Consider the following 56,736-nt stretch of genomic DNA (forward strand, 5'->3'; position numbering starts at 1 on the left):
GTCCTTCGCCGCAACCGATTCGGCCCAGGCACCGGTCCCGTCGGGCGAGGAGTCATCGACCACCAGGACGTCGGCCGCCGGCACAGCGGCGCGCAGGCGCGCGAGCGTCCCGGGCAGGGCCTCACGCTCGTCGTAGGTGGGGATCACCACGAGGGTGGGCGGCAGGGCGGCGTTGGACGGATGCACGTCAGTCTCCTCGGCGGCGGCGGGTGGTGGTGCGGGCGAGGGCCCGGTGCCCGCCGCTCAGGGCGGAGAGCAGGCCGACGGCGCCGAGGGCGCTCAGGCCGATCGCGATCCAGGGCCCGGCGGCGATGGCGGGCGTGATGCCGGTGCGCAGCGGGACGTCGGCCAGCAGCGCTCCCTGCTGCCAGTGATCGACGAAATCGATCCGTCGGCCGGTGGGGCTGAAGATCGCTGAATGGCCGACGGTCGAGATGTGGACCACGCTCCGGCCTGACATCACCGCCATGACCTTGGCCTGGGCGAGCTGCTGGATGGCTTCGTGGGAGTCCCCGAACAGCGCGTTGTTGGACTGCACCACGATCACCTCAGCACCTCCGTCGGTCACGTCGTGGACCAGGGAGTCGTAGGCGATCTCGAAGCAGATCAGGATCCCGACCCGGCCGTGGCCCTGCTCCAGGGAGTCGAGGTCCATCACCCCGACCTCCTCCCGGGGATCATGTCCAGGGAGACCAGATCGACCTTGTCGGAGAGCCGGCTGAACAGTCCCCGCATCGGGATGTATTCGCCGAAGGGCACCGGATGGCGCTTGGAGTATGCATACGGAGTGGTGTGCTCGGGCGTGAACAGCACCGACTGGTTCAGCCGTTCGTCCTCGCCCACCCGCACCTGGGTGCCGACCAGGATCGGGGCATCGGCCCGCTGGGCGGCGGTGGTGAGCTGCTGGGCGAGCTGCGGATCCTGTCGGGGATCCCAGCCGGTGGAGTCCTCGGGCCAGACGATCAGGTCCAGAGCGGTCGTGTTCTGCTCGGTCCGATCGAGCACGTCCTCGGTGACGGCGAGGTGGTTGCTGAAGACATCGTCCGGCATGGTGTAGGAGACCGGATCGATCTCGCTCATCGAGCCCTGGATCGCGGCGATGGTCATGGTGGGACGATCCACCGGCGCCCGATTGACCGGATGCGGGACCACGACGGTCACCAGCACCGCCGCCACCGCGATCGCGAACGGCCACACCCCCGAGAACCCGGTGAATCCGCGGCGCCGACGCCCCAGCACGGCCAGGGCCCCGAACAGGAGCAGCTGGCCCAGCAGGGCCACGACGAAGGCGAGGCCGGCGATCCCGATCCAGGGACTGAGGTGCAGCAGGGGCGACTTCGCCAGGGCGAAGGCGCTCGCCCCCCACGGCAGCCCTCCCCAGGGGGCGCTGCTGCGCAGCGTCTCGATGGCGACCCACAGCGCGGAGACGATGATCGCGCTGGAGAAGCACAGTCCCCGCCGCACCATCACGGTGCGGGCCAGCAGACCGAAGACCACGATGTACAGCGCTTCGAACACCCCGAGTGCGATCCACGGCGTGGTGCCGGCATAGGTGCTGGCCCAGGCGGTGAGCGGGATGAACAGTCCCAGCCCCCACAGCAGCGAGACCAGCCCCGCGAGCCAGGCCGAGCGCACCAGCAGACCCGCGCAGAGCAGCGCGATCGCGACCGGCAGCAGCATCCACAGGTCGTAGGGAGGGAAGGCCAGCAGGGCGCAGAACCCGCCGCCGGCTCCGCACAGCAGCGCGACCGGCCACGGGGTGGGATCGAACTCGTCACGGCGACGGGCGGTGCGCCGCCGGCTCCCGGTCGCTGCGGTGGTCGCCGTCACTCCCCCGCCTGCCCGTGCGGTTCGGCCCCGGGACGGCCCGGTGCGAGGCGGTCATGGAGGATCCGACCCTCCACGACCGTGCGCAGCACGCGGGGGGTGCCCTGGTCGAGGTCCGGCAGCAGAGGGGTGCGCGAGCGCGGATCGGTGGACCAGCTGTCCACCCGCTGCGCCCGGGACTGCACGGTCAGGTCCCAGGGCTCCCAGACGACGAAGGTCGCGGGCAGGCCGATCTGCAGACTGCCGGGATGACGGCTGCCCGCGACCCGCTGCCCACCGCGCGTGGCGGCGAGGAAGGCGGCGCGATCGCTGATCCGCTGCTGCGCGGGGCTGGTGCGGGCGGCTCCGCGCACCCAGTCCCAGGGGTCCGCGGCCTCCGGCGCTCCCGCGGACCCGAAGGCGAGCGGGGTGCCCTCGCCGAGCAGATCGAGATAGTCCGCGGTCTCGGTGACGGGGGCCACGATGCGCACGCCCTCCCGCTGCCCGGTGGGGCCGGGCAGACGCAGCACGATGCCGCGGGCGGCGGCCTCCGCCGCAGTGGCCGGATCCGGATCCTCGCCGTCCGCCGTGGCGGCGGCATCGACGAAGCCCGGCGTGACCAGGCACCCGGTGGCGTCGACCGGGACGGCGTCCCCGTGGAGCAGGCGGCCGGTGTCCTCCGGGCCTGTCCAGGCGATCAGCCCGTCGGCGACCAGCATCGCGGAGGCCTCGGGGTCCTCGGCGCTGTACAGCACGATGCCGGTGTAGAGCATCGGCGGTGCGACCTGGTCCGGGGCGTCGCGGGTGCCGGCCGCGTCGGTGTCGTCGCGGAGGGCGTTCTCGGAAGTGTCGTTCTGGCTCACGGTCCCCAGCCTCTCGCGTTCTCCTGGGAGAAAGCTCATCGGTCGATCTCCTGCGCCACCAGTCCTCGGCGCATGGCACGGATCGAACGGCGGGCCACCGCCCCGAGCTCCTCGTCGGCGGTGAGCTGATCGAGCAGGTCGATGACCTGCCGGCAGTGGCGCACGAAGTCGCCCGGCGGCAGGTCGTTCCCCTCGAGCGCAGCGGCCAGGTGCGCGCCGCGCGCCCAACGGTGCACGATCCCGGCGATCGCCGGGTCCGGCACGGCGGTGGGGGGCACGCGGTGCCTGCTCTCGGCGGCCTGCAGCGCCGCGGCCACTCTGGCCGAGGCCACGAGTGCGGTCTCGACCACGGGGTCGGGGATCACCTCGGGAGCCCGGTCGTCGCGACGGGTCTCATGGACCGCGGCGGAGACCACGGCGGCGAGCCCGGCCGGGTCCAGGCCGGCCCAGGCACCCTGCTCGAGGCACTGCGCGATCAGCAGGTCGCGGTCGCTGAACAGCCGGCGCAGCCGCATCCCGCTCGCGGTGGGACGCAGCTCCTCCCCGTCGGGGGCGAGATAGCCGAGCTCGACCAGCAGATCGGTGAGGTGGTCGAACTGGCGGGCCAGGGAGCTGGTGCGGCCGCGGATGCGCCGCTGGACGCCCTCCAGCTCGCTGCGGGACTTCCGCCAGCGCCCCACCCAGCGCAGATGCGATTCGAGGTCGGGGCAGGCGGAGCAGGGGTGGGCCTCCAGCTCCTCGCGCAGCGCGAGGAGCTGCTCGTCCGTCGCAGCGGTCGACGGACTGCGCGCGGTGCGTCGGCGCACCTCTCGGCGCGCATCGTCGTCCTGCCCGGCCAGACGCTGACGCAGGGCGGCGGCGGTGTCCTTGCGCACCTTGCTGCTGCCCAGGGAGTCCTGGTGCGGCAGGCGCAGCCGGTCGATGACGGCGGGCGGCGAGGGGACGTCCCCGGGGCGGAGGCTGCGCCGGCGTCCCTCGGTGTCCAGCAGGTCCACCTGCGGCCCGCCGAGCACCGCACGGTCGACCTCCAGCACCACCGCATAGCCGCGACGCTTGCCGCCGGGCAGGGCGATCACCTCCCCGCGACGGAGGTCGCCGAGCACGCTGCGGGTGCGGTCCCGGTCCTGATCGGCGCGGGCGCGGGAGAGGGTCTTCTCCCGCTCGGTGATCGCTTCCTGGAGCTGCGCGTGCTCCAGCAGGTCCCCGCGCTCGCAGGTGACTGCCGCGCGGTAGTCCGCGGCCGTGTCCTCCAGCTCCCGGGCGCGGCGGGCGAGGCCCACCACGGAGCGGTCCGCCTGGAACTGGGCGAAGCTGGTCTCGAGGGTCTCCCGGGCTCGGGAGAGATCGAAGCGGTCCAGCAGGTTCACCGCCATGTTCGGCGTGGGCCGGAAGGCGGAGCGCAGCGGGTAGGTGCGTTTCGAGGCGAGGGACGCCACGGCCGGGGCATCGAAGCGGGGACCGGCGAGCACCACCGCATGCCCCTCGGTGTCGATGCCGCGACGCCCCGCCCGCCCGGTGAGCTGGGTGAACTCCCCCGGGGTCAGATCCGCATGGTCGACGCCGTTGAACTTCACGAGCTTCTCGAGCACCACCGAACGAGCGGGCATGTTGATGCCCAGCGCCAGCGTCTCGGTGGCGAAGACGACCTTGATCAGGCCCCGCGCGAACAGCGCCTCGACGACGGTCTTCAGCAGCGGGAGCATACCGGCGTGGTGGGCGGCGAAGCCGTCCAGCGCGGCCCGGCGGAAGGTGGCCAGCGAGAGCACCTCCTCGTCCTCGACTCCGATGTCGGCGAGCTGCTCGTCCAGCACCGCGCGGATCTCCCGGCGCTCGGCGTCATCGGTCAGGCGCAGCCGGGCGCGAGCGCACTGCTGCACCGCCCCATCGCAGCCGGCGCGGGAGAAGATGAACATGATGGCAGGCAGCAGTTCGGCATCGTCCAGCAGCTCCACTACGTCCGGTCGTCGCGCAGGGCGCAGGGAGCCGGGGTGCCTGCCGTCATGACGGTGCGGTCCGGAGCCCGGATGGCCTCCACCACCGGCCCGGGAACCGCCACCTCGACCTTTACGCAGGTGCGGCGGGCGGTACTGGCCGGATCCGCGCGGACGGTGGCGGCCGCTGGTGCCCTTGCGCCCGCGGTAGCCGGGGCCCCGGGACCCACCGGTGCGTTCGTCGACCGGGAGGGAGAAGGCGGTGAGGCGTTCGATCTCGGGATTGACCTGGCGGTCACCGCGCGCTCCGGGACCCTGGGAGACCACGGCCTCCCCGTCGGCGTCGACGAACAGGTCCAGCAGCTCGTCCCCGACCACGACGTGCTGCCACAGCGGCACCGGGCGGGTCTCGGAGACGATGATCTCGGTGCTGCCGCGGACCTCCTGCAACCAGGCCCCGAACTCCTCGGCGTTGGAGACGGTGGCGGACAGCGAGACCAGCTGCACCGAACCGTGCAGATGGATGATGACTTCCTCCCACACCGGTCCGCGCAGTCGATCGGCGAGGTAGTGCACCTCGTCCATCACCACGAAGCCCAGCCCGATGAGCAGGTCGGAGTCGGCGTACAGCATGTTGCGCAGTACCTCGGTGGTCATCACGACCACGTCGGCATCGGGACGGATCGAGGTGTCGCCGGTCAGCAGTCCCACCCGGTCCGCTCCCAGCCACTCCACCAGCTCGCCGAACTTCTGGTTCGACAGGGCCTTGATCGGCGCGGTGTAGAAGACCTTGTGCCCGCGGGCCAGGGCCAGGTGCACGGCGAACTCGCCGACGACGGTCTTGCCGGCGCCGGTGGGCGCGGCGACCAGGACCGAGCTGCCGTCCTCGAGGACGCGAGCGGCGGCGAGCTGGAAATCATCCAGCGCGAAGGGATAGCGGCCGGTGAAGGCGGTCAGCTCGGGCGAGGAGCGTTCGCGCTCCGTCTGTGCTCTCCACTGGGCGTAGCGCTCTGCGGGTGAGGTCATCGGGCGTCCTCGAGAACGACGGCGGCGTCGGGCGCGGGCTCCGCGAGCAGCCGGACGGCGCCCGGCAGCACCCGTGCGGTCAGCGGCAGCAGCGCCCGGGCCTCTCCGTCGGCATAGGCGCGCAGCCCCCGGCCGTGGCGGAGGCCGATGGTCAGCTGCTCCACGGGGCGGATGTCGACGGCGGCCAGCGAGGTGTGGGTGCCGGCGAAGACCCTGGGGAGCAGGCGCAGCAGCTGTGCACGCCCGACACCGGAGACGATGGCGAGCTCGAGCTTGCCGTCATCGATGCGGGCATCGGGCACCATCCGCATCCCCCTGCCGAACATCCCCGAGTTGCACAGGGCCAGCACCGTCGCATCCACCTCGATCCGTTCGCCGCCGTCGATCTCCAACCAGAACGGCAGCGGGGTGAACGCACGCAGCTCTCGCAGCACGGCGCTGGTGTACCGGATCGTGTGCCCGGCCCGGGCCCCGTTGGCCCGCGCGTTGACCAGGGCGTCGAAGCCGAGATTCACGTTCCCCAGGGCGAGGGAGCGGTGGCCCGCTCCGTGGCCGGCGGCGGTGATCTCGATGGCGTCCACCGTCACCACCGGGCGGGACAGCGCGTGCAGCAGCGCGCGCGTGGAGCTCTCCGGATCGTTGATCGCGAGCCCGAGGGAGCGGGCGAAGTCGTTGCCGCCGCCGGCCGCGACGATGCCCAGCCGGACCGGGGTGCCGGCGACGATCTCGGCCCCGAGCGAGACGGTGCCGTCACCGCCCACCACGACCAGGGCGGTCAGCGAGTCCCGGACCTCCTCGGCACGGGCTCGGGCCACGGCGGCCGTGGGGCCGGAGACATCGACCACGGAGATCCCGGCCAGGCGAAGGAGGTGGCCCACCTGTCGCCCCATGCGATGTGCGGTGCCCTGTGCCGCTGTCGGGTTGGCGAGCAGGCCCACGCGGAGCCTGCTCACCGCCGGTCCTCGTCGGTGTCGTCCAGACCCGACGGTCCCTCGATCTTCTCCACCTCGTCGTCGATCCGGCTGGCCTCATCGTCCCCGAGGTCCTCATCGCCGGAGCGACGTCCCACCCGGCGGTCGTGGAGCAGCGCGATGACGATCGCGCCGAAGAAGAGGCTGGCGATCGCGGCCGACATCGCGATCAGGGTGATCGGCTCCGGGGTGGGGACCATCACCGCGGTGAAGGCGAAGCTGAGGAAGATGATCCAGCGCCAGGCCTTGAGCATGGAACGGCCGCTGATCAGACCCATGAAGTTCAGCAGCACCATCACCACCGGCACCACGAAGGCGACGCCGAAGGCGAGCATGGTCTTGATCAGCAGCGCCAGGTACTGGTCGTAGGGGATGATCTGCGAGACCGACCCCTCGGTGGGGGTGAAGCTCATCAGCACCGGCACCAGCTGGCTCACGGCCCAGTACCCGGCGACGCAGCCGATGAAGAACAGCGGGATCGCGGAGCCGAAGAACCCGATCGCATACTTGCGCTCGTTGCGGTGCAGACCGGGCATCACGAACAGCCAGATCTGCAGGATGAGCATCGGCGAGGAGAGGATCAGGCCGATGTAGGCGGCCATCTGGAGCTTGACGTTCAGGCCCTGGCCCACGCCCTGGAAGTTGATCAGCGACTGGAGGTCGTTGTCCTCCCCGGCGGTCTCGATCGGTGCCTTCACGGCCTCGAAGACCCAGGGGAACAGGAACCAGCCGACGATCGAGAGCAGCAGCACGGTTATCGCACTGATCACCAGTCTGTTGCGCAGCTCGACCAGGTGCTCGCCCAGGGACATGCGTCCCTCGGGATCCCTGCCCGGCCGCTTCGCGGACTTGGCCTCGCCCGGCCGGCGGCCCTGCGTATCACTCGCCACGGATCTGCTTCCTCCCAGCGCTTCGGGTCCGATCGATCACTCGGCCGAACCCGCTGTCGATGACGCGGTCCGCGTCAGGGTGCTCAGTCGCGACGGTAGGAGTCGTCGTCGTCGCGGGCACGGATCGGCTCGCGATCGCTGTCATCGCGGGGATCGTACTCACGGTCATCACGGTCATCACGGTCATGACGATCGTCGCGGCGGACATCGCGCTCGTCACGGTCGCGACGATCCTCACGGGGACGCGAGGAACGGGCCGGACGGTCGTGCTCATCGTCCTCGTCGGAGGCCTTGTCTTCACCGCGGAGCTCTTCGACCTCGCTCTTGAAGATGCGCATCGACTTGCCCATGTTGCGGGCGAGGCCCGGGAGCTTGTTGGCCCCGAACAGCAGGATGACCAGCACGATCAGCAGGACGATCGCCCAGGGGTTGCGGAAGAAGTTCATGGAAGTACCTTTCAAAAGCGCCATGACACAGCGCGGGCGCACCTATTATCCCACAGCGGACCGGGCACCGAACGGGCCGCCCCGGTGGCGACTCGGCCCACCGCACGGCGGGTGGTCCCAGAGTAACGGCAGTTACTGGGCGTGACGCACAGCCCCGCCGTGCGCGACGGTCACGATCGTGTTTCTCAACGTCTCCGGGGTGAGCACCTCGGCGGCTCCGGCTGATTCCAGCACCGCGTCCACCATCGGGGCCAGAACCGGGTGGACCAGCCGGGCGTAGGTCGCTCCGGCCCCGTCCTCGACGGCGTCCCGCAGCTCCACGGCGTCGAAGGACTCGGCGATCCAGTGCGCGGCCGGAGCCAGTCGCAGCCAGACCTCTCCCTCGACGCGGCCTGCCAGCACCGGCTGGTCACCGGGCTCCGGCCGGCTCATGGAGGTCCCGGCGGGCAGCAGCTCCACGATGCGGTCCAGACGGAAGCGGCGCTCCCCCTCTGCCAGCTCGCAGTGCGCGAGCAGGTACGACCGCGCTCCCACGGTCTCGATGCGCAGGGGCCTGATCCGTCGCACGCTGGTGCCGGGGCGATCCACGGAGGAGTAGCGGATCGTCAGCCGGGCCTCTGCGGAGCCGGGCTCGGCGCGCAGCGCCGCATGCACCGCGGTGAGCACCTGCTCGGCGCGGTCCGCGGTCCGGGCCGCCCTCTCGTCGGCCGTCGTCGCCGCCGTGATCTCGGTCCTGGTGGGGGCAGCGGGCGGCTCAGGACGCTCCGCAGTGCCCTCCACCACGGCCAGCAGCTTGGTGCGGGCGGACTCGACCACGTCGGCCGCCTGCCCGGCGGCTGGCTCGAGCGCGGCCAGGCCGGCCAGCAGCGCGGTGCTCTCGACGGAGCTCAGGTTCAGGGCCCGGCGCAGGGGTTCGGCGTTGCGCACGCGGACCGTGCCGTGCTCCCACTCCGCCTCGATGAGGTCCTCCCAGCCGGTGCCCATATCGCCGCAGACGAAGAGCACCTGCAGATCGGAGATGAGCTGCTTCTCGGAGACGCCCAGCGCCTCGGAGAGCTCCGCCAGCTGCACCTCGTCGCGGGACATGACGTAGGACGCCACGGAGATCAACCGGGAGAGGTGGTCCCCGCTCTGCGGAGTGACCCGGATCCGGGCGCGGGGGCGGGTCTCCGCGCGGTCGCGGGAGGACAGATCCGCTTCCCCCTCATGCATCGCGGCGATCGTGGTGAGCACCTCGGCGAGCTCCTCGCGCCAGCCGGTCGGCTCCAGCAGCTCGAGCCAGCGGATATCGGACAGCAGCAGCCGACGCACCGCCGGGCGGGGCAGGTCGGGAAGACGGAAGGTCTGCGCTTCCAGGGAGGCACCCGCGCGATCGCGCAGCGACAGCGCTTTGAAGGGGGCGGCGCGCAGCACTGCCGAATCCCGGTCGTCGCTGTCCAGCATCCGCTCGAGCACCTCGGTGAGGTCGATCTGCTCGGGGCGCGGCTGGTCGGCGCTGCCCGCCTCGGCGGGGAACGATTCGATCCGGGAGGCCCGGAACACGCGGGGCGCCTCGCGGTCCCGGTCCCAGCCGTGGAGATACCAGTGGCCGTCATGGACGCCGACCACCCAGGGCTCCACCCGCCGCTCGGAAGGTGCGCCGTGGGTGCCCCGGTACATGAAGCGGACCCCGTTCCCCGAGACCACGGCCTGCAGCAGCGGGGTCAGCACGGGCAGGGACTCGACGGCCCCGCGCGGTGTGCGGCGCAGCAGATCGGGGTCCGCGTCATGGCCCAGGCTGAGGAGCTTCGCGCGCACGCGGCGCGCCGCTCCGCCCGCCGCGGCGGTGTCCCAGGCACGACTCGCCGCCAGCAGGACGGTGTACTCCTCGGTGGTGAGTTCGAGCACTGCCCCGGAGCGGGCGGCGTCGATGCGGTAGTACACGGTGTTCTCGTCCAGCAGGTCCCGCTCGGCCACCAGCGGCAGGCCGAGCTCGATGATCGAAGCCTTGTCGCGCTCGAACATCCGCTCCGCGGCCTGGTCGGAGACCGCGTCGGCGTAGTCGGGGATCACTCTGAACAGCTTCGCGCGGTCGATCCGACGGCGCGATCCGATCGTCATGATGACGTTGAGCAGTCTCTCCACACTCTTCGAAGCCACCTCGCCAGGGTAATGCCCCGCGGTCGCGATGGAGGACCATATGCCGTCGCGGCCTAGGCTGGGGTCATGCTGCGATGGGAACGGGGGACCGTGAAGGCCGCTCTGGGGTCCTGGCCCGGTGTGGATCGGGTCGAGGTCGAGCTCGAGGACGATGCGGGGACGCTCACCGCGATCGCCTACCGGGAGCTGACCGGGTGCCCGCAACCGGGTGAGACGGTGCTGCTGAACACCAATGCCGTGCGCCGTGAGCTGGGCACCGGCGGCGATGCCATGGTCGTTGCACGACCCGAGGTGCTGCCGGAGGCGGCGCCGACCGACGGGCACATGGTCAAGGCCCGGTACACCCCGATGCAGACGATGGTCGATGCGATCGATGATCCCGCGGGCGAGCACTATGAGACCCTCCGCACCGCCAAGCGCATCGACGGGATGCCCGTGATCGTCGCGGATCTGCACTCCTCCCTCCCTGCGATCATCGCCGGGATCCGCGCTCAGCGCCGCACCCTGCGCATCGCCTACGTGCACACCGACGCCGCGGCGCTGCCCGCGGTCTACTCCCGCAGCGCCGCACGGCTGCGGGAGGCGGATCTGCTCTCGGCGGTGATCAGCGCGGGTCAGTCCTTCGGCGGGGATCTCGAGGCCGTCTCCGTGCACTCCGCCCTGCTGGGGGCCAGGCATGTGGTCGGCGCCGATGTCGCGATCGTCATCCAGGGACCGGGGAACCTGGGCACCGGGACCGGCTGGGGCTTCTCCGGGGTGCAGGCGGCGGAAGCCCTGCATGCGGCGACGGTGCTCGGTGGTCAGGGCGTGGCCACCCTGCGTGTCTCCGAGGCCGACGAGCGCGAACGTCATCGAGGACTGTCCCATCACTCCTCGACCGTGTACGGCCGGGCCCTGCTGACTCCGGTGCAGCTGCCGGTGATGGCGCGCCATGATTCGAGATACAACGGTTTCCATGAGTCAGTGCGCAAACAGGTGAAATCCACGATCTTGAAGCCGGCGAGGAAGCGCGGTGTTCTGCATCAGCTCACCGAGGTCGATGCGAAGGGCCTGCGCGATGCGCTCGAGGAGATGCCGGTGCGGATGACCACCATGGGCAGGACCCTCGCCGAGGACCCCTCCCCCTTCCTGTACGCCGCTCTGGCCGGACGCTGCGCCGCGATGCTCACCCCGCGGGACTGAGGGCAGGACGGCTCAGAGCGGCGGAGCTTCCCCGCGCTCGCGGATCAGCGCCTGCAGCTGATGCGCGGCAGCGATGGCCCGCTTCCCGTCATAGCGCTGGATGGCATGCAGCGGGTAGGTCCTGCCGTCGGCCAGATCCAGGTGGGCCCAGGGGTCGCCCATCGGAAAGCTGATGCCCAGCACCTCCGGCCATTCCAGGGTGCGGGTGCGCATCAGGTTGCGCACCTCGATCTCGTAGGGGCGGGCGACGACCTTCACCGAGGCCTCGAGATGGCAGAAGAGGAAGACCAGCACGCCCATGGCGAGCAGCCCGAGCCGACCGCCCCACTGGAAGCTGGTGAGCATCACGGCCCCACCGATCATGCCCGCCATCACGACGACCGCACTGAAATAGGCGGCCACCCGCACTGCGCGGGGGCGCAGCACGATCGTGGCGCGCCGCTCCCCGCTGACGGCGTCGGATCCGGGGGTGCTCATAGCCGTCTCAGATGCGGCAGGCCTGGATCGCGGTGACCAGGATGGCGCGCGCGCCGGCCTCGTAGAGCTCGTCCATCATGCGGTGGGCGGAGCCGCTGTCCACCATCGCCCGCACCGCGGACCATTCACCGCCGTGCAGCGGCGAGACCGTCGGCGACTGCAGGCCCGGGGTGATCTCCACCGCGCGCTCGAGGAGGGCGGAGGGGATGTCGTAGTCGAGCATCACGTACTCCCGGGCGACCAGGACGCCCCGAATGCGCCGGGTGAGCACCTCCAGGGAGTGCGCGGCCTCGGCCCCGAGCTCCAGCTCGGGGCGGGAGAACAGGACGGCCTGGCTGGTCATGATCGATTCGCCGAAGGGTTCGAGGCCTGCTGCGCGCAGGGTGGTCCCGGTCTCCACCACGTCCGCGATGACGTCCGCCACGCCGAGCCTGATCGAGGACTCGACGGCACCGTCGAGGTGGACCACCTCGGCGCTGATGCCGCGCTCGGCGAGATAGTCCTCGACGAGGTTCTCGTAGCTGGTGGCGATGCGAGCGCCGTGCAGCTCGGAGACGTCGCTGCGGCTGCCGGCGGGGGCCGCGAAGCGGAAGGTCGAGCCGGCGAAGCCCAGCGGCAGGATCTCGTCCGCCGGGGTGCGGGAGTCCAGCAGCATGTCCTGGCCGGTGATGCCGACATCGACGGTGCCGGAACCGACGTACACCGCGATGTCGCGCGGGCGCAGATGGAACAGCTCGACGCCGTTGTCCTCGTCGACCACGACGAGCTCCTTCGCTGTGCCGCGGCGCTGGTATCCGGCCTCCTGCAGCAGGTCGGCGGCGGGCTCGGAGAGAGCACCCTTGTTGGGGACGGCGATGCGGAGCACGGATCCTCCTCGGCCGCTGCGGCGGCCATGGGACGAGATGGGGCGAACGTGGCGAAGAGAGCGAAAGGATCGATGGCGGCGCGCGGCCGACGGCTCAGAGCTGCCGGTAGACGTCCTCGAGGGAGATGTCCTTCGCGATCATCATCACCTGCAGGTGGTAGAGCAGCTGGCTGATCTCCATCGCGGCATCGTCCTTGGACTCGTACTCGCAGGCCATCCACACCTCGGCGGCCTCCTCGACGATCTTCTTGCCGATCTGATGGACGCCGCCGTCGAGTTCGCGGACGGTGCCCGACCCCTCGGGTCGGGTGCGGGCCTTGTCGGTCAGTTCGGCGAACAGCGCCTCGAAATCCTTCACGCCCCCAGGGTACGCGTCCCGGCCGGGCGCGCGCACCGCCGCCCGCTCGCCGGACACCAGCAGCTCAGTCCCGGCGCACCGTGGGGTCCAGGTGAGCGGTCTCGACCGTGACCCGGGCCTGCTCCAGATCGTGGCGGTTGCGCACGCCCCACCAGATGAAGAAGCCCATCAGGGTGAAGGCGCCGTAGAAGAGATACATGAACGCGCTGGCGTAGTAGCCGGCGCTCAGCAGCAGCGGGACGCCGACGATGTCCACCGCCACCCAGATCAACCAGAACTCGACCCAGCCCTTGGCCATCCCGAAGGTGGCCAGCAGGCTGCCCATGAAGATCCAGGCGTCGGCCCAGACCGGCTCGTAGGATCCCAGCACGCGGAAGAGCGGGGTGAGGGCGGCGGTGCCGCCGACCAGCAGGACGAGGAGCAGGGCGCGGGTGCCCCAGGAGGCCCAGCGGGGCTCGACCGCGGTGCCGCCCGCGACCCGGGCCTGTCGCCAGCGGACCCAGCCGTAGACGGCGGTGGCGATGAACATCACCTGGCGTCCGGCCTGCCCGTAGAGGTCCACCGGGTTCGGGCTGCCGAACACGGTGCCCAGGAACACGGTCAGCAGCAGGGCGTTCCCGGCGATCCCGATGGGCCATGCCCAGACCTTCCGTCGCATCCCCCGAGCGCGCTGAGCAGCCCGAAGACATTGCCCAGCACCTCTCGCAGGAGCAGGAACTGGCCCCCGTCGAATTCGATCCGTGCGTCGAAGAGCCACTGCAGAAGATGCATGTCGCCGTCCCGTGGGGGTCAGTGGGTGGGGTGGCGCTGGGCGAGCTCGCGCAGGGCGGAGATCTCGTCCGCGGCGTCCTGGGCACGGTAGATCGCCGATCCGGCGACGAAGACGTTCGCCCCGGCCTCCGCGCAGCGTTCGATGGTCTCGCGGCTGACCCCGCCGTCGACCTGGATCGACACCTCCAGGTTCGACTCGCTGATCGCCGCGCGGGCGCGGCGGATCTTCGGGAGCATGGTCTCCAGGAAGCTCTGCCCGCCGAACCCCGGCTCGACAGTCATGATCAGCAGCATGTCGAACTCGCCGATGATGTCCAGCAGCGGCTCGACCGGGGTCGCCGGTCGCAGTGCGATGCCGGCCTGGACGTTCTTGCGCCGCAGGTCGCGGGCGAGCTTGACCGGGGCGCGAGCCGCTTCGAGGTGGAAGGTGACCGAGGAGGCCCCGACCTCGGCGTAGGCCGGGGCCTCGGTGTCGGCGTCGGCGATCATCAGGTGCGCGTCGATGGGCAGGGCGCTGCGTTCGACGATCTGCTCGACCATCGAGGGGCCGAAGGTCAGGTTCGGCACGAAGTGGTTGTCCATGACGTCCACGTGGACGCTGTCGGCGGTGGAGATCTTGTCCAGCTCGGTGCCGATGCACATGAAATCGGCGTTGAGGATGCTGGGGTGGATGAAGTGGCCGTCGGTCGAGTACGGGGTGTTCATGTCCTGGGGGTTCCTTCCTCGGTGGGGGCGGGCAGCTTGCGCAGCAGGTGGATGTACATCGCGTCGGTGCCGTGGATGTGGGGCCACAGCTGGACGGCGGGGCCCGCGCCCAGATCGATGCTCGAGCGCTCGGCGGGCAGCACCCCGGCGCGCACGGCGTCGCGCGCGTCGAGCTCCTCCACGTCCTGGCGGGTCTTCAGCACATCGGCGACGATCAGGCGAGTCTCGGCCAGGTGCGGGGAGCAGGTCACGTAGGCGACCACTCCCCCGGACGCGGCGGCATCCAGGGCCGAGGTGAGCAGGCTGCGCTGGAGCGTGGTGAGGTGGCCGATGTCGCCCGGGGTGCGGCGCCAGCGGGCCTCGGGGCGACGGCGCAGCGCGCCCAGGCCCGAGCAGGGGACGTCGGCAAGGACGCGGGAGAAGCGGCCGGGCAGCTCGGCGCCGATCGCGGTGCCGTCGGCGGTGCGGGTGGTGATCTCGCAGCCGGCCTCCTGCAGGGTGGCGACGGCTCGGTCGACCAGCTCCGTGCGATGCGCCTGGAGCTCGACGGCCAGCAGGTCGGCGTCGTGGTCGATCGTGAGCCCGCCCAGCAGCGCGGCCTTCCCGCCCGGGCCGGCGCAGAGGTCGAGCCAGTGGCGGTCCTCGGCGAGGACCAGATCGTCGGCCCCGAGGGCGAGGGCGAGGGCGGCGAGCTGGCTGCCCTCGTCCTGCACGGCGACCCGGCCCTGCTTGACCGGGTCGATGCCGCCGGGATCGCCCGAGGGCCAGGAGGCCGCGAAGACGGACAGGCGGCCCTGGCTCGCGCCGTGGTCGATCAGCTCGTCGAGATCGGTCAGGCCCGGGCGCATCACCAGCGAGACCGCAGGGGCCTCGTTCTGGGCGGCCAGCAGCTCATCGATCTCGTCCCGGGAGCGGCCGTGGCCGGCCAGGGCGTCGCTGAGCGCGCGCACCACCCAGCGCGGATGGGAATGGACGACGGCGAGATGGCCGGTGGGGTCCTGCGCCCGGTCCGGAGCGACCTCGCCGATCCATTGCTCGCGGTCCTTCTCCCCCACCCGGCGCAGCACTGCGTTGGCGAAACCGGCCGCTCCGGCACCCACCACGGAGCGCGCCAGCGCCACGGTCTCAGAGGTCGCGGCGTGCCGGGCGACGCTCATGTCCAACAGCTGATAGGCGCCCAGGCGCAGCACATCCAGCAGCGGCGGGTCGATCTTCTCCAGCGGGCGATCCACGCAGGCGGCGAGGATCGCGTCCAGCCGGCCCTGGGCGCGCAGCGCGCCGTAGAACAGCTCGGTGGTGAAGGCGGCGTCGCGACCGGAGACCCGATGGGTGCGCAGCAGGCGGGGCAGCACCAGGTTCGCGTAGGAGTCCTCCTCACGCACCAGACGCAGACCCTCGAAGGCGACCTGGCGGGAGGGGGTGGAACGGCGCGAGCGCTCGGAGGGGCGGGAGTCCGAATAGCCGCGGCGGGGGCCGCCCTGGCCGCGGGCACCGGAGCGGGTGCGGCCCTGCTGGTCGCGGGAGGCTCCCTGGTCGCCGCGTCGGCCGCCGGAATGGCCGCCTCGTCGTTCCTCGCTCATGCGGGGTCTCCGTCCTGCTGGTCGGTGGTGAAGCGGGCGCCCTCGGCCAGGGCCGCGCCGCGGGCCCAGTCCGCCGCGCGCATCGGCCGCTTGCCGGCCGGGGCGAGGGTGGACAGGGCGATGACCTCGGTGCCGGTGCCCACCAGCACCTGGTGTTTGGTGGCCTCGATGCGGCCGGGCGGAAGCGGTGCGTGCTCGGGGGACTGCTCGACGCCGAGGAGCTTGGTCCGGGCGCCGTCCAGCAGTGTCCAGGCGCCGGGCTGCGGGCTCATCCCGCGGATATGGGCGGCGACCTGTGCGGCCGGCCGGGTCCAGTCGATGCGGGCCTCGGCGGTGGACAGCTTCGCGGCGCGGGTGGCCAGGGCATGGTCCTGCGGCGTCGCGGTGGCCGTGCCGGCGGCGAGGGCATCGAGCGTCTCCAGCAGCACGCTCGCGCCGTCCTCGGCCATCCGCTCCAGCAGCTCGCCGGCGGTCTCGAACTCGCCGATGGTGGTGGGGGCAGAGGTGAGGATGTCGCCGGTATCCAGGCCCTGCTCGATCCGGAACACGCTCATCCCGGTCTCGCGCTGCCCGGCGAGCACGGCCCGCTGGGCCGGGGCGGCTCCGCGCCAGGCCGGCAGCCGAGAGAAGTGCAGGTTGATCCAGCCGTGTCGGGGGATGTCGAGCGCGGCCTGCGGGATCAGGTTCCCGTAGGCGACCACCGGGGCGACGTCGGGCGCGAGGTCCCGCAGCTGCTGCTGGACCGCCTGGTCGCGGAGAGTGGCGGGGGTCAGCACCGGCACCCCGGCCTCGAGGGCGAGCGCCTTGACCGGGGAGGGGGCGAGCTTGCGGCCGCGCCCGGTGGGGGCGTCGGGCTGCGTGAGCACGCCGACCACTTCGTGGTGCGAGTCGAGCAGGGTGCGCAGGGAGGGAAGGGCGGCCTCAGGGGTGCCGGCGAAGAGCAGTCGCATGATGCCCGAGTCTACGGGGCCGCCGCCTCAGAAGACGTCGGGCGGATCCAGCCGCACCCGCAGGGAGCCCTTGGCCTTGCGGGCGCTGCGGGCGGCGACGCCGGCGCGCAGCGCATCGGCCAGCTCCCGGGAGCGGGAGGGCTCCAGGCGCACCACGGCGCGGGACCGGTCGATCAGCTCCGGGCCCTCCAGGTCCACCGGCCCGAAGACGTCGACGCCGTCGGGCAGCTCGGCGGTCTCCAGGAAGCTGCGGCACGCCTCCCGCTCCCCCACGATCTCCGCGACCCGGGAGAACGGCGGCAGGTCCAGCTCCTGTCGGTCCGCGAGCACCCGGTCGAGGAAGAACGAGGAGCGGTGGGCGACCAGATCCCGGATCGCGGGCAGGGTGGAGGTGCCCACCACCAGCACCTCTCCCCCGTCGTCGGCGCTGCGCACCAGGGAGATGGCGCCGCGCCAGCGCCGCACCGCCTCGACGTCTGCGTCGAAAGCGGCACGGCCCAACAGCGCATCGGCGTCCAGCAGCAGGCAGGCGGCGTAGCGGCCGGGCGGTGCGGGCTCGGCGCCGGGGGTGGCGACGATGATCGCGCGCTCCGGGATCGCGTCGTCCTCGAGGGCGCCGTGTGCGCCGCCGGCGACCTTCAGCGGCGTGTCGGGGAAGGCTCGGTGCAGCTCCTCGGCAGTGCGGGTGGAGCCGACGACCATGGCCCGCACCTGGGTGCGATCACACTCGGGGCAGCGGTAGCCGTCCTCCCGTCGCCCGCAGACCCGGCAGTGCAACGGACCGTTCCGTCCGCTCAGGGACAGGGGCGCGGAGCAGTGCGGGCACTGGGCGCGGGTGTGGCAGAAGGTGCAGGCGATCGCGGGCACATAGCCGGAGCGGGGCACCTGGACCAGCACCGGTCCGCGCTCGAGGCCGCGCCGGATCACCCGCATCGCCTCCTGCGGGAGGCGGGAGCGGCCCGAGGGACCTTCGCGCTCGCGCAGGTACTCGTCCATCGCGACGATCCGGGGGCGCACCGCGGTGACCGGTCCCGGCACCGGCTCCAGCCGGGCGAGGTAACCGTGATCGGCCAGGGCGCGGAGGGTCACCGACTCGCTCGCGGCGAGGAACAGCAGGGCGCAGCGTTCTTCGGCGGAGCGGCACTGCAGCACGGTGCGGGTGTGGGGGTACGGGGCGCGCGGCTCCTCGAGCAGGTCGTCCGCCTCATCCCAGCAGATCGCCAGGGCGAGGTTCGCCACGGGGGCGAAGGCGGCGGAACGGTTGCCGAGCACCACCCGGGTGGCGCCGCGCAGGATCCGACGGAAGGTGCGGTAGCGCTTCTCCGGACCCTCGGACCCGGCCAGGATCTCGTGCGCGATGCCGCGTGCGGTCAGCACCCGGGACAGACGCATGACGTCCCGCCGGTCAGGGGCCACGACGAGCGCGCCCTGCTCCTCGCCGAGGTCGCAGATCGCGTCGGCGGCGACCTCGGTCCAGGTGTCCACGGCGTCCAGGGTGAGGCTCGCGCGGGGCACCGGGCCCTCCGGGCTGCCGGCACGGGACAGCAGGGCGGCGAGCCCCGGGTAGCGGTCCCCGGGACGGCCGGTGGTGGACGAGGCGTCGGCGTCCGGCCCCGCCTCTGCCTCCGCTTCCTCCGCCGGTTCGATCGCGTCCATCGCATCCGCCTCTTTTGCCTCCGCGGCGCGGTCGGCCTTCTCGGCGCGGGCGTGGCGCGGCGGCAGGGCGAGGCGCAGCACATCGCCGACGGTGCCGGCGCTGCGCTCCGCGACCTCCTCGCACACCCGCATCATCGCGGGCGGGACCACCACGTCCTCGGAGACCAGGCGGTGCAGCGGGGCCAGCGCCCGGTCCGTCGTCGGCGCGGCATGGCGGCCCAGCACGATGCCCTCGGTGTCCTTGCCCGAGAACCGCACCCGCACCCGCATCCCGGCACCGGCGGTCGCGGTCGCGGGGGTCACCGCGTACTCGAAGGGGCGATCCAGGTGGGGCAGCACACCGACCAGGCGCACGCTCGCCACGGGCAGCTCCTCGACCACCTCGAAGCCGGCGGTCGTGCGCAGGCCGGAGCCCCGGGCCGCGGCGGGACGGCCCGGGTCGCTCGGCGGCTCGGCCGACGGGGAGGGGACGGGAACAGGAACGGCGGGGGCCGCGAAGAGGAATTCCTGACCGTCGGCCAGGCCTCCTGCGTGCTCCCCCGCCGTCCCCTCGGCGGACCTGCTCAGCGCTTGTGCACCGCCACCAGGTCGCACACGAAGATGAGCGACTCGTTCGGGGCGATCACCGGCGGAGCGCCCTGGGCGCCGTAGCCGAGGGAGGCCGGGATGTCGAGGCGGCGACGGCCGCCGACCTTCATGCCCTGCACGCCCTGGTCCCAGCCGGAGATGACCTGGCCCACGCCGAGCTGGAAGCGCAGCGGCTCGCCGCGGTCCCAGGAGGCGTCGAACTGCTCGCCGGTGGAGTGGGAGACGCCGACGTAGTGCACGTCGACGACGTCGCCGCGGCCGGCCTCCTCCCCATCGCCGACGATCTCGTCGGTGCTGGCCAGCTCGGTGGGGGCATCGCCCTCGGGGAAGTCGACCTCGGGCTTGGTGCGATCGGTCATGCGGTCCTCCTGTGTGGTGTGGGGGATGGATCAGGCTTCGGTGTGTGCGGCGTCGAGCACGTCGATCACGAAGACCAGGGTCTCGCCGCCGAGCTCATGGGCGTCGGGGTCCTCACCGTAGGCCTCGGCGGCCGGGATCACCAGCATCACCTGGGAGCCGACGGGCAGGTCCAGCAGATTCTCGTCCCAGCCCTGGATGACACGGCCCTCGCCCTGCACGAAGGAGAACGGGGCCCCGCGCTCCCAGGAGGAGTCGAACTGGGAGCCGTCGGACCATTTCCAGCCGGTGTAGTGCATGGTGAGGTAGTCGCCGGCGCGGGTGGTGTCACCGGTGCCGACGATCAGGTCCTCGCGCTCGGTGGAGGTGGGTGCCTCACCCTCCGGCGGGGCGTCCAGCGCCGGCGCACCGTCGTCCGCGAGGGTGACGGACGGGAGCGCGCCGGAGGGCTCCGCGGGTTCGCCCTCGGCGCGCAGCGGGGAGACGATGCGGTCGACGTCGGCGACCTGCAGCAGCGAGTAGGCCTGACCGTCCGCGGACTGCTGCCACCCGGCCATCACGAAGCGGGAGCCCACGGCCATGGTGGTGAACACGTCGAACGCGGCCTGACCGATGCCCTCGGCGGTGACCTGGACGCCTCCGGCCGGTGCTCCCTGCCACCAGGACTGCAGGGTCTTCCCGGTGGAGGCGTCGACATACAGGTCGCGCCAGATGATGGTGTCGCCCTCGGCGATGGTCTCCCCGTCCCCGGGGACGACGATCTCCGCGGCGGCCGCGGAGACCTCGAGCGGCGCGGTGAACTCGACCGTCGGCTCCGCACCGAGATCCTCGCTGACCGTGACGCCGGCCAGCGGGTCGCCGCCGCCACCGTCGGAAGCGCCTCCCGCATCGGAAGCTCCGCTGCCCTCGCTGGCGTCGTCAGTGCAGGCGGCGAGGCCGATAGCGGCGGTGGCGGCGAGAGCGGTGGTCAGCAGCGTGCGACGGCGGATCAAGTGGGGGCCTTTCGGATCGGTGGGCCCGGGGCGGGACACGGAACCAGGGTACGGGGCGGAGGATGAGCATTCGCGGAGTGTGGCCGAGCGCTCACCGCAGAGTGCCTCAGGCGAAGGGCATCGGATCCACCGGCGCCGCGGTGCCCTGGGAGCGGATCTCCGCGAGCAGGTCGTCGACCGCCGGGAGCTCGGTGACGAAGGGGTCCAGGACCTGCACCGGCATGGCCCCGGGCCGGGTCAGGCGCAGGGTGGTCCAGTCCACGACGTGATCCACCCCGTGCTTCTGGGCCGCGGTGACCACCTGGCCGCGCAGATGGGCGCGGGTGGTCGTGGGAGCCGTGGTCCGGGCCGCCTCGATCCGTGCCTCTTCCAGCATCTGCGGCGCGAGGCCACGGCGCTGCAGGGCGTGGAACACGCCCTGGGTGGGGTCGATGTCGTGATAGGCGAGGTCGAGGCGCTCGATCGCCGGGTCCTCCAGGCCCACTCCGCGACGTTCCGCGACCTGGCCGAACAGACGCTCCTTGATCGCCCAGTCCAGGTTCTGCGCGGCCCAGGAGCGGTCGCCGGTGCGGACCGCGTCGATCGCTCGCTGCCAGTTCTCCAGCACCTCCCGCTCGGAGTCGTCGGCGAAGCCGGTGACATGGTCCAGCCACCGCTGCTGGATCTCGATCGCGGTGGTGGTGCCGCCGCCGGCGGTGCGGATCGCGGTGGTGCCGGTGAGATCACGGGCCACGACCCGGATCGCGGCGATGTCATCTGCCAACGCCAGTTCGGGCAGGGCGCGACCGGACTCGATCGCGCGCAGCACCAGATCGGTGGTCGCGAAGCGCAGGTGCGTGGAGACCTCGCTCATCGTGGAGTCCCCGACGATCACGTGCAGGCGGCGGAACCGGGTGGGATCTCCATGCGGCTCGTCGCGGGTGTTGATGATTGGGCGGGTGCGGGTGGTGGCCGAGGAGACCGCCTCCCACATGTGGTCGCTGCGGCGCGAGAAGACGAACTGGGCGTCAGCGTCCTCGGCGCCGGCGTCAGGGCCGTTCACGACGCGATGGGGGAAGCTGCCGTCCTCCGGAGCGGAGCGCACCACTCCTCCGGCTCCGGTGACGATCTGGCGGGTGACCAGGAAGGGCAGCAGGTAGCGGGGCAGGCGGGTGAACTCCCCGCGCCGGTCCACCAGGTAGTTCTCGTGGGAGCCGAAGGCGTTGCCCGCGGAATCGACGTTGTTCTTCAACAGATGGATGCGGGCATCCTGCCCGTCGGCGGCGAGCCGCTGGTTGGCCTGGGCGGCGAGATCTGCGAAGATCCGGTCCCCGGCACGGTCCTGGGCGACCAGCTCCCACCAGTCGTCGCACTCGGCGCTGGCGTACTCCGGGTGCGAGCCGACGTCGAGGTAGAGGCGCGCGGCGTTGCGCAGGAATACGTTCGAGCTGCGGCCCATCGCCACCACCGGGCGGAACAGCTCCCGGGCCGCGGCCTCCGGCTCGAGTGCCCGCGAGCCGTCGGCCCGCACACACACCAGCCCGTACTCCGTCTCCAGACCTCCCACGCGACGCTTCATCGGGTCACTGGCCGCCCTTCTGCACGAAGGAGCGCACGAAGGTCTCGGCGTTGGACTCGAGCACCGAGTCGATCTCGTCGAGCAGGTCGTCCGCCGCCTGGGCGGAGGCGAAGACCTGCCCGCCGGCCACCTGGTCGGCGCCCTCGACGGGCTCCTCACCCTCGGAGCCGGGGGCGTTCAGGGACTGCTGGGACATGGCGTCCTCCTTGTGTCGTGGTGGGTCAACTGTCGCTGACGGCCCTGCGCAGGGCGTCCAGGATCGTCTCGGGATCGTCGGCCGGGTCGATGCCGTGCTGGTCGCACCAGGCTGCCGAGCCCAGGCGCGGATCGGCCAGGCGCAGCCGGTGCCCACCGGTGGGGCCTGCCAGGGTGATCGCGTCCCAGCCGGCTGCGGGGACCTGGGCCCGGTGCGCGGCGATCAGCCCGCCGCGCAGATGAGCACGGGTGCTGGTGGGCGCCGTCCGCACGGCCTGTTCGACCTCGTCCTGTCCCACCAGGGTGGGTACGGCGCCGGCGGTGCGCAGCTTGTCGAACAGGCCGCGGCCGGGCCGCAGATCGGAGTACTGCAGGTCCACCATCTGCAGCCGCGGGTCCCCCCAGTCCAGGCCGTGGCGTTCCCGGTAGCGGTTCAGCAGCTGGAGCTTGGCGACCCATTCCACCCTGTCGGCGGCGCGCATCGGATCCTCCTGGAGCAGATCGAGGATCTCCTCCCAGCTGCGCAGCACCTGCGCCGTCTCCTTGTCCGCGCGGTCGGCGACCGCGGTGAGGGTCTCGAGCAGGGTGCGCTGGATCTGCAGCGCCGTGAGCTCCCGGCCATCGACCAGCGGCACCGTGGCCCGCAGGCTCGGATCGTGGCTGATGGTGCGGACCGCGGCGACCGGGTCGGCGAGCCGCAGGTCCGGGAGGATCGCGGTGCCGGTGCGATGCTCGGCCTCGAGCGCGGCGAGCACCAGCGAGGTGGTGCCCAGCTTGAGGAAGGTCGACTCCTCGAGCAGGTTCGCGTCACCGATGATCAGGTGCAGGCGACGGAACCGCGTGGGGTCGGAGTGCGGTTCGTCGCGGGTGTTGACGATCGGCCGGTTCAGGGTCGTCTCCAGGCCCACCTCGGCCTCCATGAAGTCGGCGCGGGAGGAGAGCTGGAAACCGGGCCGCTCACCCCGGGTGCCGAGCCCCACCCGACCCGCACCGACCAGCACCTGCCGGGACGCCAGGAACGGCAGCAGCGCCGTGACCACACGCTCGAAGGGCACTGCACGGTCCACGAGATAGTTCTCATGGGTGCCGTAGGAGGCGCCCTTGCCGTCGGTGTTGTTCTTGTACAGGGCGACGTCCGGGATGCCGTCGGCCGCGGCGAGGATCGCCATCGCGCGCCGGGCGATCTCCTCGCCTGCACGGTCGGTGACCACTGCTTCGCGGGCCCGCAGCACCTCGGGCGCCGAATACTCCGGGTGCGCATGATCCACGTACCAGCGGGCGCCGTTGCGGAGCACCGCGTTGCCGATCGAGCGCTGGGTGGCCCAGGCGAGCACCTCGGCATCATCCCCGTCGGGGGCGACCTCCGGCCCGGCCAACGGGGTGTCCATCTCGACGCTGGGCACATGCGCATCGCGCACCTCATCGGTGAGCTGGCTGGGATGGGCGGCGGCGCGCTGCAGCTCGAAGCCGCGCGCGTCCCGCAGCGGGGTCTCGTCTCCGTAGTCCCAGCGCACGCGCCGGCCGCGCTCCCCCTCGAGCGGATCGAGCAGGGCGTAGGCGCCCACCACCAGGTGGGAGAGCAGGATCGAGCTGCCCGCGCCGGAACGGGCACGGTCCTCGAGATCGGCGTGGACCACCCCGAACTCCGTCTCGATACCCATCACCCGCTCGGTGGTCAGAGCGGTTGCGGCGTCCTGGGGCTGGTGGGTCATGCGGAGACCTCCTCCTCGGCAGCGGTGGTCCGGGTGCGTCCCTGCAGCGGCACGATCGCCTCGACGCGGCGCCTGCCGCCACCGGGCAGTCCGGTCACCCGGGCCCAGTCCTCGGGATGCGCGGCCGAGGGCATGTCCTCGTTCTCGACGAACTCCGCGGTGATCGCCTCGCGCAGGTGCCGGGAGGCCACGCCGACCTCACCGGTGGCCAGCTGATCCTTCACCGCCATCTTCTTCGCCCGGTCCACAATGTTGCGCAGGGTGGCGCCGGAGACGAAATCACGGAAGTGGAGGGTGTCCTGCCCGCCGTCGGAGTACTCGACCCGCACGAAGGCCGAGGCCGGGCCCTCGTCGTAGATCTCGCGGGCGGCGAGGTCCAGCAGCTGCTCCCGGTCCTCGCGCATCGGGACGGAGTCATCGAGGTACAGGCCGAGGATCTCCCGTCCGGCCCGGGCGTTGGGGCGGCGCACCCGGATCTTCACGTCGAGCCGGCCCGGCCGCAGGATCGCGGGGTCGATCATGTCCTCACGGTTGGAGGCACCGATGACGATGACGTTGTCCAGCCCTTCGACACCGTCGATCTCGGCCAGCAGCTGGGGCACGATCGTGGTCTCGACGTCGCTGGACATACCGGTGCCGCGGGTACGGAACAGCGCCTCCATCTCGTCGAAGAAGATCACCACCGGGTGGTCGGCCGCGGCCTTCTCCCGGGCACGCTCGAACACCAGGCGGATCGACCGCTCGGTCTCGCCGACGTACTTGTTCAGCAGCTCGGGGCCCTTGACGTTGAGGAAGGCGGAGTTCTCCAGCGCCTCGGCCACGCTCACCCCGCGCACCTCGGCGCTGCGCAGGACGAGCTCATGGGCAACAGCTTTGGCGATCATGGTCTTGCCGCAGCCGGGCGGCCCATACAGCAGCACGCCCTGCGGCGGGCGCAGGCCGTAGGTGCGGTAGAGATCCTGCTGCAGGAACGGCAGCTCGACGGCGTCGCGGATCGCCTCGATCTGCTCGCCCAGCCCCCCGATCTGGTCGAAGGAGACCTCCGGGACCTGTTCGAGGACGAGATCGGTGATCTCGGCGCGGTCGATGCGCTCGAGCACCAGCTGGGACTTCAGATCCACCAGCACGTGGTCGCCGGCGTGGAGCTCCTCGTCGGTGAGGGTGCCCGCCCGGCGCAGCACGCGGGTGTCGTCGGGGGCGACGGCCACCAGCAGTCGCGAGTCGGCCAGCTCCTCGACCACCGGCACCACGTTGCCGGCGTCGCTCGGGGCCACAGCCTCCACGGCGGCCAGGGCCTCGTTCAGGCGCAGCTCGGCGCCCGGGGCCAGCGCCTCCAGGTCCAGGGACGCGGCGGTCGACACCCGCAGCCGGCGGCCGTGGTGGAGCACGTCGATGGTGGTGCCCTCGCAGCGGCGCAGGAAGGTCGCGTACGAGTTCGGCGGGTCACCGACCCGCTCGAGGTCGTTCTTGAGCTCGACGATCTGCGCCCGGGCGGAGCGCAGCCCTGCCGTCAGGCGGTCGTTGTGGCCCGCGAGCTGCTCGAGCTCCGCGGTCATCTCGGCGTAGGTCTTCATTCTCCTGCGGTCTCCTTCCTGGGAGAGATCAGCGATCGCGGCCCTGTCGGAGGTCGCGCAGCGCGCGCTTGAGCTTGCGCGGCGCGACTCCCCGCTCCCCCAGATCCTGCGCGCCCCACTCTCCCTCGGAGCCACCGAATCCCTCGTTGTCGGGATGGTTCAGCTCCTCCTCCAGGCGTGAGCCGGGCGCCGGCCTCGTGGCACGGCGCAGCGCCGGGGTGCCATGGGCGGTGCGGCGGGCGGTGAGCAGGAATCCCGTGTGCGCGTTCATGCGGTGCTCGGGACGGACGGCGAGGCCCTCGAGATGCCAGGGACGCACGAAGGACTCCCAGGCGTAGGGCTCGGTGAACTCACCATGATCGCGCAGCGCCTCAGCCGTCCGCGAGAGCTGGGTGACGGTCGCGACATACGCCAGGTACACCCCGCCGGAGACCAGCACCTCCGCAGCGGCATCCACGCACTCCCAGGGGGCGAGCATGTCCAGCACCACGCGGTCCACGGCGGGCTCCCCGGGCGAGAGCGTGGGTGCGAGCTCCTGGAAGTCGCCGACGGACAGCTCCCAGGAGGGGTGCGGACCGCCGAAGAAGGTCTCGACGTTCTCCCGGGCCACCTCGGCGAAGTCCTCGCGCCGCTCGATGGAGTGCACCGCACCCTCGGGGCCGACGGCGCGCAGCAGCGCGGTGGTCAGGCCGCCGGAGCCGACGCCGGCCTCGAGCACCCGGGCCCCGGGGAAGATATCGCCCCACATCAGGATCTGTGCGGAGTCCTTGGGATAGATGATCGCCGCGCCGCGCGGCATCGACAGCATGTAGTCGGCGTAGAGCGGGCGCAGCGCCTGGTAGACGATGCCGTGGGAGTTCTCGACCACCACGCCGTCCTCGGCACCGATCAGCTGGTCGTGGCGCAGCACCCCGCGGTGCGAGTGGAACTCGCCGCCGGGCTTGAGGGTGATGGTGTGCAGGCGGTTCTTGGCGTCGGCGAGCTGGACCTTGTCGCCGAGGGCGAAGGGGCCGGTGCGATCCAGGCCGCGGCGGGGTGCGCGGGGCGCGGGCCCCGGCGCCCCGGTGTCGGCAGCGGGCTGCGGCTGATCTGTCATACGTTCCAGCATATGGCCCGGGCAGCGGCACCAACGATGATGTTCACCGTGCGCGCAGTATCGCGTTGACGTCCGCGCTCATGATCACACCGCGGGCGGTGCCGTCCTCCTCCAGGAGCAGGTAGGCAGGGGCGGGACGGGCGAGCATCGCATCGATCAGGGCGTCCCCGCGCAGCGCGACGGGCAGGGCTGCGAGCTCGCCGATCGTCCCGGCGACGGCGAGGACGGGAGTCGCTGCCCGCTGCGCGGCGGGAACCGCGGCGGCTGCCGCCGGGTCGATGCGCGAGGCGCGCCCGATGATGCCCGACGGGGCACCGGCGCGGTCCAGGATCAGCACGGTGGAGAGGTCCGCGGAGGGGTCGAGGTCCGCCAGCGGCGACTGCGGCCGGACCACGTGCACCGCTCGGGCGAGGGAGGCGGCGTCCAGGGTGCGGATACGGCCCTGGAGAGCGGCTCCGGACAGAGCATGCGTGGCGCCCTGCCAGAGCATCCCGGCGATCAGCAGCGCCCAGACCAGGCTGAGCAGGGAGAAGCCGCCGGCACCGCCGGCGCGCACGATCCACCACAGGGGGTAGGCCACCACCGCCACCGCGATCGCCCGACCGAGCCAGGCTGTGATCCGGGTACCGGCCTCGGGGCTGCTCAGCAGTGCACCCAGCAGGGTCTCCAGGGCGCGCCCACCGTCCATGGGCAGTCCGGGCAGCAGGTTGAACACCGCCAGCACGAGGTTCAGCCAGGAGCTGACGGTGAAGAACACCGCCGCCCCGGTGCCGGGCTCGGACAGCTGCCCGATCCCGGTGGACACCCCGGCCAGCAGCAGGTTCGCGGCCGGGCCGGACAACGAGACCAGCAGGGAGCCGAGGGTCGACATCTGCCGGGAGCGGTACTGGGTGTGACCGCCCCACAGGGTCAGGGCGATGTGATCGACGCTGGCGCCGAAGCCCCGGGCCACCACTGCGTGAGCGACCTCGTGCACGAGCACCGAGACGATCATGAACACCCCGATGCCGAGCGCGAGGAGCACCGCTGTGGTCGGGGCGACACCGCCGCGGGCGAGCGAGGGATACATCAGCGCGGCGAACAGCAGCACGGTGAGCAGGGTGCCGGGGCTGATGCGCAGCGCCGGCAGCGACCCGAGGCGCACCGTGGGGCTGGTCATGTTCCGTCTCCTCCGCAGCCGGGGCGGGGCCCCCGGGCAGGCCGAGGATAACCCGTGTTCCTGAGCCTATGATGGGGTGATGAGTCGAATTGCCATCACGGCTTTCCACGGATGGAACGATGCCGGCGAGGCAGCCACCGGGGTGATCGAGCATCTGCATGAGGTCTGGCCCACCCGACCGGCGGGCGCGGTCGATGCGGAGGAGTTCATCGATTTCCAGGTGAACCGCCCCGAGATCCACACGAGCGAGGACGGCCTGCGGGTCATCGATTGGCCGGACACCCGGATCCACCTGGTCACCCCGCCGCGCGGCCCCGAGATCGTGACGGTGATGGGCCCCGAGCCCTCGCTGCGCTGGAAGCGCTTCTGCGACGAGGTGCTCGAGCAGCTGCAGGTGCTGGACGTCAGCTCCGTGATCGCTCTCGGGGCCCTGCTCGCCGATTCGCCCCACTCCCGGCCGCTGCCGGTGTCCGCCCAGGTGGAGCCGGTGCCCGCCCAGCCCGTGGAGGGTTCCGAGCTGTACACCGGCCCGATCGGTGTGCCCATGATCCTGGCCCGTCGCACCGCCAGCGCCGGGCTGCGCACCACCAGCATCTGGGTGCAGGTCCCCCACTACGTCTCGCAGAACTCCTCCCCGAAGGCGGTGCTGGGGCTGATGCGGGAGGTGCAGGACCTTGTCAGCGCCTCGATCCCGCTCGAAGAGCTGGTCGAGGATGCGGAGGCCTGGGAGCGCGGGGTCGACGAGCTGGCGCGCACCGATGAGGACGTGGCCGAGTACGTCGCCCGGCTGGAGCGGGCCCAGGATGCGGCCGGCCTGCCGGAGGCCAGCGGCGACGCGATCGCCAGGGAGTTCGAGCAGTTCCTGCGCCGGCGCCGCGAGTCCGAGTGAGCTCACGCTCCGCGCGCGCAATGCGTCGGGGCGCTCGGAGCCGACGGCCCTGCGATCAGCTCTCGAGCGTGATCCCGAACAGGGCATCGGCCGCGGCGGAGACATCCCCGGGCCCGGGGTCATGTCGTCCGAGCGGGCAGAGATCCCGCCCTCGGCCCACGCATCCAGGGCCTCCAGCGCGCGAGCGGAGTCGAGGTCATCGCGCAGCGCGGCCCGCATCTCCTGGACCGTGGCGGGATAGCGGCCGCCGCGGCGGGCGGCGACGCGGTAGCGCTCGAGCCGGGCGGTGGCCTGCTCGAGCTCCTGCTCCGACCATTCCCAGTCGCTGCGGTAGTGATGTGCCATCAGCACCAGGCGGATCGCCATCGGATCCACGCCCTCGTGCACCAGGCGGTGCACGAACACCAGGTTGCCCAGCGACTTGCTCATCTTCTCGCCCTGGTGGGCGACCATGCCGCTGTGCGCATAGGCGGCGGCGAAGGGACGTCCCAGCGCCGCCGAGTGCGCGGCGCTGAGGTCGTGGTGCGGGAAGATCAGATCGCTCCCGCCGGCCTGGATGTCGAAGGGCAGCCCGATCCCCTCCTCCGCGATGCAGACGCACTCCACATGCCATCCGGGTCGGCCCCGGCCGAGCTCGGCCGCGTCCCAGGCGGGCTCGCCCTCGCGCTCTGCTCGCCACAGCAGCGGATCGAAGGGCCCACGCTTGCCGGCGCGGTCCGGATCGCCGCCCCGATCCGCGAAGACCTCGAGCATCCGCTCCTCGGACCATCCCGAGACATCCCCGAGGGCACCATCGACGGAGAGGTCGAGGTACCAGTCGGGCCCGGCGGCGTCGCTCGCCTCCACCGGGTAGGCGCGGCCACGCTCGTGCAGGGTGCGGACCACGGTGATGATCTGATCCATCGCCTCGCTCACGGAGCGATAGGTCTCCGGGGCGATGATCCGCAGTGACTCCATGTCCTGCGTGAACAGCTCGACCTGCGAGGCGGCGAGCTCCCGCCAGTCCACTCCGTCACGGGCGGCGCGCTCGAGCAGCGGATCGTCGACGTCGGTGATGTTCTGCGCCATCTCGACCTCGTACCCGGTGTCGTGCAGCGCCCGTCGCATCAGGTCGGCGGCGTGGTAGGTCGCAGCGTGGCCCAGGTGAGTGGAGTCGTACGGGGTGATCCCGCAGACGTACAGCCGGGCCTTCCCCGGGGTGAGCGGGAGGATGGGCGAGACCCTCGCGGCACGGGTGTCGTACAGCCTCAGCGGCACGCCGGAGGCGGGAAGGGGGTCAAGAGCGGGGGAGGTCCAGGAATGCACCCTGCGATCATACGATCTGCGGTCCGTGCCCGGCTCAGGACCCTCCCAGCGGGTCGACCGCGCCGAACCAGAGCAGGCCCAGCAGCAGCAGCCCTGCGACGATGCGGTAGGCGACGAACATCAGGTAGGAGTGGTTCTCGATGATCCGCATGAACCAGACGATCACGATGTAGCCCACGCCGAAGGCCACCACGGTGGCGACCACCATCGCCATCAGGGACGGCTCCCCCGCCGCCGCCGCCGCGGCCCGGCCGTCGGCCGTGAGCAGCACCGGGATCTCCTTGGCCGCCTTGTAGAGGCCGGAGGCGAACACCGCCGGGACGGCGAGCAGGAAGGCGTAGCGAGCGGCGGCCTCGCGCTTATAGCCCAGCAGGAGCCCCGCGGTGATGGTGCCGCCGGAGCGGGAGACGCCGGGGATCAGCGCGAGCGCCTGGGCGAAGCCGAAGATGATGCCGTCGCGCACGGTGAGCTGAGTGAGCTCCTTGCGCTGCGGGGCGATCCGGTCGGCGAAGCCGAGCAGGATGCCGAAGAAGATCAGCATCGCGGCGGTGATGTAGAGGTTGCGCAGGTTGTAGTCGATCTGCTCCTCGAGCAGCAGCCCCAGCACACCGATCGGGATGGAGCCGAGGATCACCAGCCATCCCATCCGGACATCCGGGTCGGAATGCGGAATCTTTCCCGCCAGGGCGCGGAACCACTTGCCGATGATGCGGCTGATGTCGTTCCAGAAGTAGATCAGCACCGCCGTCTCGGTGCCGAGCTGGATGATCGCGGTGAATGCCGCACCAGCATCCTGACCGGGGGCCATCAGCTCTCCGACCACGCGCACGTGGGCGCTCGAGGAGATCGGAAGGAACTCGGACAATCCCTGGACCAGCCCCAGGATGACCGCCTCGATGAACGACATGAACTCTCCTCGATCGACTCAGGGCTCTGACGGCGCCGCGGTGCGGCGACCGCGGGCCCCGGACAGAGTACGCGGCGCCGGGCGGTCAGCCCGGCACCGCGCAGCGGAGCAGTGGTGAAGAGTACGTGGAGGTGCCGGGGAGGCGCCCGGCGGAGGCCCGCGCTCAGCGGCCGGAATCGTCCTCGTCGTCGTACCCGTCGTCGGCGTCCTCATCGTCCTCGTCCTCGAAGTCGTCGAGGTCATCGAAGTCGTCGTCGTCATCATCGTCGTCATCGTCATCGTCGAAGACGATGAGCGGGGTGGCGATCTCGTAGGCGTCGAAGAGGGCGTCGTCATAGGCGTCGAAGGCCGTGGCGAGCTGCTCCGTGGCCGCGTCGAGAGCGGGGTCGTCATCGCCACGCGAGGCGGCAGCCGCCTCGTAGTGACGTTCGAAGGCAGCGATCAGCGCAGCAAGAGCAGAGCGAGGATCCGAGTTCATGCTTGGACGGTACATCGTCCGGCGGCACAATGGACAGTGGGACGGGCATCTCGTGACCAGCAGACCCCTCACGGTGCGGGACTCGTCCCCACGGCAGCCCCCGAGCGCGGTGCGCTAGCGGCTTCCGCTGGTCATGCCGCAGGTCATCGAGCACAGGAGGACCCCGTTGATCCGACCCCGCACTGCCCTCGTCGCCGGTGTCCAACATGTCAGCGATCCACGTCAGTGGCGGGATCTGCCCGTCGAGCGCGGACGCCGCTCGGAGGACTACGAGTTCCAGATCCTCACCGTGCCGCGCGGCACCTCGATCGGGCAGGTGCGGGCCGAGCTCGCCGAGCAGGCGGAGTACGGGCGCTGGGAGCACGCCCGCACGCGCCTGTACGTCGGCGGAGGCCGGAAGGTCTGGATGCGGCGGCGCATTCTTCGGGTGCGCTCCACGCTCTAGCCGCGCTGCCACGGCGTCGTCCGGTCCGTCCTCCACACCCGCACGCCGATCTCCCCGCTGCTCGCCCGGTTCTGATGCAATGGCCTGGTGCCCGAGATCTCCGCGTCCCTGATCGGTGTGCTGCTGGTGGTGTACCTGCCGCCCGCGGCAGTGCTGTCCTGGGTGGACGGGAGGGAGCATCGGCTGCCGAACCGCTGGGTGGCACTGCTGACCGTGGCGGTGGGGGCGACGCTGCTGGTGGTCGGACTGCTGCAGCCCGCGCTGCGCGGGGACCTGCGCACGGCGGTGGTGCTCGCCCTGGTGCTGGGTCTCGGGGCGATCCTGGTGGCGCTGGTCGCTCCGACGCTGCTGGGGATGGGGGATGCGAAGACGCTCCCGGTGGTGGTGCTGATGGCGGCCTCGCTCGGCGGCGAGGTGCTGATCGCGGGCCTGCTGGGCATCGCGCTGCTCGGCGGGATGCTGGGGATCGCGGTGATGGCTGCGACCCGTCGGGCCGGGGTGCGTTTCGCGTTCGGTCCGGTGCTGCTGTCCGGACCGTTCCTGGGGCTGCTCGGTGCCCCGTTGGTCCGTGCCGCTCTCGGCGGCTCCTGAGGAGGCAGGGGGTCGGGGCCGGAACCGTTCAGCCGCGCCGGGTGGGACGGCGCTGCCGCTGGATCTCGTAGAGCGCGACGGAGCCGGCCACTGCGGCGTTCAGCGACGACGCGGAGCCGCCGATCGGGATCTCGGCGATGACATCACAGGCCTCCCGCCAGCCGGCGCTCATGCCGACGGTCTCGTTGCCGATGACCACCAGGGTCGGCCCGGCGAGGTCCTCGAGGGACAGCTCGTGCCCGCCCGTCTCGTCGAGCCCGAGCACCGTCCACTGCTCCCCCAGTGCTCTGCGCGCACCGATCCACTCCAGCACCTCCCTGTGGGAGGGGATGCGGAGCACGGGCAGCGCGAAGAGCGACCCCGTGCTGGCGCGGATGGCCGCGGGATCCCAGGCATCGGCGCTGTGGCCTGTGATCAGCAGTGCTTCGGCGCCGAACGCGTCGGCCGAACGGGCCAGCGAGCCGATGTTCCCCGGACCGGAGGGTCGATCGAAGACCACCACCACCGAGGCGTCCGTGGGGGTGAGCCGGTCAAGAGTGTCAGAGGGCACCGCGGCCAGAGCCAGCAGCTCCGGCGCTCCGCCCTCCCGCTCCCCCAGCTCGGCCATCAGCTCGGGCGCCAGCTCCACGACCGGGCCGGGAGGGTCCTCGAGCAGCTCCCGCGCCCAGCGGGAGGCCTGATCGCGACCGTCTGACAGCAGCGCCCGGATCTCCACCCCGTGAGCGATCGCCTGGGTGATCGGTCGGACTCCCTGGATGATCATCTCGCCGCTGCGGGCGCGTTTGGTGCGGTTGGTCAGCAGGGCCTGCCATTGCTGGAACAGGGCGTTGCGACGCTCCAGCCGCGCCGGCAGGGACGAGCGGTGCTCGCGCGCTGCGGAGCGCCGGTGGCTCATGCTCCGGCCTCGTCGTAGCCGAGCTGTCGCCAGGCCTCGTAGACCGCGATCGAGACAGCGTTGGCGAGGTTGAGCGAGCGGCGTGCGGGCAGCATCGGGATCCGCACCCGGGAGGTGATCCGCGGGTGGGCCAGGACCTCCTCGGGCAGGCCGCTCGGTTCGGTCCCGAACAGCAGGATGTCCTCGCGGGAGTACTCGATGCTGTCGAAGGTGATGTCGGTGTGCGCTGAGAAGGCGAAGACCCTGGCCTGGGGCAGCGTCGCCAGCGCCCGCTCGGCGTCGGCGTGGATGCTCACGTCGGCGAGGTCGTGATAGTCCAGCCCGGCCCGGCGGAGCTTCGCGTCCTCGAGGTCGAAGCCGAGCGGCTCGATCAGGTGGAGGTGGGCACCGGTGACGGCGGAGAGCCGGATCGCGTTGCCGGTGTTCCCGGCGATGACCGGTTCGTGGAGGAAGACGTGGACCATGACGCAGATTCTCCCACGCAGGCGGCAGCGGCCGAGCGTGCGGATTGACGAAGAACCCCGAACCACAGCAGTGGATCGGGGTTCGTATCGAGTGTCCGAGGGGGTGTGTGATCTCAAGACATAGTTCGCCCCTGTCTCGCGTCATCGTTCGCACCTCGGCGTCGTCATGATCGGCCGTAGTAGAGGGCTGGTGTCTCGCGTCATCATTCGCACGATGGAGCATGTCGAAGAACACAGCGATAGTGCTCAGCGTCATCGAGGCGGGCATGAGCACCAACGAAGCCGCACAGAAGTTCCACGTCTCCCCGCGCTGGGTACAGATCCTCGTGGCCCGCTACCGCAAAGGTGGCGTCGAGGCCCTCGACCCCGGCTCACGCCGAAGGCCTCCGTGGGAGGAACCCGCCAGAGGGACTACTCCGTGCGCACCGACAGAGTCGACACCCACGGCAAAGTCTCCCTGCGCTACGCCGGCACGATGCGCCACCTCGGCATCGGCCGCGCCCACGCCGGACTGAGAGTCCGCATCATCCGCGAGGGCCCCGACACGATGGTCATCGACCTCGCCACCGGAGAACTACTCGCCGAACACACCATCGACCCCGACCGCGGGTACCAACCACAACGAAAAAGACCCCGGTGAACACTCACCGGAGCCTTCTCCTCGCGAACGATGTCCCAAGACATCCGCGAACGATGTCCTGAGACACCACAGAGTGTCCGAGGGGGGAATTGAACCCCCACGCCCTAAAACGGGCACTAGCACCTCAAGCTAGCGCGTCTACCAATTCCGCCACCCGGACGGGTGTTCGCCGCAGCGACGAGAGCAGATTAGCACGGCATCCGCCGCTCCCTGACACCGAAAGCGGCGCTGCCAGCAGGAACGTGAAGACAATCACGCCGGGACGCGCAGTGCGCCGCCCGCCATGATGCCGCGCAGCACCGCGAGCACAGCATCGGTGCTGGTGATGAGCATTGACCAGTGCGATTCCTGCTGCAGCTCGGCGACGCGCAGGCGCTCGGTGAGATCCTGGAGCGCGGCAGCCGCGAGCACCGTCATCGTCGGGTCGGGCGCCTCGAGGGCCGCCGGGTCCCAGGACTCCATCCGGGCCAGCAGGTCCACGAGCTCATCCGCAGCGCCGCACCGGCTCGGGGAGAGCAGATCCACTCGAGCACGCGCGGCCAGAGCGGTGCACCGGCGCAGCATCATCGTGGAGGTCTCGGAATCGAGAGCGTCGGGGAGATCCTCGGCGACCGCATCCTCTGTGTCGGAGCCCGTTTCCGCGACCTCGAGGGTCGCGGTCCCGATCTCGTTCTGCGCCTCGTGCGACGGCTCCATGGATGACCTCTCCTCTTCGTGACCGGACTCCCCCGGAGACCGTGCGACGCAGATCACTTTACTCAAACTTTACCGATGCGGGCAAGGCCTGAAGTCCCCTCAGGCCCACCGATCCGCCGCGCCGCGAGCAAGCTCCCGCCGGGCAGCGGCGAGCATCTGGACAACCGGAGCCTCAGGCACGCCCAGCATCGAGCGCAGCTGCATATCGGCCTGATGGGTGAGCATCTCCAGCCCATCGGCGACCTCTCCCCCGGCCTCGGAGACCACGGCCGCCAGCGGGGCGGGCCAGGGGTCGTAGAGCACATCCAGCAGCACCCCGGCCCGTGGGAGCGAGGATCGAGCATGCCACTGCCCGGCCACGGCGCGCGCACCCGCGATCGCGAGGGCGCTGATCACGCAGTCGGCCTCGAGCACCTCGTGGTGCCGATCCCAGGGGACGCGCTGGACCTCTGCTCCGCCTCGCACCGCGAACTCCTCCAGGACGGACAGCTTCTCCGCCGAGCGGGCGGAGAGCAGCACCGTGTCCACGCCGAGCTCGAGCAGGGCGGCGACGGCGCTGAGGGCCGTCGCTCCGGAGCCGAGCACCGCACCGGTGCCGCCGGGGCGGGCGCCGTGGTCGCCGAGGGCGGCCACGATGCCGTGCACGTCATGATTCTCAGCCCGCCAGGTGCCGTCCTCGCGACGCAGCAGGGTATTGGCCACCTCGAGCGCACGGGAGGTGGCGTCGACCTCTGCGGCCAGGGCGAAGGCCTCCGGTTTGCCGGGCATTGTCACGCTGAGCCCGGACAGCTCCTTGCCGGGTCCCCGTGCCAGGAAGTCCTCGAGCGACCCGGCGCGCACCTCGTGCCGGACGTAGTCGACATCGGTGATGCCCAGGACCGCGTATGCCGTGCGGTGCAGCACGGGTGAGAGCGAGTGGCCGACCGGGGAACCGACCACGGCGAAGCGTCGTGCCCCCATCAGTTCGCCGCCTCCCAGGCCTGCCATTCCTTGACGTTCTCCTCGTGCTCCGCCCAGGTGGCCGCGAACTTCGTCTCCCCGGAGTCCGTGTTCACGCTGACGAAGTACAGCCAGTCGCCCGCCGGCGGGTCGACGGCGGCATCCAGCGCGTTCGCTCCCGGGGCGGCGATCGGACCGGGCGGCAGTCCCGTGTGGCGGTAGGTGTTGTACGGGTTGTCGGAGGCGCGCTCCTCATCAGAGGTCGCGACGCTCCCGGACTTCCCGGCCGCGTAATGGACGGTGGAGTCGAACTGCAGCTTCATCGGGGTGCCGTCTGCCTCCCCCGCGCCTTCGAGCCGGTTCTCGATGGTGCGCACGACCTTCCCGTAGTCCTCGGTCCGGCGCACCTCCATCTCCGCGAGCGAGGCGATGGTCAGGGTCCGGTGCCACTGGTCCTCGGGGATCTCCCGCGCGGTGAGCTGCTCCTCCATCCGCCCCCACATCATCGCGATGATGTCCTCGGCGGTCTGGTCCTCGTAGATGTCGTAGCGGCCCGGCCAGAGGTATCCCTCCAGAGTGCCGGCCTCGTTCTCGGGGATGCCGTAGGAGGTGTAGTCCTCCGCCGCGGTCTCGAAGTCCTCCACGGGGATGTCGGTCGCGGCGGAGAGCTGCTCCCAGATCTGGGTGAGCCGTCTCCCCTCGGGGATGATGACCCGGTGGCCGGCCAGGTTCGCGGGATCCATCAGCGCGTTGAGCGCTTCGGCCGAGGTCATCTCGAGCTGGAGCGAGTAGATGCCGGGTTCGATCTGGGCGGCGTCGGGCGTGCTGCTGAAGAGGCTCACGAACGGCCCGGTGGACTTGATGACCCCCTCCTCCACCAGCGTGCTCGCGATGTCTGCCCCGGTATCGCCCTCGGCGACCTCGACTGCGGCGTCGCCGTGGCCGGGTCCTTCGAACTCGGATGCCTCGTCCTCGACGCTGACGTTGGAGGTGACCCAGCGATATCCCTCGAACCCTCCGTAGGCGAGACCTCCCAGGACCAGCAGCACCAGCAGCGCCGGCAGCGCACGCCGTAGGATCCCACCCCGTCGCGGAGCTCTGCGCCGACCATGCCGGGTGGACGGCTTGGTCTCGCTCTGCGTCTGCGCGAGCTCGTCGAAGGAGAGGTCCTCGTCGTCCATCAGGCGTCCTCCTGTGTCGGGTCCTGGGCCGGCGCGGGCTCGGCCGGTGCGACCTCGACCCTCTCGCCGGCGCGGGTGCCGGTGGACCGCTCGGTATCCAGCGCCTGCTGGAGGATCATCACGGCGGCGACCTGATCCACGACCTGGCGGTGCTTGCGGCCCTTGCGGCCCGAGCTGTGCAGCGCCTTGTGCGCCGAGACGGTGGTCAGTCGCTCATCGATGAGCCTGACCTCGATGCTCGGTGAGTCACCGGCGAGCGATTCGGTGAGCTCCTGGGAGAAGTCCCGTGCCTTCTGGGCGGCAGCGCCCTCGGAGCCGTTCAGGGACCTCGGAAGCCCCACCATGATGACACGGGCCTCCGCCCCGCGCGCCTCCTGCACGACACGCCCGACGGCGGTGTCACGCTCGAGCGTTTCGACGGGGGTCGCGATCATCCCGTCCAGATCACTGCGCGCGAGGCCGACGCGGACATCGCCCACATCGACCCCGAGCCGGACTCCCCGGGGCAGGCCCGGGGAGTCCTCAGCCGGCTCGCCGCTGTACTGGCTCATGCAGTCCGAGCCGTCTCGATCGCCTCGCGCACCGCGGAGAGCGCCGAGGGAATGCGAGCGGGCTCGCCGCCGCCGCCCTGGGCCAGGTCGGGCTTGCCGCCGCCGCGGCCTCCCATGGCCTCGGCGGCCCCGCGGAGGATCGTGCCCGCTGCCAGGCCCCGCTCGCGGGCCGCCGCATTGGTGGCGATCACGAGCGCGGCACGGCCGCCTTCGTGGCCGGCGACCGCGACGGTGACCGGCCTGTCCTCGCCGAGCCTGCTGCGCAGGTCCAGAGCGAGGGTGCGCAGGTCACCGGCGGCGACGCCCTCACCGGCATCATGGGCGAGCAGACGCACGCCGTCGACGTCGCTCGCGGTCTCCACCAGCGTGCCGGCCTCGGCCTGGAGCTGTTGCCCGCGCATCGCGGCCAGCTGCTTCTCCATGTCCTTCATCTTCTGGGTGAGGGAGCGGACCCGCTCGGGCAGATCCTCGGCCGCACCGACCTTCAGCAGCTCCGACAGCTGCGAGACCAGCGCATGCTCCTTGGCCTGATGGCGATAGGCCGACAGCCCGACCAGCGCGTCCACGCGCCGCACACCGCTGCCGATCGAGGCCTCGCCCATCAGCTGGACGGTGCCGATCGCGCCGGTGCTGTCGACATGGGTCCCGCCGCACAGCTCGCGCGACCAGTCCCCACCGATCGAGACCACCCGGACGATATCGCCGTACTTCTCGCCGAACAGGGCCTGCGCGCCGAGCGCCCGGGCCTCGTCGATCGGCATCTGCTGGTCGGTGACGGCCAGCTCGTCCTGCAGCAGCGTGTTCACCCGGCCCTCGATCTGCTCGAGCACCGATTTCGGCACCGCCTGGCCGTAGCGGAAGTCGAAGCGCATCCGGCCCGGGGAGTTCTCGGAGCCGGCCTGGGTGGCGTGGGTGCCGAGCTCCTCGCGCAGGGACTCGTGGACCATGTGGGTCGCGGTGTGCGCCCGGGCGATCGCCCCGCGGCGCTCCGCGTCGATGGTCGCGATCGCGGCGGTGCCGCGGGTCAGGTCGCCCTCGACCAGGCGGCCGCGGTGCACGATCAGGCCGCGCACGGGCTTCTGCACGTCGTCGACCTCGATCAGGCCGCCGCCGGTGAGGGAGATCTGGCCCTGGTCAGCGAGCTGACCACCGGCTTCGGCATAGAACGGGGTCGAGGCCAGCACCACCTCCACCTGGGCGGGCGCCTGGACGGAGTCGACCAGTGCGCCATCCACCAGGACGGACTCGACAGTGGTGGCGACGGTCGCCTCGGTATAGCCGAGGAAGGGCACCTCGCCTCCGCGCTGGCTGAGCAGGCGGTTGTAGATCGCGGTATCCGTGTGCCCGGCCTTCTTCGCCGCGGCATCGGCCCGCGCCCGCTCCCGCTGCTCCTGCATGGCGCTGCGGAAGGCATCGGCATCCACCTGGAGCCCGACCTCGCTGGCCATCTCCATCGTGAGGTCGATGGGGAAGCCATAGGTGTCGTGGAGACGGAAGGCATCCTCACCGGGCAGCACACGGCCGCCCTCCTGCTTCACCGCGCCGACGACGCCGTCGAAGATCGTGGTGCCGGTCTCGAGGGTGCGGCGGAAGGCCTCCTCCTCGGCGTAGACGATCTCGCTGATACGGCCGAAGTCGTCGGCGAGCTCCGGATAGGACTCCACCATCTGGGACTTCGAGATCGGCAGCAGCGCAGGCATGGAACGCTCCGCGTAGCCCAGCAGCCGCATCGAGCGCACGGCACGACGGATCAGGCGTCGCAGCACATAGCCGCGGCCCTCATTGCCGGGACGGACCCCGTCGGCCACCAGCATCAGGGCGCTGCGCACGTGGTCGCCGATGATGCGCAGGTGCACGTCATCCTCGCCATCGGCGCCGTAGACACGACCGGAGAGCTCCTGAGCCTTCTCGATGACCGGGAAGATCTGGTCGATCTCGTACATGTTGTCCACGCCCTGGAGCAGATAGGCGACGCGCTCCACTCCGAGGCCGGTGTCGATCGACTTCTGGTCGAGCTCCCCGAGCAGGGGGTAGTCCTTGCCCTTGCCCTCACCGCGCAGGTACTGGTCGAAGACCAGGTTCCAGATCTCGATGTAGCGGTCTTCTGCCTTCTCGTCACCCGGCCATTCGGGGACGGTGCCGGTCACGGCATCGGGGCCGTACTCCGCGCCCCGGTCGTAGTGCCACTCACCGCACGGCCCCGCCGGGCCGGGCTGACCGGTGTCCCAGAAGATCTCCTCGCGCGGAAGTCGCACCACCCGGAGCGGGTCCAGCCCGACGACCTCGGTGATGTGGCGGTAGGACTCCTCGTCGTGCTCCCACACGGTGAACCACAGCCGTTCGGGGTCGAAGCCGAGACCGCCCTGGTCCTGAGCCGTCGTGAGGAACTCCCAGGAGTAGTCGATCGCACCGGTCTTGAAGTAGTCCCCGAAGGAGAAGTTCCCGGCCATCTGGAAGAAGGTGCCGTGGCGCGTGGTGCGGCCGACGTTCTCGATGTCGTTGGTCCGGATGCACTTCTGGACGCTCACCGCCCGGGGGTACGGGGCCTTCTCGGTGCCGACGATGTACGGGATGAAGGGCACCATCCCGGCGATCGTGAACAGGATCGAGGGATCGGAGGACACCAGCGAGGCGCTGGGCACGATCTCATGATCCTTCTTCGCGAAGAAGTCGAGCCAGCGGCGGTGGATCTCGGAGGTGCGCATGGGAGAGGTGTCCTTCCTGGGGCTGCAGATGGTGCAGCAGCGGCGGAGTGCGAGAGGGACGGAGGTCGAAGGGCCGTCTGTGCGGACAAGAAGGCCCCGGTCAGGGTACCGGAGTACACCCGCCGGGGCCTGTCGAGCCGCGGTGCTACACGATCAGCGCGCGTAGTACTCCACGACCATCTGCACGTCGACGGTCACGGGGACCTCGGCGCGCTTCGGGCGTGCGACGAGCTGGGCCTTCAGCTCGGACAGCTCGACCGAGAGGTACGAGGGGACGGAGGCGAGCACATCCGAGTTGCCGCCCTCGGCAGCGATCTGGAAGGGCTCCATCGCCTGGGACTTGGGCTTGATCTGGATGGTCTGGCCCGGCTTCACGCGGAAGGAGGGACGATCCACCAGCTTGCCGTCGACCAGGACATGGCGGTGCACGACGGCCTGGCGGGCCTGCAGGGTGGTGCGGGCGAAGCCGGAGCGGAGGACGAGCGCGTCCAGACGCATCTCCAGCAGCTCGACCATGCTCTCACCGGTCAGGCCCGGCTCCTTCTTGGCGTCGAGGTACGCACGGTGCATCTGCTTCTCGCGGATGCCGTACTGAGCGCGCAGGCGCTGCTTCTCCTTCAGCCGCACGGCGTAGTCGGACTCGGTGCGGCGGCGGGCACGGCCGTGCTCGCCCGGGGGGTACGGGCGCTTCTCGAAGTACTTGACGGACTTCGGGGTCAGCGGGAGCCCGAGGGCTCGGGAGAGACGCGCCTGACGGCGCGCACGGGTGACGTTGGTCACGAGGTATACCTCTTGTTCGCGTGTGGTGAATCCAGTCTTGCAGCCGCGGATTCAGCGGCCCACCTTACCGCAGCCGACCCCTGCGGTCCACGACCGACGGCGCTGGTCACACGGAACCTCCTGTGCGGTCGCTCACGCCGCACAGAACTCAGCCCGTCGTCGTGCCCGGAGGCCGCGGTCGCAGGATCCCCCGCAGCACCTCGACCCGGCGGGCGGTGCGCTCCTCGTGGCCGTGGGTGGTGGGCCGGTAGTAGTCCACCCCGACCAGGTCGTCGGGAGCGTACTGCTGGGCGGCAACGGCATGCGGCGCATCGTGAGCGTACTGGTACTCGACCCCGTGACCCAGCTTCTTCGCCCCGGCGTAATGGGCATCGCGCAGGTGGGCGGGCACCCCCTGCCCCTTGCCGGCGCGCACATCGGCGATCGCGGCATCCAGTGCCTTGTAGGAGGCGTTGGACTTGGGTGCGGTGGCGATGTGGACGACGGCCTGGGCCAGGGGGATCCTGCCCTCGGGCATGCCCAGCATCTGCACGGCCTGCATCGCGGCGACCGCGACCTGCAGGGCAGAGGGATCTGCCATGCCCACCTCCTCGCCGGCGGCGATCACCACCCGGCGTGCGATGAAGCGAGGATCCTCCCCCGCCTCGATCATGCGGGCCAGGTAGTGCAGGGCAGCATCCACGTCGCTGCCCCGCATCGATTTGATGAACGCGCTGGTGACGTCGTAGTGCTGGTCGCCGGCCCGGTCATAGCGCACGGCGGCACGGTTGACGGCCTGGGCGAGGGTGGCGGCATCGATCTCCGCGGAGTCCTTCATCAGCGCTGCGGCGGCGGCGGCCTCGAGGGAGGTGAGGATCTTGCGGGCATCCCCGCCGCCCAACCGCAGCAGCGCCTCGCGGGCGTCGTCGGTGAGAGCCACAGAGTCCTGCAGGCCTCGTTCATCGCTCAGCGCCCGATCCACGAGCGCATCGAGGTCCTCCCGTTCCAGCGGGTCGAGGGTCACCATGATCGAGCGCGACAGCAGCGGGGAGATCACGGAGAACGAGGGGTTCTCGGTCGTCGCGGCGATGAGGGTGACCCAGCGGTTCTCGACGCTGGGCAGCAGGGCATCCTGCTGGGACTTCGAGAATCTGTGCACCTCGTCGACGAACAGGACGGTCTCGCGTCCGATGGTCCGCAGGCGGGAGCGCGCCTGGTCCACGACCTCGCGGATGTCCTTGACCCCGGCGAGCACCGCGGAGACCTCCACGAACTCGCGATCGCCGGACTGCGCCACCACGTAGGCCAAAGTGGTCTTCCCGGTGCCGGGCGGGCCCCACAGGATGACGGAGGCGGGCGCGGTGCGGGAGTCGTCGGTGGAAACGAGCCGCCGCAGGGGGCTGCCCGGTTCGAGGGCGGAGTGCTGCCCCACGACCTCCTCGAGCGTGCGCGGGCGCATCCGCACCGCGAGCGGGGCCCGGTGGTCCCGGTTGCGGTCCGACAGGGTGCGCGGCGCCGGCGCGTCACCGCTGAGGGAGAAGAGATCCTCGTCCATCCCCTCAGGGTAGGCGGGTTCCCTGACGGCCCGCGTCGCGACCCCGACGCACCCGCTGCGTGCGGCCGGCAACGGCCCCGAGGCAAGGGGGCTGCCCCGGAGAGCCCATCACCCGTCAGAAGGGTGGCGGGCCCAGATCTTTCCAGGGTTCCGGGGGATTCTCGGGCTCCTTCGGTGGGCGAGGGCATCCCCGTCGCAGCAAGGGAGGTTCCCAGCAGAAGTACTCGGGCAGCGGCTTCTCTGTGAGCTCCGTCGGTTCTTCGGGAGTGGGCACCTGACCTGGGTCGCTGGGGCCAGGGGGTTCGGGTCCGGCTGATTCGGGCTCTGCTGTTTCGGGTTCTGCCGGCACCGGCTCGGTGACCGGTTCTGTGACTGGCAATGTGACCGGATCCCCGGCGTGGGTGCCGCGGAGGTAGCAGGTCCAGGCGTGTTCGAGGTCCTCGACGATCTGGAGGCTCGCGGTGTCGAGGTCGTCGATCACGGTGACGATGTCGCCGTCACGGCCGACGGCCCAGCGGGTGCGGCCGGGCTCGGTGACGGCGGTGGGGAGCCGGGTGGGATCCAGCAGGCCGGCTGTCTTGTCCAGATGGTGCTGCCAGCACAGCAGGTGGAGGTTCTCGATCTCGGTGAGGGCTCCCGCATCGGCGCTGCCGCGCCGGCATTCCTCGATGTGATCGCACTCAGAGGCCCAAGAGGTGAGCCGGGTGCATCCCGGCACCGCGCACATGCTGTTGCGCAGCCGGAGATGTTCGAGCATCGCCGCGGAGGGCTGGTACTTCTGGGCAGGCAGCGGCAGGAAAGCACCACTGGTGGGATCGGTCAGCACGCGATACCAGGCCTCGCTGCTGCCGGCGAGGGAGCGCGCCATCGACGGTGGCAACGGGATGGTGCCCTCGAGACTGCCCGGTTCATCAGAGGCACCGAGGAGGGTGAGGGCGGGGACCGTGATGTTCAGCCGGAACCTTCCGGCAGGGACGGAGACCCCATCGAGGTCCAGCGCCGCCGAGCTCATCAGCGCGAAGCGCAGCTCGGTCAGAGGCGTGGCCTTCCCCGAGGCCAGGACGAGCCCGTCCGGATCGCGCGGAATCGGGGTGCCCTCGCGCAGTGCGGTGCGCTGGGCGGTCTGGACCGCTCGGGCGGACTCGTCCACCTGCTTCCACTGCGCGAGGATGACGGGGATCGGACCGCTGATCTGCATGGTCCCCATCCCGGGCTCGATACTCGGCAACAGCTCGACGCTGCGGGTGAGACTATCGAGGGGATCAGGGCGATCCTCACGCTGCTGGAGCAGGGTGATGAGCTTCTTCAACAGAGTGAAGAAACGTTCCGGACTGATATCCGGGGACCACGCGGCAACGGCGATATCCAGATCCTTGCGAGAACTGTCCCGCAGCGATCGCGAGGATTTCAGCATCTTCTGGAACCAGCTGGACGGCAGGGCCCCGGACTCCAGAGCAGCGAGGCAACGCGGAAACAGATGCACGGCCTGATAGGCATCACGAAGATGCCAGCGGGCGGCACCGGTGGTGACCCGCAGGGCGAGACCGGCGCGCGTGGCATCGACGGCTTCGACCTCCGCGGCTTCCTCGTACTCCCCGTCATGGTCGTAGAGTTCGGCCAGGGCACGATGCTTCTCGGCCAAGCAACGGGCCTCCTGCTTCTCCACATCCCACACACGCTGGGTCGCGGCGCTGAGCTGGGGATCGTCCATACTGTGGACGCGCAGGGGAAGGCTGCTGCGGGTGAGCTCCCGGCGCGCGGTGACGTCCCGCAGGTGCGAGGGCAGGGAAGCGAGAAACGCCGCCTCGGCAGCCTCGTCGCGATCGCCCGCGTCGAACGGCGGCGGCTGCTCCTCGATCGCGCTCACGCCCCGTCACCTCCCGACAACCACTCACGGGCACACCGTCCGAACGGACCATGGACGACGGGCTCCTCCGCCCGTCCGATACCCCGATTTTAGCGAGATACCCCGACAGTCGAAAGAGATGGCGCCGATTGTGGATAACAGGGACCGTATCGATTGTGGATAACCGGACCGCGCCATGCACAAAGGCTCTCGACGAGGCCTCAGAGACGTTCTTTCCTCCACACAGAATGGTTATCCACAATGCACAGGTCGCGGCGGAAAGATAGGGGTGCGGGGCGCGGCCACGCACACAGAGAGCCGCCCGCCGCCGGTTCACCGAGCCGGAGGTTCTTGGGTGAGTATCCAGAACAGCTCTGCACCCTCGCCAGCTCCCGAGCTTCCGCGTGCGTGTGCAGACGCGCTCTCGGACATCCTCGGCCAGGCCCGATGCGACACCGAGAGCCCCACCGTCAGCCCACCAGCTCGAGTCAGTCGGCGAGCTCTCGCGCGATCCGGCCGGGCCAGGACGGCCCCTCGTAGATCATCGCGGTATATCCCTGGACGAGATCGGCACCGGCGTCGAGCCGCTCCTGCACGTCCTCGGCGGTGCTGACTCCCCCGCAGCTGATGATCACGGAATCGGCCGGGAGCGTCGCGCGCAGCAGCCCCAGCACCTGGCGCGAGCGGTCCGCGAGCACCGGGCCGGAGAGCCCACCTGCACCGATCCGCTCGACCCGAGCCCGATCGGTGGCCAGCGAGTCGGGGCGGGAGATGGTGGTGTTCGCCGCGATCACGCCGGCCAGTCCCACCTCGGTGGCGAGGCGGGCCACCGCCACCACGTCCTCGTCATGCAGGTCGGGGGCGATCTTCACCAGCACCGGCACCTTGCGGCGCAGTCGGATCCGGGCCCTGCCGGCTTCCTCTTCCACGGCCTCCAGGATCGGCCGGAGCATCTCGACGCTCTGCAGGTCACGGAGTCCGGGTGTGTTCGGGCTGGAGACGTTGATCGCGAGGTAGTCGGCGTAGGGGGCGAGCAGCCGGGCGGAGAAGCGGTAGTCCTCCGCCGCGTCCTCCAGGGCCGTGACCTTGGACTTGCCGATGTTCACACCGATCACGGCGCGCTGGCCGCGCTCGGAGCGGCGGGCCCGGGCCAGCCGCTTCGCAAGGGCCTGGGCGCCGTGGTTGTTGAAGCCCATGCGGTTGATCAACGACCTGTCCTCCACCAGGCGGAAGGAGCGCGGTCGCGGGTTGCCCGGCTGCGCCTTCGCGGTCACTGTGCCCACCTCGACATGGCCGAAGCCGAGGTCCAGCAGCGCCAGCGGCACCTCGCCGTCCTTGTCGAAGCCGGCCGCCAGCCCGAACGGGCTGCGGTGCTCAACGCCGAGGACGCTGCGCACAGGGCGGGGGTCGCGCATCGGATCGGGGATCGAGAACACCGTCCGCAGCAGCGCCGGGCCTCCCGGCAACGCATGGGCCGTCGCCAGCGCGCGCACCGTCAGGCGGTGCGCCTGCTCTGGATCGAGCCGGCTGAGGACGTGGCGGAAGAGGGCGCCGTAGGGCCCGGTTCGCGAGGGGTCGTCGGGGTCACAGGCACTACGCTACGCGGTCGGCGCCCTGTGCTTCAGGCCACAGGTCCCGAGGCCCTATCGCGCTTCCTGCTGCGCCCCAGATAGAGCAGAGCGATCACGGGCAGCAGCAGGGGGACGAAACCATACCCCTGCCCGAAGTGGCTCCACACCGTCGCGTCGGGGAAGAGCGCCGGATCGACCAGGGTGAGCGTTCCGACGATCAGCACCCCGGCCAGCTCGGCGAGGCACAGCCTGCGAGCGAGCACCGAGCGTCGACCGCGGCGGACCAGTGCGACGGTCACTGCGATGTAGGTGACGGCGGCCAGCAGCGAGAGCACGTAGGCGACGGGAGCGAAGGAGAGATCCCGCAGGATCTGCACCAGGCTGCGGGCGGTCGCCGAGATCGCGAAGATCCCGTACACGGCGATCAGGACGATCTCGAACCCGCGACTGCCGCGGGCGGCAGCGGTGGTGTGCTCGGCAGTCATGCGAAGCCTCCCGGCCAGATCTGGTGCAGTCTCATCAGCAGCACGGCACTGACCAGGGCTCCGACCCCGGCCACCAGGCTGCCCCAGCGGCTGCGTTCGAACAGGCCGATCCAGCCCCCGCCCACCACGAGCACCACTGCGGTGAGCAGGTAGCCGTACAGCGTGATCGGGTCCTCGGGGGTCCCACCGCCGATGTCGCGCAGCGTCAGCGCCGCCCCGAGCACCACCCAGCTGAGCGCCAACAGCGCGCAGGCACCGAGCAGTACCAGATCCGCGGTCAGCTCGCGCAGCGCGTAATACAGGCCCAACAGAGCGGTGAGCCCGCACAGCCCGGCCACCACGATGCTCAACGCCGCCATGGGTCCTCGGTCCTCCTCCACAGGGTGCGGACACGATGCCCGGCCCGCCCCTACGATAGAGGCATGCCCACCATCACCATCACCGAAGCATCAGTGCGCGACGTCGAGGCCGACGTCCTCATCCTCCCCCTCCTCGCCGGCGCCGACGACGCGCCGGCGACCGTCCCCGGGTCCCCCGAGATCTCCGAGGCCATCGCCGGTCTCGACGCCTCCGCCGCCCGCGGCGATCTGCACCGCATCCCGTCCTACGGGCTGGCCGCAGCGACGTCGCTGCTGCTGGTCGGTGTGGGTGACGAAGCTCTCCCCGAGATCGACTCCGAGGACCTCCGCCTCGCCTTCGGTGCAGCCACCCGCTCGCTGAACGGGGTCGGGCACGCCGCCGTCGCACTGCCCACGGGCACCGCCGTCCAGCGTGCCGCCGCCCTGGAGGGTGCCGCACTGGGCGCCTACGCCTTCGTCGGCCACAAGTCCGGCACCGGCTCCTCCGCGCCCAAGGCCGCGCTGGGCTCCCTGACCCTGGTCGCCGAGGGTGGGGCCGACGCCGCCCGCACCGCGGTGGAGCGCTCCACCCTGCTCTCCGAGGTAGTGGACATCGTCCGCGACCTGGTCAACACCCCGCCGAACCTCCTCCACCCCGTCTCCTTCGCGCAGCGCGCCGAGGAGCTCGTCGCCGATCTGCCGATCACCGTCACGGTGCTCGATGAGAAGCAGCTCGCCGAGGGCGGCTATGGGGGAATCGTCGGCGTGGGCCAGGGCTCGACCCGGCCGCCCCGCCTGGTCCGCCTGGAGTACGCCCCCTCGGCTGCGGAGCGTTCGGTCGCACTGGTGGGCAAGGGCATCACCTTCGACACCGGCGGCATCTCGCTCAAGCCCGCCCCCGGCATGGATGACATGACCTCGGACATGACCGGTGCCGCCACGGTGCTCGGCGCGACCATCGGCGCCGCCCGCCTGGGCCTGGACGTCAAGGTCACCACCTACCTGGCGCTGGCCGAGAACATGCCCGGCGGAGGCGCCCAGCGCCCCGGTGATGTGGTCACGATGCGCAACGGCAAGACTGTCGAGGTCCTCAACACCGATGCCGAGGGCCGGATGGTGATGGCCGACGCGCTCGTCGACGCCGTCGCCGACGCCCCCGACCTGGTGATGGACGTCGCCACCCTGACCGGTGCAGCCGTCGTCGCGCTGGGCAAGCGCACCGCAGGGGTGATGGGTACGGAGGACGCCCGCGAGCTGGTGCTCACAGCCGCCGGCACCGCCGGGGAGCCGTTCTGGGCGCTTCCCTTCCCCGCTGAGCTGCGCGCAGACCTCACCGGACAGGTCGCGGATCTGCGCAACATCGGCGAACGGCCGGGCGGGGCGCTCTCCGCCGGGATCTTCCTCGCCGAGTTCGTGGGCGAGACCCCCTGGGCGCACCTGGACATCGCCGGGCCCGGCTATGCCTCCTCGCCCCTGGGTTACATGGGCAAGGGAGCGACCGGGATGAGCACCCGCACTGTGCTGCAAGTCCTCGAGGACCTCGCCGCCGGCCCCGCAGCGTGATCCTCGCCGCGTTTCACGCCGCCTGATCCGGTCCGGAGGTCTTCTCGGTGCCGCCTGGTGGCCTAACATGGGCCACGCAGGCGGCGCCGCCGGCCATTCTGGTCAGAGCGGGTCGCGGAGTACACGTAGACACCGAGGAGCTCACAGGTGGCGGAGACAAGCACTGACCAGTTCGACGTCGTGATCCTGGGCGGTGGCAGCGGCGGCTATGCGGCCGCGCTGCGCGGAGCCCAGCTCGGCCAGAAGATCGCGCTCGTGGAGAAGGATCAGCTCGGTGGCACCTGCCTGCACCGCGGTTGCGTCCCGACCAAGGCGATGCTGCATGTCGGCGAGCTCGCCGACGCACCGTCCGAGGCGGCTGCCGCGGGCGTGGACCTCACCCTCAACGGCATCGATGCCACGAAGGTGCTGGGGTTCAAGGACAAGATCATCGGCAGGCTCCACAAGGGTCTGCAGGGCCTGGTGAAATCCCGCAAGGTCGAGTACGTCGAGGGCTTCGGCACGCTCACCGGCCCGAACACCATCTCGGTCGAGACCGGGTCCGGCACCCGCACCCTCACCGGCAAGAACATCATCCTGGCCTCCGGCTCCTACTCGAAGACGCTTCCGGGCATCGATCTGGGCGGGCGCTTCCTGGACTCCGAGGCGGCGCTGCAGCTGCCGGAGATCCCGAAGAACCCGATCATCCTCGGTGGCGGGGTCATCGGCGTCGAGTTCGCCTCGATCTGGAAGTCGCTCGGCGCGGAGTCCGTGACCATCGTCGAGGGCCTTCCCCACCTGGTCGCCAACGAGGACGAAGCGCTGTCCAAGGCGCTCGAGCGCGCGTACAAGAAGCGCGGCATCACCTACTCGCTCGGAGTCTTCACCGAGAAGGCCGAGCAGACCGAGAACGGGGTGAAGGTCACCCTCGCCGACGGCAAGGTCTTCGAGGGCGATTACCTGCTGGTCGCCGTGGGCCGCGGCCCGGCGACCTCCGGCGTGGGCTACGAGGAGCAGGGCATCGAGATGGATCGCGGCTTCGTGCTCGCGAACAAGGAGACCCTGGAGACCAACGTCCCCGGCGTCTACGCCGTCGGCGACATCGTCCCCGGCCTGCAGCTCGCACATCGCGGTTTCGCGCAGGGCATCTTCGTCGCCGAGCGGATCGCGGGGCTGAACCCCGCCCCGATCGTCGAGTCCGGCATCGAGCGCATCACCTATTGCGAGCCTGAGCTCGGCTCGGTGGGCCTGTCCGAGAAGCAGGCCAAGGAGCAGTTGGGCGAGGATGCGGTCGAGGTCTACGAGTACAACCTCGGCGGCAACGGCAAGTCCCAGATCCTCGGCACCACCGGCTTCATCAAGCTGGTCCGTGAGAAGGACGGCCCGATCATCGGCGTCCACATGATCGGCTCGCGCACCTCGGAGCTGATGGGCGAGGCACTGCTCATCGTCAACTGGGAGGCTTACCCCGAGGACGTCGCCTCCCTCGTCCACGGCCATCCCTCGCAGCACGAGGCCCTGGGCGAAGCGGCGCTCGCTCTCGCCGGCAAGCCGCTGCACGCCCACGCCTGAGTCCATCTTCCCAGGAGGAGAGAACCCCAATGTCTGAAACCGTGAAGATGCCGGCACTCGGTGAATCCGTCACCGAGGGCACTGTCACCCGCTGGCTCAAGGCCGTCGGAGACACCGTCGAGGTCGACGAGCCGCTGCTCGAGGTCTCCACCGACAAGGTCGATACCGAGATCCCCTCCCCCATCACGGGGACCGTCGAGAAGATCCTGGTCGAGGAGGACGAGGACGCCGAGGTCGGCGCCGATCTCGTCGTCATCGGCGATGGCTCCGGCTCCGACGCCTCCGGCTCCGACGACTCCGGTGCCGAGGCCCCGGCGGAGGAGGAGGCCTCCGAGGGCGAGGATCTCGCCTCGGACGACACCGCCGCCCCGTCGACCGATGAGGAGGCCCCCTCCGGCGAGTCCGAGAAGCCGGCCGACACCTCGGACGAGACCGGCTCCGGTGCCTCCGGTGCCTCCGGTGCCTCCGGCGGCGCCGCCGACGGCGAGGAGATCACCATGCCGGCGCTCGGTGAGTCCGTCACCGAGGGCACTGTCACCCGCTGGCTCAAGGCCGTCGGAGACACCGTCGAGGTCGACGAGCCGCTGCTCGAGGTCTCCACCGACAAGGTCGATACCGAGATCCCCTCCCCCGTCGCCGGCACCGTGCTCGAGATCAAGGTGTCGGAGGACGAGGACGCCGAGGTCGGTGCCGTGCTGGCCGTGATCGGCTCCGGCGATGCCGCAGCGGCTCCGGCTGAGAAGTCCGACACTCCGGCGCCGAAGGCCGAGGAGGCCCCCGCTAAGGAAGAGCCGAAGACCGAGGCGCCCAAGGCTGAGGAGAAGAAGGCCGAGGCGCCCAAGGCTGAGGAGAAGAAGGCTGAGGCTCCGGCAGCTCCCGCGCCGAAGGCTGCCGATGCGGTCTCCGGTGCAGAGTCCTCCGGCTACGTCACTCCGCTGGTGCGGAAGATGGCCTCCGAGGCCGGCGTCGACCTCTCCTCCGTGAAGGGCTCCGGCCTGGGCGGTCGCATCCGCAAGCAGGACGTCCAGCAGGCGATCGAGGCGCAGAAGTCCGCTGCCTCGGCCCCTGCCGCTGCCGCCCCCGCCGCAGCTACGGCCGCGCCGAAGGTCGAGGTCTCCTCGAAGCGCGGCACCGAGGAGAAGATGCCGCGCATCCGCAAGGTCATCGGCCAGCGGATGATGGAGTCCCTGCACGAGATGGCGCAGCTGACCACCGCGGTCGAGGTCGATCTGACCCGTATCGCCAAGCTGCGTGCGCGTGCCAAGGAGGACTTCGCCGCTCGTGAGGGTGCGAAGCTCACGTACCTGCCGTTCCTGATGATGGCTGCGATCGAGGGTCTGAAGACCTACCCGCAGCTGAACTCCAGCATCGACGGTGACAAGATCGTCTACCACGGCGCGGAGAACATCGGTATGGCCGCGGACACCGAGCGTGGTCTCGTCGTCCCGGTGATCCGGGATGCCGGTGACCTGAACCTGGCGGGCCTGGCCCGACAGATCGGCGACCTCGGCGCCCGGGCCAAGGGCAACAAGCTCGTCCCCGATGATCTGGCAGGTGCCACGTTCACGATCACCAACACCGGTTCCGGCGGGGCGCTGTGGGATACCCCCATCGTGCCCGCGCCGCAGGTCGGCATCCTCGGCACCGGCACCATCACCAAGCGCCCGGCGGTCGTCCAGAACGCCGAGGGCGATGATTCCATCGCCATCCGCTCGATGATGTACCTGTTCCTCTCCTACGACCACCGTGTGGTCGACGGCGCTGACGCCGCCCGCTTCCTCACCTCCATGAAGAAGCGGCTCGAGGAGGGTGCTTTCGAGGCGGAGCTGGGTCTGTGACCCGGTGAGCCACTGACGAAGAGCGACAGGAGCCGCCGCGGCGGAGCCCGTCCGGGGAGGGCCCCGACACCAGCTGGTGTCGGGGCCCTCCCCGCTGTCGACCGGGTGCTCAGGGCGCATCGGCCTCGGCGGTCCCCGGCAGCGGGTCGGCGCTGACGATGCGCCACTGCTCCCCGTCCCAGTGCAGGACGAGCCGGATCATCGACGGTTCCGTGGCAGGCACCCGAGTGGTGCCCGCGGCGTCCTCGAGGAGGAGCTCCTCCATGGACGTGAGGGCATGTACCACCGCCGTTCCCTCGGGGCCCGGCTGCTCGAGGACCTCCGCAGAGTGCACCACCGGACCGCCCGCCCGCACCGTGACCTCCGTGTAGGCGACCCGGAGCCGCTGGTCCTCCTTGAGTGCGGTGCTCCCCGGGGCTGAGGCCGGGGAGGCGGAGAGGCCGGTGACGTAGGCGTGGCGGGACCCGGCGAGCTGTGCGACGAGCATCTGCGGTTCCTCGATGCGGGGCGCCGGTCCGGGAACGCTCTGTGCGGGCTCTGCAGCCACGGGAGGATCCCCCTGCGTGCCCGTGGCTCCCCCGCCCTGCGCCCACCAGGCCCCCAGTCCCGTCAGGGCTCCTCCCAGCAGCAGCACCAGCACTGCGCTGAGCGCGGCGGTGCGGCGCAGCCGGGGCTGGCGCAGCACCTCCCGGATCGAGGACAGCACCGCGGCAGCGGCCCCGAGCGGTGCGAGATTCTTCACACGGCTCGGCCCGGGATCCGCCCTGGGTTCGTCGAAGCGGTCCAGTGGTCCCGTCGTCGCAGCCCTGCACCGTCCACGCGGGGTCGGCAGCGCGTCACCCTCGACCCGCGGTCGGTCCAGGTGCACGCGCCGGCGCAGGGTGCGGTCCTGGTCCTGGAGCACGGAATCCACCCAGCGACGATCCTCCTGGCGGGCGGAGAGGCTGTCGTCGCGGCGGAGGCCGCGCAGGTCCAGCGCCACCACCGAGCCGTCGGCCCGCAGACCCAGACCGCCGCCGTGAGCGGCGCCGAGCACCCAGGAGCGCTCGTGCAGCGCTCCGATCAGCTCATCCAGCGCCTCCCGGGCGCCCGCGAGGGCGCGGCGCTCCCCCGTCGGCGGAGTTGTGGTCCCGGCCGCCCGTCGGCCACGCCGGCAGCTCAGCACCGGTGCCACCTCCCGGACATACCCGTCATCCTCCAGCTCCAGCACGGCCGGTGCAGCGCTGATCCCGGCGACCTCGAGCGTCGCCAACAGCTGCAGCTCCAGCTGGATCCTGCCCCGCTCCTGCTCATCCAGGCCGCGGACCCGCACTCCCTGCAGGGACAGGTCAGCTCCCAGCCGCTGCTCCTCACGGCTCCCCTCGATCTGTCGGCGCCCGGTCGCCTCGCGGCCTGCGGCGGGCCTTCCCGCATGCCGCGGCGCCGATGCGGAGAGCAGGCCCTGCCGCGAGAACCTCTCGTCATCGAAGTCGTCCATACCGGCAGTGAACTCCATCGGGCCGGATCAACCCCGTCGTCATCCACAACGTCCTGGTGAGGGGCGGAGTAACCTGGCCGCGTGCTCGACGTGATACGACTCGGATTCAGCGAACCCCTTCCCGGCGGAGACCGGCACCGGGAGTTCGGCCTGCCTCCGGGGCCGGTCGACTATCGCGCCGCCTGGTCGCTGCAGCGAGAGCTGCACGCCGAGGTCGTCGCCGGGACCCGCCCGGACACGCTGCTGCTGCTGGAGCATCAGCCGGTCTACACCGCCGGGAAGCTCACTCGCGACCAGGAGCGACCCCGGGACGGTGCCGAAGTGGTCGACATCGATCGGGGCGGCAAGATCACCTGGCACGGTCCGCAGCAGCTGGTCGGGTATCCACTGGTGAAGCTGCCGATCCCGATCGATGTCGTCGGCTTCGTACGCGACCTCGAACGCACCATCATGGCCGTCTGCGACGCGGTGGGCGTCAGGACCGTCCCCGTCAAGGGTCGCAGCGGGGTGTGGGTGACCCCGCAGGACGAGGCCGCCCGCAAGGTGTGTGCCATCGGGATGCGGGTGTCGAAACGTGCGACGATGCATGGGTTCGCGCTCAACTGCGCGAATGACCTGTCCTGGGCGCAGAACGTGATCCCCTGCGGCATCGATGACGCGGGGGTGACCAGCCTCAGCCGGGAGGCCGGTCGCCGAATCGCCGTGGCTGACGTCGTCGACCTCGCCGCCGAGGCGATGAGCGAACTCGTGGCGCACCGCACCGGAGCCACCCGGTATGACGCGAACGGCGGGCACGGCAGGTCGATAGACTCCATGGAACGTCGAGATGAGGAGGCATCAGGGTGACAACCGCCCCCGAAGGCCGGCGCTTGCTGCGCATCGAAGCACGCAATGCCGCAGTCCCGATCGAGCGCAAGCCTGAATGGATCAAGACCCGCGCCGTGATGGGCCCGGAGTACACCGCGATGAAGAAGCGGGTGCACGGGCAGGGCCTGCACACGGTGTGCGAGGAAGCCGGCTGCCCCAACATCTTCGAGTGCTGGGAGGATCGCGAGGCGACCTTCCTCATCGGTGGCGACACCTGCACCCGACGCTGTGACTTCTGCAACATCGCCACCGGCAAGCCGATGGCGGTGGACCCGATGGAGCCGTTCAAGGTCGCGCAGTCCGTCAAGGAGATGGGCCTGCGCTATTCGACCATCACGGGCGTGGCCCGCGACGACCTCGAGGACGGTGCGGCCGGTCTCTTCGCCCGCACCTGCGAGCAGATCCACGCGATGAACCCCGGGACCGGGGTCGAGCTCCTGATCGACGACATCAAGGGCAGCGGCGAGCACCTCCAGCAGGTCTTCGACGCCGAGCCCCAGGTATTCGCCCACAACCTGGAGACGGTGCCGCGGATCTTCAAGCAGATCCGGCCCGCCTTCCGCTACGAGCGCTCGCTCGACGTGATCTCGATGGGCAAGGCCGCCGGCATGATCACCAAGTCCAACCTCATCCTCGGCATGGGTGAGACCGACGACGAGATCCTCGAGTCGCTGCAGCGGCTGCGCGAGGCCGGCTGCGACATCATCACGATCACGCAGTACATGCGCCCCTCCAAGCTGCATCACCCGATCGACCGCTGGGTGAAGCCCCAGCAGTTCGTGGCACTGTCCGTGGCCGCCGAGGAGATGGGATTCCTCGCGGTGATGGCCGGGCCGATGGTGCGCTCCTCGTACCGCGCGGGCAAGCTCTGGGCCCAGGCGATGCGCAAGCTCGGCCGGGAGATCCCGGACAACCTCCGCCACCTCGATTCGAACCAGCCCGCCCGTCAGGAAGCTGCGAGCGTCGTCGCCCGCACCCAGCAGGTCGCCGCGAGCTGACGCCCGCCCGGCCCCGAGAGGACCCACCGCCCATGGCTCGCACGCCCGAGACCAAGCCCGAGAAGGGCTCGAAGAAGAAGCAGAAGCTGAACGCTGACGGCACCAAGAAAAAGGGCCGGATCAAGCAGATCATCGAGGTGTTCAAATACACCCAGGAGGTCGACCGCACCACTCTGCCGTGGATGATCGGTGCGATCCTCGGCGCGATCGTGCTGGGCGTCCTGCTGAGCTGGCTCGTGCTGGGCAGCCCGTGGTACGGCATCTTCATGGGACTGGCCATCGGCATCCTGATCGCCATGATGGTCCTGGCCCGCAAGGCCGAGCGCGCCGCCTTCGGCCGCATCAAGGGCCAGCCGGGGGCTGCGCTGGCGGCGATGCAGTCCATCCGCCGTGGCTGGAACGTGGATGAGGAGCCGGTGCAGATCGATGCCCGCAGCCAGAAGATGCTGTTCCGCGCCTCGGGCCGAGCGGGCATCGCCATCGTCGCCGAGGACTCCTCCGCGGTCTCCATGAAGCTGCTGGAGAAGGAGCGCCGCAGCATCCGTCGGGTGCTCCAGCACGACAACGTCCCGGTTCACCAGATCGTCGTCGGTGACGGTGACGGCGAGGTCCCGCTGCACAAGCTGCCCAATCACATGCAGCGCATGAAGAAGCAGCTGACCAAGGACGAGGCCGCTCAGGTGACCAAGCGACTGAACGCGCTGCGACGCTCGCTGCGTCAGTCGATCCCCAAGGGCGTGGACCCGATGCGCGCTCGACCGAATCGCAAGGCGATGCGCGGCCGCTGAGCCGGTCCGCCCTCCACCTGCAGCCCTCTCCCGCCGTGGCGGGAGGGGGCTGCACGGCGTCCGGCCCGCCGCAGGCCGTGACCCCGCCCCCGTCTGCTGGGGCTCCCGCGCCGCCGTGATCTCCCCGTAACCTTCGTGACCACTTCGTGATGTTCGAAATTTGTGCAGGTCAGGGCGGTATCGCAGAGAGGCGATGCGGGGTCCGAGGGGGCATCGGATCGTCCGCTCAACGCCGAGAGCGCCCGCCTCGGGCCACCCGTCAGGAGGTCAGACGGTGACGACCGCGGTACCCGCGGCCACATCATGCAGCGGCTGGGTATCCCGGTTCCAGACCACCGCCGGCAGCAGCAGGAGCATCAGCACGGTGCGCACCAGCGCACGCAGGACCATCGGGGAGCGTCCGGTCACCGGCAGCACTCGCAGCCTCAGCACGAACTGCCCCGGGGTCGCCCCGAAAAGGCTCAGGAACAGCACGTTCACCATGAAGAACAGGACCAGGTTCGCCAGCGGGTCACCGGAGAAGACCAGGGCGGAGACCAGCAGGCACAGCCCCCAGTCGACCACCAG

Annotated in this window: 53 protein-coding genes, 1 tRNA gene and 2 pseudogenes (2 of these 56 running past the window's edge); 12 read left to right on the forward strand and 44 right to left on the reverse strand. The window is 70.8% G+C overall.

Translation table 11 applies throughout. The features are described from left to right. The 9 genes from CFK39_RS00500 to CFK39_RS00535 all read right to left on the reverse strand — a co-directional run. Window positions 1-186, reverse strand: partial view of a polyprenol monophosphomannose synthase gene (locus tag CFK39_RS00500; protein ID WP_089063825.1) — the 5' portion only. Its footprint begins 570 nt before the window's first position; the window shows 186 of its 756 coding nt (coding positions 1-186); it begins with the start codon at window positions 184-186; its stop codon lies beyond the left edge, outside the window. 1 nt (window position 187) lies between these two features. Continuing rightward, on the reverse strand, window positions 188-655 hold the full coding sequence (locus tag CFK39_RS16580) for a nitrilase-related carbon-nitrogen hydrolase (RefSeq protein ID WP_245822754.1): 468 nt from the start codon (window positions 653-655) through the stop codon (window positions 188-190). After that, window positions 655-1,830 (reverse strand): apolipoprotein N-acyltransferase, encoded by a 1,176-nt coding sequence (gene lnt / locus CFK39_RS00505; RefSeq protein WP_245822756.1) that lies wholly within the window; start codon window positions 1,828-1,830, stop codon window positions 655-657. Before lnt ends, CFK39_RS16580 begins: the two co-directional genes overlap by 1 nt. Continuing rightward, window positions 1,827-2,669, reverse strand: coding sequence for a hypothetical protein (locus CFK39_RS00510; RefSeq protein WP_245822758.1), 843 nt, complete (start codon window positions 2,667-2,669; stop codon window positions 1,827-1,829). The genes lnt and CFK39_RS00510 overlap by 4 nt, the downstream gene beginning before the upstream one ends. Window positions 2,670-2,704: 35 nt before the next feature. Next, window positions 2,705-5,626, reverse strand: coding sequence for a DEAD/DEAH box helicase (locus tag CFK39_RS00515; RefSeq protein ID WP_089063826.1), 2,922 nt, complete (start codon window positions 5,624-5,626; stop codon window positions 2,705-2,707). After that, complete coding sequence (locus CFK39_RS00520) at window positions 5,623-6,579, reverse strand: diacylglycerol/lipid kinase family protein (protein ID WP_089063827.1); 957 nt, start codon at window positions 6,577-6,579, stop codon at window positions 5,623-5,625. The genes CFK39_RS00515 and CFK39_RS00520 overlap by 4 nt, the downstream gene beginning before the upstream one ends. After that, window positions 6,576-7,487 carry a twin-arginine translocase subunit TatC gene (tatC, locus tag CFK39_RS00525; protein WP_245822760.1) on the reverse strand — a complete coding sequence of 304 codons (912 nt, stop codon included), beginning with the start codon at window positions 7,485-7,487 and terminating at the stop codon, window positions 6,576-6,578. The genes CFK39_RS00520 and tatC overlap by 4 nt, the downstream gene beginning before the upstream one ends. 83 nt (window positions 7,488-7,570) lie before the next feature. Then, entirely contained in the window at window positions 7,571-7,933 is a 363-nt protein-coding gene (gene tatA / locus CFK39_RS00530) for a Sec-independent protein translocase subunit TatA (RefSeq protein ID WP_089063829.1), read from the reverse strand. A 132-nt stretch (window positions 7,934-8,065) separates the two neighbouring features. Further along, window positions 8,066-10,072, reverse strand: a complete 2,007-nt coding sequence (locus tag CFK39_RS00535; RefSeq protein WP_245822762.1) for a WYL domain-containing transcriptional regulator — start codon at window positions 10,070-10,072, stop codon at window positions 8,066-8,068. 66 nt (window positions 10,073-10,138) lie between these two features. Between CFK39_RS00535 and CFK39_RS00540 the strand changes: the two genes are divergently transcribed. Then, entirely contained in the window at window positions 10,139-11,254 is a 1,116-nt protein-coding gene (locus tag CFK39_RS00540) for a DUF3866 family protein (RefSeq protein ID WP_089063831.1), read from the forward strand. A gap of 12 nt (window positions 11,255-11,266) precedes the next feature. Here the strand turns inward: CFK39_RS00540 and CFK39_RS00545 are convergent, their stop codons facing one another. The 16 genes and pseudogenes from CFK39_RS00545 to CFK39_RS00620 all read right to left on the reverse strand — a co-directional run bounded on the left by CFK39_RS00545 (window position 11,267) and on the right by CFK39_RS00620 (window position 27,847). Continuing rightward, a complete protein-coding gene (locus CFK39_RS00545; RefSeq protein ID WP_089063832.1) occupies window positions 11,267-11,731 on the reverse strand; it encodes a PH domain-containing protein in 465 nt (154 codons plus the stop codon). A gap of 7 nt (window positions 11,732-11,738) precedes the next feature. Continuing rightward, window positions 11,739-12,596 carry an ATP phosphoribosyltransferase gene (gene hisG / locus CFK39_RS00550; protein WP_089063833.1) on the reverse strand — a complete coding sequence of 286 codons (858 nt, stop codon included), beginning with the start codon at window positions 12,594-12,596 and terminating at the stop codon, window positions 11,739-11,741. 94 nt (window positions 12,597-12,690) lie between these two features. Further along, window positions 12,691-12,954, reverse strand: coding sequence for a phosphoribosyl-ATP diphosphatase (locus tag CFK39_RS00555; protein ID WP_157697014.1), 264 nt, complete (start codon window positions 12,952-12,954; stop codon window positions 12,691-12,693). 64 nt (window positions 12,955-13,018) lie between these two features. Then, window positions 13,019-13,725: pseudogene (pnuC, locus tag CFK39_RS00560) on the reverse strand (nicotinamide riboside transporter PnuC). Between the two features lie 18 nt (window positions 13,726-13,743). Next, entirely contained in the window at window positions 13,744-14,430 is a 687-nt protein-coding gene (rpe, locus tag CFK39_RS00565; RefSeq protein ID WP_089063835.1) for a ribulose-phosphate 3-epimerase, read from the reverse strand. After that, window positions 14,427-16,010: an RsmB/NOP family class I SAM-dependent RNA methyltransferase gene (locus CFK39_RS00570; protein ID WP_089063836.1), complete on the reverse strand. Its 1,584-nt coding sequence runs from the start codon at window positions 16,008-16,010 to the stop codon at window positions 14,427-14,429. The genes rpe and CFK39_RS00570 overlap by 4 nt, the downstream gene beginning before the upstream one ends. Continuing rightward, on the reverse strand, window positions 16,007-16,960 hold the full coding sequence (gene fmt / locus CFK39_RS00575) for a methionyl-tRNA formyltransferase (protein ID WP_089063837.1): 954 nt from the start codon (window positions 16,958-16,960) through the stop codon (window positions 16,007-16,009). Before fmt ends, CFK39_RS00570 begins: the two co-directional genes overlap by 4 nt. Window positions 16,961-16,987: 27 nt before the next feature. Next, a complete protein-coding gene (locus CFK39_RS00580; RefSeq protein WP_245822764.1) occupies window positions 16,988-19,210 on the reverse strand; it encodes a primosomal protein N' family DNA-binding protein in 2,223 nt (740 codons plus the stop codon). Then, window positions 19,180-19,563, reverse strand: a complete 384-nt coding sequence (locus tag CFK39_RS00585) for an FKBP-type peptidyl-prolyl cis-trans isomerase (RefSeq protein ID WP_089063838.1) — start codon at window positions 19,561-19,563, stop codon at window positions 19,180-19,182. The genes CFK39_RS00580 and CFK39_RS00585 overlap by 31 nt, the downstream gene beginning before the upstream one ends. Before the next feature lie 30 nt (window positions 19,564-19,593). Further along, window positions 19,594-20,592, reverse strand: coding sequence for an FKBP-type peptidyl-prolyl cis-trans isomerase (locus CFK39_RS00590; protein ID WP_089063839.1), 999 nt, complete (start codon window positions 20,590-20,592; stop codon window positions 19,594-19,596). 67 nt (window positions 20,593-20,659) lie between these two features. Further along, on the reverse strand, window positions 20,660-22,111 hold the full coding sequence (gene pafA / locus CFK39_RS00595; protein WP_089063840.1) for a Pup--protein ligase: 1,452 nt from the start codon (window positions 22,109-22,111) through the stop codon (window positions 20,660-20,662). Between the two features lie 4 nt (window positions 22,112-22,115). Beyond that, window positions 22,116-22,307: a ubiquitin-like protein Pup gene (locus CFK39_RS00600; RefSeq protein WP_089063841.1), complete on the reverse strand. Its 192-nt coding sequence runs from the start codon at window positions 22,305-22,307 to the stop codon at window positions 22,116-22,118. 25 nt (window positions 22,308-22,332) lie between these two features. Continuing rightward, window positions 22,333-24,018, reverse strand: coding sequence for a depupylase/deamidase Dop (dop, locus tag CFK39_RS00605; protein WP_089063842.1), 1,686 nt, complete (start codon window positions 24,016-24,018; stop codon window positions 22,333-22,335). Next, window positions 24,015-25,592, reverse strand: coding sequence for a proteasome ATPase (gene arc, locus CFK39_RS00610; RefSeq protein WP_089063843.1), 1,578 nt, complete (start codon window positions 25,590-25,592; stop codon window positions 24,015-24,017). The genes dop and arc overlap by 4 nt, the downstream gene beginning before the upstream one ends. A gap of 28 nt (window positions 25,593-25,620) precedes the next feature. Further along, window positions 25,621-26,688: a tRNA (adenine-N1)-methyltransferase gene (locus CFK39_RS00615; RefSeq protein ID WP_245822765.1), complete on the reverse strand. Its 1,068-nt coding sequence runs from the start codon at window positions 26,686-26,688 to the stop codon at window positions 25,621-25,623. Between the two features lie 43 nt (window positions 26,689-26,731). Beyond that, window positions 26,732-27,847, reverse strand: a complete 1,116-nt coding sequence (locus CFK39_RS00620) for a site-2 protease family protein (RefSeq protein WP_089063845.1) — start codon at window positions 27,845-27,847, stop codon at window positions 26,732-26,734. Window positions 27,848-27,926: 79 nt separating this feature from the next. Between CFK39_RS00620 and CFK39_RS00625 the strand changes: the two genes are divergently transcribed. Next, entirely contained in the window at window positions 27,927-28,736 is an 810-nt protein-coding gene (locus CFK39_RS00625; protein WP_089063846.1) for a PAC2 family protein, read from the forward strand. Window positions 28,737-28,919: 183 nt separating this feature from the next. Here the strand turns inward: CFK39_RS00625 and mshC are convergent. From mshC to CFK39_RS16375, 3 genes and pseudogenes are all read right to left on the reverse strand, one after another. Continuing rightward, window positions 28,920-30,041, reverse strand: a pseudogene (mshC, locus tag CFK39_RS00630) (cysteine--1-D-myo-inosityl 2-amino-2-deoxy-alpha-D-glucopyranoside ligase); the annotation flags it as partial. Window positions 30,042-30,075: 34 nt separating this feature from the next. After that, window positions 30,076-30,948 (reverse strand): undecaprenyl-diphosphate phosphatase, encoded by an 873-nt coding sequence (locus tag CFK39_RS00635; protein ID WP_089063847.1) that lies wholly within the window; start codon window positions 30,946-30,948, stop codon window positions 30,076-30,078. 163 nt (window positions 30,949-31,111) lie between these two features. Next, on the reverse strand, window positions 31,112-31,426 hold the full coding sequence (locus CFK39_RS16375) for a DNA primase (protein WP_089063848.1): 315 nt from the start codon (window positions 31,424-31,426) through the stop codon (window positions 31,112-31,114). A gap of 166 nt (window positions 31,427-31,592) precedes the next feature. On the opposite strand from CFK39_RS16375, the gene CFK39_RS00645 reads away from it, so the two are divergent. Continuing rightward, window positions 31,593-31,871, forward strand: coding sequence for a DUF5703 family protein (locus tag CFK39_RS00645; protein WP_089063849.1), 279 nt, complete (start codon window positions 31,593-31,595; stop codon window positions 31,869-31,871). Window positions 31,872-31,958: 87 nt separating this feature from the next. Further along, window positions 31,959-32,462, forward strand: a complete 504-nt coding sequence (locus CFK39_RS00650; RefSeq protein WP_089063850.1) for a hypothetical protein — start codon at window positions 31,959-31,961, stop codon at window positions 32,460-32,462. 28 nt (window positions 32,463-32,490) lie between these two features. Here the strand turns inward: CFK39_RS00650 and CFK39_RS00655 are convergent, their stop codons facing one another. Together CFK39_RS00655 and CFK39_RS00660 are read right to left on the reverse strand one after the other, a co-directional pair. Further along, complete coding sequence (locus CFK39_RS00655; protein ID WP_089063851.1) at window positions 32,491-33,357, reverse strand: TrmH family RNA methyltransferase; 867 nt, start codon at window positions 33,355-33,357, stop codon at window positions 32,491-32,493. Then, a complete protein-coding gene (locus CFK39_RS00660; protein WP_089063852.1) occupies window positions 33,354-33,821 on the reverse strand; it encodes a tRNA (cytidine(34)-2'-O)-methyltransferase in 468 nt (155 codons plus the stop codon). Before CFK39_RS00660 ends, CFK39_RS00655 begins: the two co-directional genes overlap by 4 nt. Window positions 33,822-34,087: 266 nt before the next feature. On the opposite strand from CFK39_RS00660, the gene CFK39_RS17415 reads away from it, so the two are divergent. Next, on the forward strand, window positions 34,088-34,336 hold the full coding sequence (locus tag CFK39_RS17415; protein ID WP_420836224.1) for a helix-turn-helix domain-containing protein: 249 nt from the start codon (window positions 34,088-34,090) through the stop codon (window positions 34,334-34,336). Then, the gene (locus CFK39_RS16380) at window positions 34,240-34,461 is read left to right on the forward strand and encodes a hypothetical protein (RefSeq protein WP_172805625.1); all 222 of its coding nucleotides are present in this window, start codon (window positions 34,240-34,242) and stop codon (window positions 34,459-34,461) included. Before CFK39_RS17415 ends, CFK39_RS16380 begins: the two co-directional genes overlap by 97 nt. Before the next feature lie 74 nt (window positions 34,462-34,535). Here the strand turns inward: CFK39_RS16380 and CFK39_RS00670 are convergent. The 12 genes from CFK39_RS00670 to CFK39_RS00725 form a co-directional block, all read right to left on the reverse strand. Further along, window positions 34,536-34,621: transfer RNA gene (locus CFK39_RS00670), tRNA-Leu, on the reverse strand. A 92-nt stretch (window positions 34,622-34,713) separates the two neighbouring features. After that, window positions 34,714-35,157: a hypothetical protein gene (locus CFK39_RS00675; protein ID WP_089063854.1), complete on the reverse strand. Its 444-nt coding sequence runs from the start codon at window positions 35,155-35,157 to the stop codon at window positions 34,714-34,716. A gap of 99 nt (window positions 35,158-35,256) precedes the next feature. Further along, a complete protein-coding gene (locus CFK39_RS00680) occupies window positions 35,257-36,144 on the reverse strand; it encodes a shikimate dehydrogenase (RefSeq protein ID WP_245822766.1) in 888 nt (295 codons plus the stop codon). Further along, window positions 36,117-37,277, reverse strand: coding sequence for an endolytic transglycosylase MltG (gene mltG, locus CFK39_RS00685; RefSeq protein WP_089063855.1), 1,161 nt, complete (start codon window positions 37,275-37,277; stop codon window positions 36,117-36,119). Before mltG ends, CFK39_RS00680 begins: the two co-directional genes overlap by 28 nt. Continuing rightward, window positions 37,277-37,828: a Holliday junction resolvase RuvX gene (gene ruvX, locus CFK39_RS00690; RefSeq protein WP_089063856.1), complete on the reverse strand. Its 552-nt coding sequence runs from the start codon at window positions 37,826-37,828 to the stop codon at window positions 37,277-37,279. The genes mltG and ruvX overlap by 1 nt, the downstream gene beginning before the upstream one ends. Next, window positions 37,825-40,533 carry an alanine--tRNA ligase gene (gene alaS, locus CFK39_RS00695; protein ID WP_089063857.1) on the reverse strand — a complete coding sequence of 903 codons (2,709 nt, stop codon included), beginning with the start codon at window positions 40,531-40,533 and terminating at the stop codon, window positions 37,825-37,827. Before alaS ends, ruvX begins: the two co-directional genes overlap by 4 nt. Before the next feature lie 153 nt (window positions 40,534-40,686). Beyond that, window positions 40,687-41,313 (reverse strand): 30S ribosomal protein S4, encoded by a 627-nt coding sequence (rpsD, locus tag CFK39_RS00700; RefSeq protein WP_089063858.1) that lies wholly within the window; start codon window positions 41,311-41,313, stop codon window positions 40,687-40,689. 148 nt (window positions 41,314-41,461) lie between these two features. Then, complete coding sequence (locus tag CFK39_RS00705) at window positions 41,462-42,847, reverse strand: replication-associated recombination protein A (RefSeq protein WP_089063859.1); 1,386 nt, start codon at window positions 42,845-42,847, stop codon at window positions 41,462-41,464. Window positions 42,848-42,962: 115 nt separating this feature from the next. Beyond that, entirely contained in the window at window positions 42,963-44,714 is a 1,752-nt protein-coding gene (locus tag CFK39_RS00710; protein ID WP_089063860.1) for a DUF222 domain-containing protein, read from the reverse strand. A 467-nt stretch (window positions 44,715-45,181) separates the two neighbouring features. Then, a complete protein-coding gene (locus CFK39_RS00715) occupies window positions 45,182-46,192 on the reverse strand; it encodes a quinone-dependent dihydroorotate dehydrogenase (protein ID WP_245823028.1) in 1,011 nt (336 codons plus the stop codon). A gap of 122 nt (window positions 46,193-46,314) precedes the next feature. Then, window positions 46,315-46,749, reverse strand: a complete 435-nt coding sequence (locus tag CFK39_RS00720) for a hypothetical protein (protein ID WP_089063861.1) — start codon at window positions 46,747-46,749, stop codon at window positions 46,315-46,317. Then, window positions 46,746-47,108 carry a hypothetical protein gene (locus CFK39_RS00725; RefSeq protein ID WP_089063862.1) on the reverse strand — a complete coding sequence of 121 codons (363 nt, stop codon included), beginning with the start codon at window positions 47,106-47,108 and terminating at the stop codon, window positions 46,746-46,748. Before CFK39_RS00725 ends, CFK39_RS00720 begins: the two co-directional genes overlap by 4 nt. Window positions 47,109-47,171: 63 nt before the next feature. On the opposite strand from CFK39_RS00725, the gene CFK39_RS00730 reads away from it, so the two are divergent. From CFK39_RS00730 to sucB, 3 genes are all read left to right on the forward strand, one after another. Further along, on the forward strand, window positions 47,172-48,650 hold the full coding sequence (locus tag CFK39_RS00730; protein WP_089063863.1) for a leucyl aminopeptidase: 1,479 nt from the start codon (window positions 47,172-47,174) through the stop codon (window positions 48,648-48,650). A gap of 147 nt (window positions 48,651-48,797) precedes the next feature. Then, window positions 48,798-50,201, forward strand: a complete 1,404-nt coding sequence (gene lpdA / locus CFK39_RS00735; protein WP_089063864.1) for a dihydrolipoyl dehydrogenase — start codon at window positions 48,798-48,800, stop codon at window positions 50,199-50,201. Between the two features lie 29 nt (window positions 50,202-50,230). After that, window positions 50,231-52,039 (forward strand): 2-oxoglutarate dehydrogenase, E2 component, dihydrolipoamide succinyltransferase, encoded by a 1,809-nt coding sequence (gene sucB, locus CFK39_RS00740; protein WP_089063865.1) that lies wholly within the window; start codon window positions 50,231-50,233, stop codon window positions 52,037-52,039. Window positions 52,040-52,148: 109 nt separating this feature from the next. Here the strand turns inward: sucB and CFK39_RS00745 are convergent, their stop codons facing one another. After that, window positions 52,149-53,516, reverse strand: a complete 1,368-nt coding sequence (locus CFK39_RS00745) for a hypothetical protein (RefSeq protein ID WP_157697016.1) — start codon at window positions 53,514-53,516, stop codon at window positions 52,149-52,151. A gap of 81 nt (window positions 53,517-53,597) precedes the next feature. Here CFK39_RS00745 and lipB point away from each other — a divergent pair, with 81 nt between their 5' ends. Genes lipB through CFK39_RS00760 form a run of 3 tightly spaced genes read left to right on the forward strand, consistent with a single transcriptional unit; the run spans window position 53,598 to window position 56,169 of the window. Continuing rightward, a complete protein-coding gene (lipB, locus tag CFK39_RS00750; protein WP_089063867.1) occupies window positions 53,598-54,362 on the forward strand; it encodes a lipoyl(octanoyl) transferase LipB in 765 nt (254 codons plus the stop codon). Beyond that, a complete protein-coding gene (gene lipA, locus CFK39_RS00755) occupies window positions 54,359-55,381 on the forward strand; it encodes a lipoyl synthase (RefSeq protein WP_089063868.1) in 1,023 nt (340 codons plus the stop codon). The genes lipB and lipA overlap by 4 nt, the downstream gene beginning before the upstream one ends. Window positions 55,382-55,413: 32 nt before the next feature. After that, window positions 55,414-56,169, forward strand: a complete 756-nt coding sequence (locus tag CFK39_RS00760) for a DUF4191 domain-containing protein (RefSeq protein ID WP_089063869.1) — start codon at window positions 55,414-55,416, stop codon at window positions 56,167-56,169. 267 nt (window positions 56,170-56,436) lie between these two features. Here the strand turns inward: CFK39_RS00760 and CFK39_RS00765 are convergent, their stop codons facing one another. After that, window positions 56,437-56,736 carry the 3' portion of an RDD family protein gene (locus CFK39_RS00765; RefSeq protein ID WP_089066222.1) on the reverse strand. 135 nt of this gene lie beyond the right edge of the window, so 300 of the gene's 435 nt are visible here — the last part of the coding sequence; the start codon falls outside the window, past its right edge — the gene reads right to left on this strand; its stop codon occupies window positions 56,437-56,439.

It is taken from the genome of Brachybacterium avium (assembly GCF_002216795.1).
In the GTDB taxonomy this organism is placed as follows: domain Bacteria; phylum Actinomycetota; class Actinomycetes; order Actinomycetales; family Dermabacteraceae; genus Brachybacterium; species Brachybacterium avium.

What these genes read in the sequence shown, in the direction of transcription:
- CFK39_RS16580 (WP_245822754.1), bottom strand. Translation starts at nt 655, where the DNA reads ATGGACCTCGACTCCCTGGAGCAGGGCCACGGCCGGGTCGGGATCCTG.
- CFK39_RS00515 (WP_089063826.1), bottom strand. Translation starts at nt 5,626, where the DNA reads ATGACCTCACCCGCAGAGCGCTACGCCCAGTGGAGAGCACAGACGGAG.
- tatA (WP_089063829.1), bottom strand. Translation starts at nt 7,933, where the DNA reads ATGAACTTCTTCCGCAACCCCTGGGCGATCGTCCTGCTGATCGTGCTG.
- CFK39_RS00540 (WP_089063831.1), top strand. Translation starts at nt 10,139, where the DNA reads ATGCTGCGATGGGAACGGGGGACCGTGAAGGCCGCTCTGGGGTCCTGG.
- CFK39_RS00545 (WP_089063832.1), bottom strand. Translation starts at nt 11,731, where the DNA reads ATGAGCACCCCCGGATCCGACGCCGTCAGCGGGGAGCGGCGCGCCACG.
- rpe (WP_089063835.1), bottom strand. Translation starts at nt 14,430, where the DNA reads ATGAACACCCCGTACTCGACCGACGGCCACTTCATCCACCCCAGCATC.
- CFK39_RS00570 (WP_089063836.1), bottom strand. Translation starts at nt 16,010, where the DNA reads ATGAGCGAGGAACGACGAGGCGGCCATTCCGGCGGCCGACGCGGCGAC.
- fmt (WP_089063837.1), bottom strand. Translation starts at nt 16,960, where the DNA reads ATGCGACTGCTCTTCGCCGGCACCCCTGAGGCCGCCCTTCCCTCCCTG.
- CFK39_RS00585 (WP_089063838.1), bottom strand. Translation starts at nt 19,563, where the DNA reads ATGACCGATCGCACCAAGCCCGAGGTCGACTTCCCCGAGGGCGATGCC.
- pafA (WP_089063840.1), bottom strand. Translation starts at nt 22,111, where the DNA reads ATGAAGCGTCGCGTGGGAGGTCTGGAGACGGAGTACGGGCTGGTGTGT.
- CFK39_RS00600 (WP_089063841.1), bottom strand. Translation starts at nt 22,307, where the DNA reads ATGTCCCAGCAGTCCCTGAACGCCCCCGGCTCCGAGGGTGAGGAGCCC.
- dop (WP_089063842.1), bottom strand. Translation starts at nt 24,018, where the DNA reads ATGACCCACCAGCCCCAGGACGCCGCAACCGCTCTGACCACCGAGCGG.
- arc (WP_089063843.1), bottom strand. Translation starts at nt 25,592, where the DNA reads ATGAAGACCTACGCCGAGATGACCGCGGAGCTCGAGCAGCTCGCGGGC.
- CFK39_RS00615 (WP_245822765.1), bottom strand. Translation starts at nt 26,688, where the DNA reads ATGACAGATCAGCCGCAGCCCGCTGCCGACACCGGGGCGCCGGGGCCC.
- CFK39_RS00620 (WP_089063845.1), bottom strand. Translation starts at nt 27,847, where the DNA reads ATGACCAGCCCCACGGTGCGCCTCGGGTCGCTGCCGGCGCTGCGCATC.
- CFK39_RS00625 (WP_089063846.1), top strand. Translation starts at nt 27,927, where the DNA reads ATGAGTCGAATTGCCATCACGGCTTTCCACGGATGGAACGATGCCGGC.
- CFK39_RS00635 (WP_089063847.1), bottom strand. Translation starts at nt 30,948, where the DNA reads ATGTCGTTCATCGAGGCGGTCATCCTGGGGCTGGTCCAGGGATTGTCC.
- CFK39_RS16375 (WP_089063848.1), bottom strand. Translation starts at nt 31,426, where the DNA reads ATGAACTCGGATCCTCGCTCTGCTCTTGCTGCGCTGATCGCTGCCTTC.
- CFK39_RS00655 (WP_089063851.1), bottom strand. Translation starts at nt 33,357, where the DNA reads ATGAGCCACCGGCGCTCCGCAGCGCGCGAGCACCGCTCGTCCCTGCCG.
- CFK39_RS00660 (WP_089063852.1), bottom strand. Translation starts at nt 33,821, where the DNA reads ATGGTCCACGTCTTCCTCCACGAACCGGTCATCGCCGGGAACACCGGC.
- CFK39_RS17415 (WP_420836224.1), top strand. Translation starts at nt 34,088, where the DNA reads ATGAGCACCAACGAAGCCGCACAGAAGTTCCACGTCTCCCCGCGCTGG.
- CFK39_RS00675 (WP_089063854.1), bottom strand. Translation starts at nt 35,157, where the DNA reads ATGGAGCCGTCGCACGAGGCGCAGAACGAGATCGGGACCGCGACCCTC.
- CFK39_RS00680 (WP_245822766.1), bottom strand. Translation starts at nt 36,144, where the DNA reads ATGGCAGGCCTGGGAGGCGGCGAACTGATGGGGGCACGACGCTTCGCC.
- mltG (WP_089063855.1), bottom strand. Translation starts at nt 37,277, where the DNA reads ATGGACGACGAGGACCTCTCCTTCGACGAGCTCGCGCAGACGCAGAGC.
- ruvX (WP_089063856.1), bottom strand. Translation starts at nt 37,828, where the DNA reads ATGAGCCAGTACAGCGGCGAGCCGGCTGAGGACTCCCCGGGCCTGCCC.
- alaS (WP_089063857.1), bottom strand. Translation starts at nt 40,533, where the DNA reads ATGCGCACCTCCGAGATCCACCGCCGCTGGCTCGACTTCTTCGCGAAG.
- CFK39_RS00705 (WP_089063859.1), bottom strand. Translation starts at nt 42,847, where the DNA reads ATGGACGAGGATCTCTTCTCCCTCAGCGGTGACGCGCCGGCGCCGCGC.
- CFK39_RS00720 (WP_089063861.1), bottom strand. Translation starts at nt 46,749, where the DNA reads ATGACTGCCGAGCACACCACCGCTGCCGCCCGCGGCAGTCGCGGGTTC.
- CFK39_RS00725 (WP_089063862.1), bottom strand. Translation starts at nt 47,108, where the DNA reads ATGGCGGCGTTGAGCATCGTGGTGGCCGGGCTGTGCGGGCTCACCGCT.
- CFK39_RS00730 (WP_089063863.1), top strand. Translation starts at nt 47,172, where the DNA reads ATGCCCACCATCACCATCACCGAAGCATCAGTGCGCGACGTCGAGGCC.
- sucB (WP_089063865.1), top strand. Translation starts at nt 50,231, where the DNA reads ATGTCTGAAACCGTGAAGATGCCGGCACTCGGTGAATCCGTCACCGAG.
- CFK39_RS00745 (WP_157697016.1), bottom strand. Translation starts at nt 53,516, where the DNA reads ATGGACGACTTCGATGACGAGAGGTTCTCGCGGCAGGGCCTGCTCTCC.
- CFK39_RS00760 (WP_089063869.1), top strand. Translation starts at nt 55,414, where the DNA reads ATGGCTCGCACGCCCGAGACCAAGCCCGAGAAGGGCTCGAAGAAGAAG.